The following is a 55,469-nucleotide window of genomic DNA, read 5'->3' as shown; positions in this document are numbered from 1 at the left end:
CTACCTGGAGATGATCAATCCGCTGTGGACGACCAAAGAGCTGCGCGGAAAGGTGGAGGTCATCGAGCCGCAGGGCTCGGAAGCCGCGAGCGTGCTGATCAAGCCCGGGTACGAATGGCCCGGGCACAAACCCGGCCAGTATGTGCGTCTGGGCGTCGTTGTCGACGGCGTGTACCACTGGCGGGCGTACTCGCTCACGTCTGACCCCGCACCCGAAGACGGTCTGATCAGCGTCACCCCCAAGAAGGTGGACAGCGGTGTCGTGTCGCCGTACCTGGTGGAGAAAATCCAGCCCGGGGACCTGGTCCGGCTCGGCGAGGTCGAGGGCGTGTTCACGCTGCCTGACCCGCTGCCGTCCAAGCTGCTGTTCATCAGCGCGGGCAGTGGCATCACGCCGATCATGAGCATGCTGCGCAGCCTCGATCATCACGGCGAGCTGGGCGACGTCGTGGTGATCCACTCCGCTCGCACTCGCGACCAGGTGATGTTCCTGCCGGTACTGGAAGACCTCGATCGTCGCCACGACGGGATGCGCCTGGATCTGCGCCTCACGTCTGAGCGGGGCCGGCTCTCGCCGGGCGACCTCGACGAGGTCTGTGCGGACTGGCGGGAACGCGAAGCCTTCTGCTCGGGTCCGGGCGAAATGCTCGACGCGCTGATCGAACACTGGGAAGGCCACGGTGATCCGAATCGCCTTCACTTCGAGCGATTTCAGCCCAAGATCGGCGGGGACGCCGCTGCCGGCGAAGGTGGCGAGGTTCGATTCCTCGACAGCGAGAAGACCGTCGAATGCGATGGGGGCACTTCGATTTTGGATGCCGGCGAGAAAGCCGGGCTGAACCTGGCCTATGGCTGTCGAATCGGCATCTGCCATACCTGCGTAGGCACGCTGAAATCGGGCAGGCTGCGCGATCTGCGCTCAGGTGACGTCATCGGGCCCACCGGGCAGGACGTGCGGATCTGTATCAACACCGCCGAAGGCGACGTCGAACTCGAACTTTGATCGAAAGGAGTCGCAGTGACCGCTACTGTGGAAAACCCGCTTGCCCACCTTGGTGAGCAAGAGCGGGAAAAGCTTGCCAAGGAATTGGACGCGATTCACGACGAGGTGTTTGCCGATCTCGGCGAGCGCGATCGGCGCTACATCAAGACGGTCATTTCGGTGCAGCGGCAGATCATCGTCGCGGGCCGCGTGTTGCTGCTGGGGTCGCGCTCGAAAACCGCGTGGGTCCTCGGCACCGCGTGCCTCGGTATGGCCAAGATCCTGGAGAACATGGAGATCGGCCACAATGTGATGCACGGTCAATGGGATTGGATGAACGATCCCGATATTCATTCCTCGGTGTGGGACTGGGACACCGCGTCGACGGCGGAGGCCTGGAAGCACTCACACAACTACATCCACCACACGTTCACGAATATTCGCGGCAAGGACAAGGATCTCGGTTACGAGATCATGCGCATCGACCCCAATCAGCAATGGCGCTGGGGCTACCTGTTTCAGCCGTTGTACAACGTGCTGCTGACGGTGCTCTTCGAGTGGGGAGTGGCGGTGCACGACATGGACATCGAGGCAATCCGTGCGCGGGAAAAGCCCTGGTCCGAGGTGCGCAAAGACCTGAAAGGCATCGGGGTCAAGGCGCGCTCACAGATCATCAAGGACTACCTCGGCTGGCCGATCATCAGCGCCGGCGCATTCGGGCTGCTACAGCTCGCGTTACGCGGCAGACTCGACCAACCCGCGGAGTCCCGTGTCGGCCGGCGGCTGCGGAGGGTGTCGCGCACGGGACGGTTGGGCGCTGCGGCGACCTTCTTCGACCGGGTTTTGCCCGGCGTGGAAAGCACCTTTTTGCGCACGCTGGCCGCCGACGCCCTGGCCAACGTGATCCGCAACGTGTGGGCACACGCCATCATTTTCTGCGGCCATTTTCCCGACCAGACCTACACATTCAGCCAGGAAGAAGTCGAAGACGAGACGCGGGGCGACTGGTATCTGCGCCAGCTGGTCGGCGCGGCGAACATCGAGGGCAGCCCGGTTTTTCACGTCATCAGCGGAAACCTCGGGTACCAGGTGGAGCACCACCTGTACCCGGACATGCCGAGCAGCCGATACTCGGAGATCGCACCGAAGATCAAGGACATCTGCGAGCGTTACGAGCTGCCGTACAATTCCGGCCGGTTCTCGAAGCAGTGGTTTATGGTGCACCGCAGCATCTTCCGATTGGCGTTCCCCGGCGGCAAGCCCCGGCCGAAGCCGGGGCCGTACCACAGCGCGGACGGGCGGCCCGGGCCGGCCGGCTCCAGCGAGGCGAGCCGGTTCCGGGAGCGTGTCCCCGCCGAACACCCGGTCGCCGGCCCCGAGCACGAGTCCAGCGGCGTCGATGTGCAACCACCGCCCCGGGGCAAGGACTGACGCGGAACGGCGCATGCGACGTCAGCCGGACGCGCTAAATCGAGATGCGATGAACAGCCGCGGCGATCTCTTCCGGGCAGTCCTCTTGGAGGAAATGCTTGGCCGGCAACAGGATTGGCTCGAGCACCCCGCTGGCCCGCTGAGCCTGCATGCCATAGCTCCGCCACGGCAGCATCGCGTCGCGCGCGCCCCACACGATCTGCACGGGGTAAGGCGTATCGCGGACGGCGTCGACGTAGCGCCGTTGCTTTGCGGCGGTCAACTCGAAGCCGCGCATGATTTTCAGAAACGCCCTCCCGGCGTCGTCACCGAACAGCAGCGGGAGCCAGCACGCGAGTTCGGCGGCCGGGACGCGGCGGCTGACACCGACAAGTCGCATGATCGACAGGAAAGCGCCCGGCACGCGCATCGAGGCCAGCCAAGCCTCTCCGATGCCACGGTGCGCGAACGGCTCCATCGGCCACGGCCGGTGGAACGACTCCACTTCGATGATGGTGTTCAACAGGGTCAGTGAGAGAACCCGCTCGGGTACTGCGGCGGCGACCTCCAAACCGATCGGTCCGCCGATGTCATGCACCACGAGGTGAAACCGGTCCAGTCGCAGGGCGTCGATGGCCGCGAGTAGCCAGCGGCCGAGACCGGTCCAGCTGTAATCCGCCCCGGCGGGGCGCTCGGCGAAGCCAAGCCCCGGCAGATCGACCGCGACACCGCGCAGGCCCCTGGCGGCCAATTCCGGCACCACCTTGCGGTACAGGTAAGCCGATGCGGGAACGCCGTGCACGCACACCACCGCGGGCGCGTCGCGCGGGCCAGCGTCAAGTGCGAACGACGAAATTCCGTCGGCGCTGAAGGTGCGCCCGGTCGATCGGTACCGTTCGAGCAACCTGGTCACCGCTGTGGCGCTCATAAGTTCTTCATACCGGACGGCGCGCCGGCGGTGTCCGGAAAGCATCCGCCCATCTTCTCGACCCATTGGTGCGGGGATTTCCTATCATTCGGGGATGAGCGCTAGCGGGCTGGATACCGAGGGCTCGCCGGCCTTCGCCGACGACGACCCGCCCTCGTTTCGCGCCGCCGGCTGGTGGTCCGATTCGACGCTGTCGGACGCGGTACGTCGAAACGCCGAAGCCACCCCGGACCGCCCCGCCTACGCCGACCACCCCGACGGAGCGCTGAACTGGCGCGAATTCGACCATGCCGCGACCCGCCTGGCCGAACAACTGGCCGGGGCCGGGGTGACGCGCGGCGATCGGATCGCTGTGTGGCACTGCGATTCCGCGGCCATCCACGCGCTGTTCGTCGCGATCGAACGGTGCGCCGCCGTCGTCGTCGGGATCGGCGCGCGGGCCGGGACCCGCGAGGTCGACGCCATCCTGCGCAACGCGCAGCCCCGGCTCCTGATCACCGATCCGCAGCGCGCGGGCGCCGCGGCCGAGGTCACCGGCGGATCGCCGCTTGTCGCGCTGGTTCTCGATGGCGACCTGCGCGGCGCCGCTACCCATCCCAGGGCGTTGAGGGCGGATACGCGACTGGGCGCCGACGACGTCTTTCTCATCAACTCCACGTCCGGCACGACCGGCCTGCCCAAATGCGTGGTGCACACCCAAAACCGTTGGCACTACTTCCACCAGAAGGCTGTCGCCAACGGCGCGCTGACGCCGGACGACGTCTTCTTGCCGGTCATCCCCACGCCCTTCGGCTTCGGCATCTGGACCAGCCACGTCACCCCGATCTACCTCGGCGCCACCGCGGTGCTCCTGTCGCGGTTCACCGCGCGCGCGGCGTGCGAGGCTATCGCCCGCCACCGGGTCAGCGTGTTGTGTTGTGTCAGCACGCAATTGACGATGCTGATGGCCGACCCGGCGCGCCGCGACTACGACCTGAGCTCGCTGCGGGTCGTCTTCGCCGGCGGCGAGGCGCTGCCCTACCGGCCCGCCGCGGAATTCGAGGAACTCACCGGCGCGAAGATCCTGCAGTTCTACGGCTCCAACGAGACCGGGATGCTCAGCGCGACGACGCTCGACGATTCCCGCGAACGCCGGCTGCGCACCGGCGGGCGAATCGTCCCCGAGATGGCGGTGCGTCTCTTCGACGGGGACACCGACGTCACGCAGACGGGTCGCGGCCAGCCCGCCTGCCGGGGCCCGGCCACCAGCCTGGGCTACCTCGGCGGGACGGACCATGACAAGTTGTTCACCGCCGACGGGTGGATGCGCATGGGTGACATTTGCGAGATCGACGCGGAGGGCTACCTGACGGTCACCGGCCGCACCTCCGATTTTATCGTCCGCGGCGGCAAGAACATCAGCGCCACCCAGGTCGAGGACGCCGCCACCACCCACCCGGCCGTCGCGGTGGCGGCGGCGGTCGCGATGCCCGACCCGGTGTTCGGCGAAAAGGTCTGCCTCTACGCCGAACTCGCCGACCCGCAGACCCTCGACCTGCCCGGCCTGGTCGAGCACCTGCTGGCGCTGGGCGTCTCCAAGGAGCTGCTGCCGGAACGGCTTGTCGTGGTCGACGAGCTGCCCCGATCGTCCGGCGGCAAGATTGCCAAAGGCCAGCTCCGCGAGGATATTCGAAGCAGGATGGAGGCCGATCATGAACGCTCCTAACCCGCGGCGAGGCGGACTCGAAGCCTGGGCGCCCTCGGTGGTGCCCCCGATCGGGGTCGAGCTGTCCGACGAGCAGGCGCTGGCCGTCGCCTTCCGCCACCTCGCCGGCATCGGCTTCGCCGAGAACATGGCCGGGCACATCACCTGGCAGCCCGAGGGCCGGACGGACATGCTGGTCAACCCCTGGGGGCTGTGGTGGCAGGAACTCACCGCCTCCGACATCTGCGTCGTGGACAGCCAGGCGCGGGTCATCCGCGGCCGCTGGGACGTCACCCCGGCCATCCACATCCACACCGAGCTGCACCGGGTCCGCGACGACGCCCGCGTGGTCATCCACAACCACCCGTACCACGCGTGCGTGCTCGCCGCGCTGGGCCGCCTGCCCGAGCTGGTGCACCAAACCGGCTCGCTGTACCTCGACGACCTGCGCCTCGTCGACACCTACGACGGCGAGATCGACAGCCCCGCGCGCGCCGCGGAACTGGCCGCGCGCATCGGGGGCGCCAACCTCACCATCCTGGCCAACCACGGCGTCATCGCCACCGGCCGCACCCTGCCCGAGGCGGTCTACCGGGCGGCGTCGATCGAGCGGGCGTGCCGGCTCGCCTACGACGTCCTGCTCACCGGCCAGGAGCCGCTGAAGATGGACTGGTCGGACATGGCGGGTATGCAGCGGTCGCTGATCGAACGCGCCGCCGACGTGTACTGGGCGGGCGCGGCCCGGATGACCGTCAAGGCCGATCCCGAGGTGCTCGGGTGAAATCGATCGACGACCTGGCCGGGGACCTCAGCTTCACCACGGCCAAGACCGGCGAGCAGCGCACGGTCACGTTCCTGCCGGACCCGCCGCGGGCGAAACGCCGCTACACCGTGATCTCGGCCGACGACCACATCGTCGAGCCGCCGGACACCTTCGCCGGGCGGGTGCCGCGCAGGTTCGCCGACCGCGCGCCCAAGGTCGTCGAGACCGGCGACGGGGGACAGACGTGGGTCTACGACGACCGGGAACTGCCCAACGTCGGGTTCAACGCCGTCGTCGGGCGCCCGGTGGCGGAGTACGGTTTCGAACCGGTCCGATTCGACGAGATGCGCAGGGGCGCCTGGGATATCCACGCGCGCGTCCAGGACATGGACCTGAACGGGATCTACGCCTCGCTGAATTTCCCGTCGTTCCTGCCGGGGTTCGCCGGGCAGCGGCTGCAGCAGGTCACCACCGATCGCGACCTGGCGCTGGCGTCGGTGCGCGCCTGGAACGACTGGCACCTCGAGGTGTGGGCGGGGTCGTATCCGGAGCGGATCATCCCGTGCCAGCTGCCGTGGCTGCTGGACCCCGAACTGGGCGCCAAGATGATCCACGAGAACGCCGGGCGCGGGTTCCACGCCGTCACCTTCAGCGAGAATCCGGCGATGCTGGGACTGCCCAGCATCCACTCCGGTCACTGGGATCCGATGATGGCGGCGTGCGCCGAGACGGGCACGGTGGTGAACCTGCACATCGGATCCTCGGGTTCGTCGCCGTCGACCACCGACGACGCCCCTCCCGACGTCCAGGGCGTGCTGTTCTTCGCCTACGCCATCTCGGCGGCGGTGGACTGGCTGTACTCCGGGTTGCCCAGCAGGTTCCCCGATCTCAGGATCTGCCTGTCCGAAGGCGGGATCGGCTGGGTCGCGGGGCTGCTGGACCGCCTCGACCACATGCTCAGCTATCACGCGATGTACGGCACCTGGCAGGCGCTCAACGAAAGCTTGACTCCGGCCGAGGTTTTCACCCGAAACTTCTGGTTCTGCGCGGTGGAGGACAAGTCGTCGTTCGTGCAGCGCGACCGGATCGGCGTGGACAACATCATGCTCGAGGCCGACTACCCGCATTGCGACTCCACCTGGCCGCACACCCAGGACACCATCCACGAGCAGATCGGCGACCTGCCGCCGGACGTGATTCGTAAGTTCAGCTGGGAGAACGCCTCTCGCCTGTACCGCCATCCGGTGCCGGCCGAGGTCCAGCGCGACCCCGAGGCGTTCTAGAACGCGAAGCGGTTGAGCACGTCGAAGTCTCGCATCGGGGTGGCGTTGATCGCTCGCCACACCAGCCGCACCGGCCTCGAGGGGATACGTTCGTAGAGCGCAATCACCGGAGACCGCTCGACGAAGCGCAGCCGCGGGTTCCATTGCTCGAGTTCGCGGACGTCGCGAATGCCCCACGTGGTGATGCCCTTGGTGAGCACCTTGGACAGGCGCGGCCCCAGCGGCGACGTCGTGTCGAACAACAACTCGCCGCCGCCGAACCGATCCGTGAGGCGCTGCAACAGCGCACGCACGCCGGGTTCGGCGAGGTACATCAGCAGCCCCTCCGCGACGATCAGCGTGGCGCGATCGGCCGGTATCTCGTCCAACCAGGCCGGATCGGTCACCGACGAACCGATCATCCGATAGCGGTCGCGGTCGTCGTAGAGCTTGCGCCGCAACGCGATCACGTCGGGCCGATCGACGTCGAACCACTGCACGGTCTCGGGGGGACGCAGCCGGAACGCCCGGGTGTCCATGCCGCACCCGAGGTGCAGCACGACGGCGTCGGGATGGCGGCGCAGGAAATCGGTGCTCCACTCGTCGAGGTGGGCCGCACGAACGCTGACCAGATACTGGTTCGTCCCCGGCCGCATGGTCCGGCGCATGCGGGCCCAGTCGTAGTCGATGCGGTCGACGGCGTCGGCGGCGGCCGTGTCACCCAGAATCGGCGCGGGCGAGCGGCTTTCGTACGCCCGTAGGTACAGCGTGCACAGGTTCGTCCATTCCACCGATCCCCACGGCACGTCGCGGAAGTCGGCCTTGCCCGTCGCGCTCACAGCCCGGACGCCAGCCGGCGCAGGATGTCGGCGGTCGGCTCGGCGGTCGCGCGCCGGTATCCGGTGCCCGCCCACAGATGTACGTACTGGGGTTCGTCCGCCGCGGCGGCCGCCTTGCGCATGGGGCTGGTGAGATGGTGCACGGCCGGGTAGCCCAGCGGCGCCTGCGCCTCGTGGGCGTCGATGAACGCGTTGCGCAGGCCGCGCGCCGGGCGGCCGGTGAAGGCCCGGGTGAGCACCGTCTCGGCGAACGCGGGATCGGTCAGCGCTGCCTGATGGGTGGCCGACGCGCCACTCTCGGTGGCGCGCAGCAGGACCGTCCCGACGACGGCCGCCGCGGCGCCCGCGCGGATCACCTCGGCCACCGAGTCCGGGGTGGCGATGCCACCGGCGGCCAGCAGCGGCAGCGGCACGGCTGCGGTGACCCGCCGGACCAGGTCGGCGATCGGCACCGACGCCACCGGGTCCCGCGGCGACAGCGTGCCGGAATGCCCGCCGGCGGCCGCCGCCTGCACAGCGAGCATGTCCACCCCGGCGGCGTGCGCGCGGGCCGCCTCGTCGGGCGTCGTCACCGTCTGGACCACGACGGAGCCGGCCCGCTGCAGCGCGACGATCACGTCGCGCGGCGGAATCCCGAAGGTGAACGACACCAGCGGCACCGGGTCGTCCAGCAACAGCGCGATCTTCTCGTCGAACCCGTCGGTGTCCTCGACCGGATCGGCGGGCAGCGTCACCCCGAACCGGTCGGCCTCCTGCTGGACGATCGCCGCGTACGCCCGGTAGCCGTCGGGGTCGACCGGCAGCGGGTTCGGCGCAAACACGTTGATCCCGAACGGGATTCCCTCGGCCCGGACCGTCCTGATCTCGGCCTCGACCGCCGCCACCGCCTTGTAGCCGGCTGCCAGCAACCCGAACGCGCCCGCCCCGGTCGCCGCCGACACCATCGCCGGCGTGGTGGGGCCCCCCGCCATCGGGGCGGCGACGAGCGGAATGGACATCCCGAACTGTGTCAGCACACGAGCCAGCATTCCATCCCGGCGCCGGACCTGAAAGGATGCTTCAGCGTGAAGCGACCCAACTTTCTGGTGATCGTGGCGGACGACCTCGGATTCTCCGACATCGGCGCCTTCGGCGGCGAGATCAACACCCCGAACCTGGACCGGCTGGCCTACGCCGGCGTCCGGTTCACCGATTTCCACTCCGCCCCGGCCTGCTCGCCCACCCGGGCCATGCTGCTGACCGGGACCGACCACCACATCGCCGGGATCGGCACCATGCTCGAGGTCGCCGCGCCCGGATTCCGGGGCGCCCCCGGCTACGAGGGCTACCTGAACGACCGCGTGGTTGCGCTGCCCGAGTTGCTGCGCGACGCCGGCTACCTGACGCTGATGTCGGGCAAGTGGCATCTGGGCCACACCATCGACAGGTCCCCGTGGGCCCGCGGGTTCGAGCGCTCGTTCGCGTTGCTGCCCGCCGGCGCCAGCCACTACGGGGGAGCGGCGGGCGGCGGGTTCTCGCCCGTGCCAACGCTTTACACCGAGGACGACCACTTCGTCACCGTCGGCGACGACTTCTACTCGTCGGACTCCTACACCGACACGCTGCTGCGCTACTTCGACGAGCGCGACGCAAACGACGATCGGCCGTTCTTCGCCTACCTGCCCTTCCAGGCCCCGCACTGGCCGTTGCAGGCGCCCGACGAAGACGTCGCGACCTATCGCGGCCGCTACGACGACGGGCCCGACGCGCTGCGCGAGGCCCGCCTGGCCGCGCTGAAGAAGCTCGGACTGTGCCCGCCCGGCGTGGTCGCGCACCCGGTGGTGGCCGACGGTGCGCCGGAGTGGGGCGACCTGAGCGACGACGAGCGCGCGCGGTCGGCGCGCAGCATGGAGGTCTACGCGGCGATGGTGGACCGGATGGACCAGAACATCGGGCGGGTGATCGACTACCTGGACCGCACGGGTGAGTTGGGCGACACCGTCGTGATCTTCATGTCCGACAACGGCGCCGAGGGCGCGATGGTCGAGGCGATGCCGCTGCGCGGCCCGGAAATCGTCGCGCAGATCGAAAAGAACTGCGACAACAGCCTCGACAACCTCGGTCGCCCCAATTCGTTCATCTGGTACGGCCCGCGCTGGGCGCAGGCGGCCACGGCGCCGTCGCGGCTGCACAAGGCCTTCACCACCGAGGGTGGCATCCGCGTGGTGGGTTTCGTCACCTGGCCGGGCTTTGCCCGGCAGGCCGAGGTCGGCACGGCGTTCGCCACCGTCATGGACGTCGCCCCGACCGTGCTCGAGCTCGCCGGCATCACGCATCCCGGCACCGCCTACCGCGGCCGGGACGTCGAACCCATGCGCGGCCGGTCCCTGGTGCCGTATTTGTCGGCCGGCAGCGAGGCGGTGCACGACGCGCGGACCGGAACGGGCTGGGAGTTGTTCGGGCGCAGGGCGATTCGCCAGGGTGACTGGAAGGCCGTCTACCTGCCCGCGCCGCATGGTGCCGGCGACTGGCAACTCTACGACCTCTCCGAAGACCCGGGCGAGATCGACGACCTGGCCGGCGCGCGGCCCGACAAACTCGCCGAGCTGCTGGGGCTGTGGGACCGCTACGTCGAGGAGACCGGCGTCGTCCTCGATCCCGTCTCGGTGTTCGACGTGGAGCTGTGATGGCGCAGACGACCACGTGCGCGGTGATCGGCGGCGGCCCGGCCGGGATGGTACTCGGGCTGCTGCTGGCCCGCGCGGGCGTCGAGGTCACCCTGCTGGAAAAGCACGGCGACTTCCTGCGCGACTTTCGCGGCGACACCGTACATCCCACCACGATGCGCTTGCTCGACGAGCTGGGCCTGTGGGAACGCTTCGCGCAGCTGCCGTTCACCGCGGTCAGCAACGCGAGGTTCGAGTCGAACGGGCGCTCGGTGACCTATGTCGACTTCGGCCGTTTGCGCCAGCCGCACCCGTTCGTCGCGATGGTGCCGCAGTGGGACCTGCTGAACCTGCTCGCCGAGGTCGCCCAGACCGAGCCGGGCTTCACGCTGCGGATGAAGACCGAGGCCACCGGCCTGCTGGCCGACGGTGGCCGGGTCACCGGGGTGCGCTACGACGGCCCCGACGGGCCCGGAGAACTGCGGGCGGAATTGACCGTGGCGTGCGACGGCCGCTGGTCGATCGCCCGCCGCGAGGCCGGGCTGCGGACGCGTGAATACCCGGTGAACTTCGACGTGTGGTGGTTCCGGCTGCCGCGCGACGGTCCGGCGGAATTCTCCTTCCTGCCGCGGGTGGGCCCGGGCAAGGCGCTGGGCGTGATCCCGAGGGAGGGCTACGACCAGATCGCCTACCTCGGCGCCAAGGGCACCGACCCCCAGTTGCGGGCGCGCGGCATCGAGGCGTTCCGCGACGAGGTCGGCGCGCTGCTGCCCGAATCTGCGGACGCGGTCGCGACGCTGACGTCGATGGACGACGTCAAGCATCTCGACGTCCGGGTGGATCGGCTGCGCCGCTGGCACACCGACGGGCTGCTGTGCATCGGCGACGCCGCGCACGCGATGTCGCCGCTGGGTGGCGTCGGCATCAACCTGGCGGTCCAGGACGCCGTCGCGGCCGCCACCATCCTGGCCGAACCCTTGCGGCGGCACCGGGTTACGGATCGCGACCTGGCCGCGGTGCGCCGCCGCCGCTGGTTCCCGACCGTGGTGACCCAGGCGGTGCAACGGGCGCTGCAGCGCCGGCTGCTCGGCCCGCTATTGCGCGGCGCGGACCCGACGCCGCCGGCCGCGCTGTTCGAGCTGGTTCGGCGGCTGCCGTGGCTGTCGGTGCTGCCCGCGTATTTCATCGGTGTCGGGGTGCGGCCCGAGCACGCGCCGGCATTCGCGCGCCGCTAACCCGTTGGCCCGGGGTCTATTTCGGCGAGTAGCCGGCGGGCCGATTCGACGCACGGGCGAAGACGGTCGATGGGCGTGACACCGGCCAGCGCCAGTGACCGCCGCGGCACCTCGATTTCGATCACGGTATCGGGTGGCAGCGCGGCCAGGATGTCGGCGAGCGGCAGTTCGCCATCGCCGGGGACCATGCGCTCGAACATGGCCTCTGTCATGTAGTTATCGCCGCTCGGGCGCAGCGTCGTGTCGTTGAGTTGGGCGTAGCCGATGTGGTCGGCGTCGATGACCGCGAGATCGGCTGCGCCGGAACCGGATCGGACCAGGTGCATGGTGTCGATCAACATACTGAACTCGGGGCGGGCGACGTGCCGCACGGCGTCCAGCGCGGTGGGCACGTCGCCGATCGTCAGACCCGGCACCGGCTCCACGACGGTGTGGATGCCGCGTTGGGCGGCCAGGTCGGTCAGGATCGCGAACTGGTCGAAGGTCCGGCCGCGGTCGGGGTCGAGGCTGACGGTGTTGATCCGGGGCACGTCGAGTTCGGCCAGCACGTCCAGATCGTCGGCGAACGCGCGCGCCTCGGCGTCGGGCGTGATCAGAAACCCGTCGCCCAGCGAGATCGCCACCCCGCGATCGCTCATGGCCGCACGCAGGTCGCGCCTGAGCTTCGGGTCGTGCAGGGAGAAGGGCTCGTAGCCGAGCGGAACCAGCGGCAGCCCCCGCACGACGGCCGACAGGTACCGGCAGCCGAGATCCGCGGTGAGGTTGACGAATTCGACTGGCGGAAGCCCGAATCCGTTGAGGAAACCGACGCCGAGGCGGTCCATGTTATGCGGGCCGGCCCGCCAGCTGGGCCAACTGGTCTGCGGCCGGGGCGTTTTGGGTGGTCAGCGCGATCTTGCCGGACGTCACCGGTTCCTCGATCGTCGGGGCTTCCAGGACCAGATCGTCGCGGACGAATGCGACGTGGTCGTGCAGGTGCGCGGCGGTGAATTCCGCCCAGGCCGCCGCGGACGGCGGATCCAGCGTCAGGGTCACCTGGTAGAACCCCGACGTCAACGACGTGGGCGGGTCCACATGCGTCAGGCCTAGCCGCATCGACTCGGGCCCGAGCGTGTAGACGGTGGTCCGGACCAGGTCGCAGGTCACCAGGGGGCTCGCCGGCGCGACGGGCGCATTGGTGGCGGGGCACTTGTCGGGTGTGGTGGGCTGCGATTTCCGCACCGCCCGGATTGGCAGCGGCCGGATGGCGGTCGGGGGCGGTGGCGGCGTCGTCGTCGTTGCGGCCACCGCGCTGGTGGACTTGATGGCGGTCGGCGCCGGTGGGCGCGTCGAGTGACAGCCACACGCGAGCGCGCCGATCAGCAGGATGCTTGCGAGCGTGCGGGTGCGCATCGGATCATTCCAGCACAGTCGCCGCACCCTTTACGGACACTACGAATATAGAGTAGGGTCCGGTCCAATCTGCGATGGACACACGACGAAAGCCCAACCCCACCGAACGCCGCCGCGACCTGTGCGACGCGGCGATCCACCTCTTGGCGCACGACGGGGCGAAGGGGTTGAGCCACCTGAAAGTCGACCGCCGGGCCGGGGTCCCGGACGGCACGACCTCCTTCTACTTCCGCACCCGCGCGGCGCTGCTGCGCGCCGTGGCCGAGCGACTGGCCGAGCTGGATTTGGCCAGCCTGCAATCGATTGCGGACGGGGCGGGCGGTTCCGGCGAGCGTCCGCCGTCGCCGTCGCGGCTGTCGCAGGTCGTCATCCAGGCCGGCAGCGAGCCGCAGCTGTCGCGCACCAAGGCCAGGTACGAGCTGACGATGCAGGCCACGCGCGACCCGGCGCTGGCCGCGATCCTGCAGCAGGCCACCGACGGGTTTACCAAGCTGCACCGGGAGATCCTGGTGCAGCTGATGCCGCACGGCGCCGACCTGGACCCGGGCGTGGTGGAGGACCTGAGCAACATCACCCTCACGTTCATCAACGGGCTGCTGCTGCGCTTCGCCCACGGCGACCGGATCATCGACAGCCCCGAGCAGCTCGATGCCATCCTGGCCGCCATCGCCACCGGCATCCTGAAGACATCGGCCAGGGGCCGCCTGACCGATGCCGCGCCCTCGTGAGGTTGGGGATCGCGGGGTCTTGCCAGGGCACCCGCCGTATGGTTCTCTACGAGAATAGAGTGACCCGACATGGTCAAAAAATGGCAGCGGTAGGAGGGATTTCGTGACGGCGAGCACTGACAGCGATGTCCATTTCGACCCCTATGACGTCGAGCTGATCGTCGACCCGTATCCGATGTTCGCCCGCCTGCGCGACGAGGCGCCGCTGTACTACAACGCCGAATACGACTTCTTCGCGCTGAGCCGCTACGCCGACGTCACCAAGGCGCTCGTCGACCACACCACGTTCAGCTCCGCGCGGGGCGCGATCCTCGAACTGATCAAGGCCAACCTCGAAATCCCGCCCGGCATGCTGATTTTCGAGGACCCGCCGATCCACGACGTGCACCGCAAGCTCTTGTCTCGCATGTTCACCCCGCGCCGGATCGGGGCGCTCGAGCCGATGATCCGCGACTTCTGCGCCCAGGCCCTCGACCCGCTGGTGGGGTCGGGACGATTCGATTTCGTCACCGACTTGGGCGCGCAGATGCCGATGAAGGTGATCAGCATGCTGCTCGGCATTCCCGAAGACGACCAGGAGTACATCCGCGACCGCGGCAACGCCCAACTGCGCACCGAGGCCGGCAAGCCCATGCGGGCCGCCGAGCAGGGCCTGTCGGTCGGCGAGCAGTTCGAGGCCTATATCGACTGGCGCGCCGAGCATCCGTCCGACGACATCATGACCGACCTGCTCAACGTCGAGTTCGTCGACGAGAAGGGTGCCACGCGGCGGCTGACGCGCGAGGAGATCCTCGTCTACCTCAATGTGGTCGCCGGCGCGGGCAACGAGACCACCACGCGCCTGATCGGTTGGGCGGGAAAGGTTCTCGCCGAGCACCCCGACCAGCGTCGCGCCCTTGCCGAAAATCCTCGGCTCATCCCGCAGGCGATCGAGGAGTTGCTGCGTTACGAACCGCCCGCGCCGCACGTCTCGCGATACGTGACCCGCGACGTCGACTTCTACGACCGCACGGTGCCCGCGGGCAGCGTGGTGATCATGCTTCTCGGCGCGGCGTGCCGCGACGAGCGCCAGTTCGGCTCCGACGCAGACACATTCAACATCCACCGCGCCGCCCGCCCACACCTCGCCTTCAGCGTGGGCACGCACTTCTGTCTGGGCTCCGCGCTGGCCCGCCTCGAAGGCCGCATTGCCCTGGAGGAAATTTTGAAGCGATTCCCCGACTGGGAGGTCGATATGAGCAACGCCAAGCTCAGCCCGACGTCGACGGTGCGCGGCTGGGAGTCCATGCCGGCGCTGGTGGCGGCATGACCGGCCGCGTCGCGGGCAAGGTCGCGCTCATCAGCGGCGCCGCCCGGGGCCAGGGTCGCAGCCACGCCGTGCGATTGGCGCAGGAGGGCGCCGACATCATCGCGTTCGATATCTGCGGACCGATCGACAACATGGCTTACCCGCATTCGACGCCGGACGATCTCGCCGAGACCGCCGACCTGGTCAAGGCCCTCGATCGCCGCATCGTGGCCGCGCAGGTCGACGTGCGGGACTACGACGGGCTCAAGGCCTTGGTGGACAGCGGGGTGGAGCAGCTCGGTCGTCTCGACATCATCGTCGCGAACGCCGGCATCGGCACCTTCGGCAACAAGTTGCACAAGATTCCGGAGAAAACCTGGCAGGACATGATCGACGTCAACCTCTCCGGCGTGTGGCACACCGTGAAAGCGGGTGTGCCGCACATCCTCGCCGGCGAACGGGGCGGCTCCATCGTGATGACGGGCTCGGTCGGATCGCACAAGGCCATGGCCTACACCGGCCACTACATCGCGGCCAAGCACGGCGTGCTGGGATTGATGCGTTCGTTCGCGGTTGAGCTGGGCCAGTACAACATCCGGGTGAACTCGGTGCACCCGAGCCAGGTGAACACACCGATGACGATGAACGAGATCACCTACAAGCTGTTTCGGCCGGACCTGGAGAATCCCGGGCCCGACGACTTCGCCCCGTTCTCGCAGATGACGCACATGATGCCGGTGCCGTGGGTGGAAGCCGTCGACATCAGCAATGCCGTGCTGTTCCTCGCCTCTGACGAATCCCGTTACGTCACCGGCGTTTCACTGCCCGTCGACGCGGGTGCCTTACTCAAATAGGAGACAACTAATGCCGGAATACGACTACGAGGAATTGAAGAAGGAAGCCGAGCAGTACATCAGGTTCGAGAAGGACAAGAAGAACCGGATCGCCTACATCACCTTCGACCGTCCGCAGGCGCAGAACTCCACCACGTTGGGAATGCGGCAGAACTACGCCGACCTGATCCACAAGTGCAACGTGGACGACGACGTCAAGGTCGTCGTGATCCGCGGCGAGGGCGAGGATTTCGGCAGCGGCGGGGACCTGCCCGAGCAGCGGCCGATGCTGGAGAACCCCGGCCTGCCCCTGCATCACGAGCTCGCGATCAACGACGACGACGTCAAGTACCCGCCCGGCGGCTCGTACCGCTACCTGTCCACCGTCACCGATTTCTACGCCAAGGCCCGCGCGGGAAACCGGCCGCTGCAGGAGCTCCGGAAGATCAGCATCATCGAGGCCAAGGGTTACTGCTACGGGTGGCACTTCTACCAGGCCGGCGACGCCGACCTGGTGATCTCCTCCGAGGATGCCCTGTTCGGGCATCCGGCGTTCCGCTATGTGGGCTGGGGACCGCGGCTGTGGTGGTGGGCCGAGACGATGGGGCTGCGCAAGTTCTCCGAAATGCTGTTCACCGGGCGGCCGTTCAGCGCCAAGGAGATGTACGACTGCGGCTTCGTCAACAGCGTGGTGCCGCGCGACAAGCTGGAAGCCGAGACCGAGAAATACGCGCTGGCGTGCTCGCGTTCGCGCCCGACCGACACCGTGGCCGTGCAGAAGACCTTCCTGGAGCTGTACAAGCAGCACAAGGGCGAATACTTCGGCAGCCTGCTCACCGGCATGGTCGAGGGCATGCTGCCGATGATCAAGAACGACGCGCAAGAGGTCGACCTCACCGAGGGCACCTTCGAAAAGGGCCTCAACAACGTGGTGAAGGACAACGACCTCAACTTCCCGCCGGAGTGGCGCCTGAGCCGCTCGGGGCGCAAGAAGCCCTGACCCCGGCATGTCGGCGCTGACGGGTATCCGCGTCGTCGAGCTCGCCGAGACAGTCGCGGGGGAGTACTGCGGGAAGCTGCTGGCCGATTTCGGCGCCGAGGTGATCAAGGTCGAGGCGCCGGAACGCGGCAGCCCCACCCGCGCGATGGCGCCGGTGCTCGCCGACGGGCCCGACGGCAGCGCGCTGTTCGCCTACCTGAACACCAACAAGCGTTCCGTCGTGCTCGACGCCGGACGCCTGGATGCGCTGATCGGATCGGCCGACGCGGTCATCGAGGATCACGCGTCGGGCCGGGCCGAGCGGCATCCGCGCGTGGTGTTCTGCTCGATCACCCCGTTCGGCAACGAGGCGCCCGTCGAGTTCGCGAATGCCAAGAGCGCCAACGTGTTCCATGCCAGCGGCTGGGGCTATCACACCCCCAGCCACGCCGATCCCGCCCGGCCGCCGCTGCAGGGGCCGGGGCGTTTCCTGGTCGACTACGAGGCGGGGCTGGACGCGGCGCTGTGTGTCGTGGCGGCGCTGTTCGGGCGCCTGCACACCGGCCGGGGCGAGTCGATCGACGTGTCGTCGCATGCCGTGCTGGTCTCGCGCGCCGACTGCATCCTGGGCCGATTCATCACCGGTGAGGTCGCCGCGGGGGGCCACCGCGGCGACTACGACCAGGCCGGCCCGGCCGCGTTCTTCGCCTGCGCCGACGGGTTCGTCTACCTGTACATGACCAGCCGCGCGCATTGGCTCGGCGTGAAAGAACTGATGGGCCGGCCCGAATGGCTGGACGCGTTCGACGACGACTGGCTGGAGTTCTCCGTCACCGCCGAGAAGGTCGCCGCGTTCCGGCGGGGGTTCGCGGAGTGGGTCGCCGATCTCGCCAGGGTGGCCGCGGCGGACCGGGCGCAGCGCCTGGGAGTGCCGCTGGTCCCGGTCAACGATGCCGCGGACCTGCACCGCTCGCCGCAGTACCGCCACCGCGGCTTCTTTCAGGCCGTCAGCCACCCCGTGCTCGGCGACGCGCCGTACCCGACGGTGCCGTACGCGCTGAGCGCGTCGCCGGCCCGAATCACCTCCGCCGCACCGGCGCTGGGCCAGCACACCGCGTCGGTCCTGGACGGGCTGGGCGTGGCCCGCACCCCGCCTGCGCTCAGGGCGCCGCAACTCAAGGTTTGCCGTGAGCGCCGCGGGGGCCCGCTGCAAGGGGTGCGCGTCGTCGAGCTCACCAAGGTGTGGGCCGGCCCCTACGCGGGCAAGCTGCTGGCGCTGCTGGGCGCCGAGGTGATCAAGGTCGAGACTGCCGCCGCCCCCGAGGAGATGCGGGCCTACGGCGGCACCGACATCAACCACGCCCCTTACTTCCTGAGCATCAACCCCGAGATCCGCAGCGTCGACCTGGACATCAAGTCCGAGGACGGGATGGCCCGGCTGCGCGAGCTGATCGCCCGCAGCGACGTCGTCATCAACAACCTGCGCCCGGGCGCGATGGAGCGCCAGGGACTGGGCTACGAGCAGCTCCAGGCCATCAAGCCGGACATCATTTCCGTGTCGATCAAGATGTGGGGCAACGACGGGCCGCTGGGTCACCAAACCGGCTACGCCCCATGCTTCGCCGCCCTGGCCGGGCTCGCGTCCCTGGTCGGATACCCGGGCGGCCCGCCGCTGGGGACGAGCATGCGCTACGGCGACTCCACCGTCGGCGCGGCGGCCGCATACGCCGCCCTCGTCGCCCTGCTGCATCGGGAACTCAGCGGCGCGGGGCAATTCGTCGACGTCTCGGCCGTCGAGACGCTTTCCTCGATGATCGGGGACTGCCTGCTGGAACAAAGCCTCACCGGAAACCGCCTGGGCCCCAACGGCAACCACCATCCCGACCTGTGCCCCCACGGCTGTTACCCATGCCGCGACGAGGCCTGGATCGCCGTGGCCGTCGCCGACGATGCCGAATGGCGTGCGCTGTGCTCGGTGTTGGGTGCCGATGGGCTGGCGGGCGACACGCGGTACGCCACTCTGGAGGCACGGCGCCGTCGCGCCGACGCCGTGGATGCCGAGCTCGCACGGTACACCCGCGACCACGATGCCGAGCGGCTCGCGCACTGCCTGCGGAGGGCGGGTGTGCCGGCGACCAAGTGCGCCACCGCGATCGACGTGATCGGGGACCAACGGTTGTGGGACCGCGAGTTGTATCGCTTCGTCAGCGATCACCGCGAGGGTCAGCGCCCGGTCCTGGGGGCGTCGTGGCGGATGGCACGTTCGCCGGCGCGGATCGAGCGCGGCGCACCGGATTTGGGGGAGGACAACGAGTACGTGCTGCGTGAGATCCTGGGGGTCAGATCATGACGGCGACACTCGTCGGCACCGCGGCGCTGGTGACCGGCGCCAGCAGCGGCATCGGGGCGGCCACGGCGAAGGCACTGGCCACCGAGGGCGCGGCGGTGGCCTTGCTGGCCCGCCGCGCCGATCGACTGGCTGAGGTGAAAGCCGAGATCGAATCCGCGGGCGGCACAGCGGTAGTCGTGGCCGCAGACGTGACCGATGCCGGGGACGTTTCGACCGCGGTACAGCGCGCGGTCGCCGAGTTGGGGCGGCTCGACACGGTGGTGAACAACGCCGGGGTGATGCACTCCGGACCCGCGGCCGAGGCTCGCCTGCAGGATTGGGAAGACATGGTCGCCGTCAATGTGCAGGGCGTCCTTTACGTCACCCGCGCGGCGCTGCCGCATTTGATCGATGCGGCCACCAGTTCGCCGCGCGGCGTCGCCGATCTGGTCACCATCGGTTCCACCGGCGGTTGGGTCGCCCGCGCCAACACCGCGGTCTACTCGCTCACCAAATTCGGGGTGAATGCGTTCAGCGAGGGCGTCCGGCAGGAGGTGCTGGGCAAGCGGGTGCGCGTCGGGGTGGTGAGTCCGGGAACGGTGGATACCGAGATCTTCGGCCACTTGGCCGCACCGTCACGCGAGGCGGTGGAGCGCCAGACCGCCGGCATGGTGAAGCTGCGCCCGGAGGACGTCGCCGACGCGGTGCACTACATGGTGACCCGCGACCGGCGGGTCGCGGTCAACCACATGCTGGTGCGCGCGGCCGAGCAGACGTGGTGAACTCTCGCTGGGCGATCGGCGATCACCACGGACTGCCGTTTCCCGCCGATCCCGCCGCGCTGCTCGACGGCGGTGAGTCGTTTCTCACCAACGCGTTTCGCGCCTTCGGTGCTCTGGATGGCGCCGTTGCCCGGGTCGGTGCCTACCGAGAGGCGCCCGGGGGCAGCACCGGACGCAAGCTCGTGCTGTCCGTCGAATACTCGGGGTCCCGGCCAGGCCTGCCGACCGAGTTGTTCGTCAAGTTCTCGCGCGATTTCGACGATCCCGTGCGCGATCGCGGCAAGACCCAGATGGAGCCGGAGGTCCGGTTTGCCACGCTGTCCCGGGTGCCCGGATTTCCCATCGCGGTGCCCGCCGTGCTGTTCGCCGACTACGACCGCCGGACCGGAACGGGAATCCTGATCACCGAGCGAATCCCCTTCGGCACCAACGGGGTAGAGCACCAATATCACAAGTGCCTCGACTACGACATGCCCGATCCCGTCGGGCACTACCGCGCGCTGGTGACCGCGCTGGCCCGCCTCGCCGGCACCTACGGACGCCTGTCGGGGCAGCTGGCCGCGCACTTTCCGCTGGACGTGCGGGCCGCGACCGTGGGGGAGCGGGCGCCGGTGGGCGCCGGCAAATTGGACCGCCGCGTGGACCAGCTGGCCGCGTTCGTCCAGGCCCATCCCGGGCTGCTGCCCGGCGATGTGCGCTCGCCGTCGTTCCTGGCGCGGTTTCGCGACGACGTGCCGCGGGTCGCGCTTCATGAGCACGCCGTCGTCAGCGGGCTGGCCGCCGATTCGGACTACGTCGCGCTGTGCCACTGGAACGCCAACATCGACAACGCGTGGTTCTGGCGCGACGACGACGGCGTTCTGCGCTGCGGCCTGCTGGACTGGGGCTGCGTCGGCCAGATGAACATGGGCATGGCCATCTGGGGAGCGATGTCGGGCGCCGAAACCTCGATGTGGGACGAGCATTTCGACGAGCTGCTGGTTCTCTTTGTCGCGGAGGTGCGGCGCTGCGGCGGTCCGCGGCTGCATCCGGACCGGTTGCGCCGGCACACGGTGCTGTACGCGGCGGTGATGGGCGTCGCCTGGCTGCTCGACGTGCCCGCGCTGATGCACAAGCGATTCGGGGCTTCAGTCCCGGGCAGCCGCACGGACCCGCGCATCCGGGACGACGAGAGCGTGCGCGCGCCGCTGCAGATGCTGTCGAACCTGTTGAGCCTGTGGCAGCGTCACCGCGTGGGCGAGTTGTTCGACGAAGCGCTGGCCGAACGGAACTCGGGCCACAGCTTCCTTCATCTCTAGTTCGATGGAACCGTACGCCGGGCTGCTGCGTCTAACGGCGGGTGCGTGCGGCCGCGCGAAATTGCCTGTGTCACTTTGGTTTCAGTGGTCACATTGCCGGATTTGTTGTCGGTGGGTGTCCCTAGGGTTGCGGGTATGGGTTCGACCACACGCGAGCAAGTCTCGGAGGACTTCGCTGCGCTGCGCACGGCGGTGTCGCGCATTGTCGACCATTCCTATGACGCCTTGACCACACCCGAGCGGCTGGCGTTGTTGGAAAGCCTCGAACAACAGACGCGCCGGCTGCGCACCCCCCAGCACGCGTTGATCAACCAGCTCGGCGCGCAGGCCGGCGAGGCAGAGCTGGGTGGGACGCTGCGCCGGGCGCTGGCCGACCGGCTAAGGATCACCAAGGGCGAGGCCGCCCGGCGCATCGAGGAGGCCGCCGACCTCGGTGTGCGCCGCGCCCTGACCGGCGAGGTGTTGGCACCGCAACTGACCGCAACCGCGGCCGCCCAGCGCGACGGGCTCATCGGCGACGGCCACGTGAAGGTGATCCGCGCGTTTTTCGATCACCTGCCCGTCGAGGTGGAGGTGTCTATCCGGGAGGCCGCCGACAAAGACCTGGCCCGCAAAGCGTGTGGCTATCGCCCCGATGAGTTGGCCAAATACGCCCAGCGGATCATGGACTGGATCAACCCCGACGGCGCATTCAAAGAACACGAGCGCGCCCGCCGCCGCGGCATCGTGTTCGGCAAACAGGAATACGACGGCATGTCGCGCATCAGCGGCCTGGTCACCCAGGAGTTGCGGGCGGCGATCGAGGCCATGTTGGCCAAGCTGGCCGCTCCCGGGGCGTGCAACCCCGAGGACGAAACCCCCGTCGTCGACGACATCCCCGATGAGGCCGCGGTGCGTCGCGATCACCGCAGCGCCCCGCAACGCAACCACGATGCATTCGTGGCCGCGCTGCGCGCGCTGTTCGCCTCCGGGAAGCTGGGGTCTCACAACGGACTACCGGTGACAATCGTGGCGCTGACCACCCTCGCCGAGTTGGAGGCCGCCGCGGGCAAGGCTTTGACTGCTGGGGGCAGCTTGGTGCCGATGTCGGATGTGATCCGCTGGGCCGGCCACGCCCACCATTACCTGGCGATTTTCGACAAGGGGAAGGCGCTGGCGCTGTATCACACCAAACGCCTCGCGTCCCCGCCCCAGCGGATTGTGCTCTACGCCAAGGATCGCGGCTGCACGCGGCCGGGTTGTGACGCCCCGGCCTATCACAGCCAGGTCCACCACATCAACGGCTGGCAGGCCACCCGGCGCACCCACATCGACGAACTCACCCTGGCCTGCGGCCCCGACAACCGCCTGGCCGAACAAGGCTGGACCACCCGCACCAACGCCCACGGCCACACCGAATGGATCCCACCACCGCATCTCGATCACGGACAGCCGAGAACGAACTCGTTCCACCACCCCGAACGCTTCGTTGACGACGACGGAGACGACCCCTAGCTGGGCGACACTTGGCCCTCCGCGAGGCCGGACTCCTGAAGCTTCGCGAGGAGCGACTGCGCCCGCGCGGCGAGTTCCCCCAACTCGGCGGCGATTGCTGCCACCGCGCCATCCTGGGGCGGCTGCACCCCCGACGACGGCTTCGGCCTCTCGCGGTTGGCTACCCTGACGCGCTCGCCACCGCGACCCGGAGAGGCGGCGCTGCCGACGGCGCCACCGGCCAGGCCGGCCAGTCCCATGCCGCTGAACAAATTGGCGGCACCACCGATTTCGGGAGCGGCCTCGGCGCCGATCATCGGCAGTGCGTATGCGACGGTGCGGACCGCCGGAGCCGCCGACACCCAACCCGAGGGCACCGATAACCCGCCGACCGAGGCACCCCGGCCCATGCCCGCGGCCACCATTTGCGCCGACCCGGTCGACGGCTCACCGACACCGCCCGCGCCGCCGCTAATCCATTGCGGCAGCATGGCGGCACCCGGCCCGTCTCCGGTGAACGGCCCCTCGCCCTTGGCGAAATCGCGGTCGGCGTTGATGCGCAACGCGCGTACCGTCGTCGTCGCCGACACCGACGACGCGGACCCGCTGAATATCGACGCCGGAGCGGCGATCCCGGCCGCGACCGTGTCGACGCCCGCCACCGGTATCGCCAGCGCGGTCAGGATCGTCCCCAGACTGGGCAGCGCGGCCGCCGCTGGCGCCAACGCGGTCGTCAGCGGCGTCGTCGTCGCGGCCGACGATGCGAGCCCCTGCAGCGCCTGCGGCAGCATCGACATCAGCTGCGGGCCGTTCGACATGATCGCGGCGGCTTGGGCCCCCGCCCCCGCCGGGTTGGTCGTGGGTGGCGGCAAAGCGAACGGCGTCAATGCCGACGCGGCCGCCGACGAGCCGGCGTAGCTGTACATCGCGGTGGCGTCCTGGGCCCACATCTCGGCGTACTGGGCTTCGGCGGCCGCGATCGCGGGAGTGTTCTGCCCGAAGATGTTCGTCGCGACCAGCGTTAGCAACAGGCTGCGGTTGGCGGCGATCACGGCGGGCGGCACCGTCATCGCGAAGGCCGCCTCATAGGCGGCCGCGGCCGCGCCGGCCTGGGTGGCGGCCTGCTCGGCCTGCGCGGCGGTCGCGGTCATCCACGCCGCGTAGGGCGCGGCCGCCGCGGCCATCGACGCCGACGCGGGTCCCAGCCATGGCCCGCTGCTGAGCCCGCGCACCACCGACCGGTAAGAGCCTGCGGTGGAATGCAATTGGGCGGCGAGTCCATCCCAGGCCGCTGCGGCCGCGAGCATCGGGCCCGACCCCGAGCCGGCATACATCCGACCGGAGTTGATCTCCGGCGGCAATATCGCGAAATCCATTGCAACACCTCGCCACTAGCCGATGGCCACGACGTTGGCGGCTTCCGTGGCCGTATACGACGCGGCACTGGCTCCCAGCGTGCTGACGAACAGTTGATGAACCGCCTCCGCCTGGGCGCCGACCGCCTGGTACATCTGCGCGTGGACGGCGAATTGTGCGGCGGTCAGCGCCGAAACCTCGTCGGCCGCGGCCGGAACCACCCCCGTCGTCGGGGCCGCCGCCGCCGAATTCTGCGCGGCCATCGCGGCACCGATGCTTTCCAGGTCGGCGGCAGCCGCCGTCAGGATTTCCGGCTGTGCGGTCACAAATGACATCAGATTTCCTTTCCACGGGGGTTGACAATTTCGGCAGCACAGAGGAATTCGCGTGAGATGAGAGATAAGCGGGTCATCGCCGATCACCTGCCTCGCACCGTCAGCTCAAGCACGGGTAGAAGCCATCAGCCAGGTGCGGCGGTTACGGCGAGCTTCATCGCCTATCCGCGATGTTAACGTCGGCTCAATCGCGAGCGCAACGCCTACCGGTTCAGAACCTGCGGGCCGTCATCGGCGACGTGCACGGTGTCACGACGGAACACCGCCCCGACGCCCTCCTGCCACACGTAGCCGGTGATCGCCAGCACCATCCCGGCGTCCAAGCAGTCGTCCGCGGCGCACAGCGCCTCCGACACGACCGGCGGATCGAAACCCAGCCCCACCCCGTGTGCGACGGGCACGGGCGGCAGCGGCTCGCCGGCCGCCTCGTAGGCCGCGAGCAGCCCGACAATGGGCGCGCCGGGACGGCACGCCGCGATCAGCTTGTCGTGCAACGCATCCGAGCGCCCGAACAAAGCGCGCGCCGTCCCGCCGCCCGCCACCCACGTCCGGCCCACCTCGCCGACATAGCCGTCGGCCAGGGCGCCGGCGGCCACAGCGACGAGATCGCCGGCCTGCACGGAACGATGCGCCCGCCGCCACGGGTGTTCCCGCGACGTCACCCAGGCGACATCCTGGGTGGCCGGCGTGCTGACCCCGCCGGCGGCCATGGCCTGCAGCGCCGCCCCGGTCAGCGTCCGCTCAGAAACCCCGGGCCGCAATTCCGCGACGGCGGCGGCCAGCCCCTGTTCGGCGACGCGCAGCGCCGGGCCCATCGCCGCGATTTCGTCGGGCGTCTTGATGCGCCGCGCCGCGCACATCGCCGCCTCGCCGTCGACGAGCTCGGCGTCGGGAAAGGCCTCGGGCAGCAACGCCGCGAAAGTCGGTGTGATGGCGTCGGTTCCGACCCGCCGGGCCGTCGCCGCGCCGTCGATTTTCTTCAGCACGCCGACCAGGGTCATCGGATTCCAGGCCAGCCCGTAGAGCCGATCGCGCCCGATCTCCTCCGGGACGCCCTCGTCGTCGGTGCTGTTGAGATAGATGTCGCCGGTGGCGCGCACGACCACGCACACCGGGCCGAAGGCGCGCGTCCCGGCGATCCACAACTGCGGGGCGCCGGTGACGTAGCGGACGTTGGCCTGGCGGCCCAGCACCAGGACGTCCAGGTCGTGCGCGTCCATCTGCGCCAGGGCCCGCTCCCGGCGCCCCGTCCGCAACCGGAGGGCGTCGGGCGCGACCTCAGTCGCCATACGGGGCATAGGGGTAGTCGGTGATCGGCGTGTAGCCGTCTTCGGTGATCACCACGATCTCCTCACTGCGGTAGCCGCCCGTGCCGTCCTCCCACACCACCGGTTCGAGCACCAGCACCATGCCGGGCGGGAAGACGAAGTTGTCGTCGAACTCCTCGCCGAGATCCGTTCCGATCATGGGGGCTTCGGCCGGGTAGGTGCCGATCCCATGCCCCAGGTAGAAGTGCGGCAGCCACGGCTTGCGGCCGCCGTTGGCGGCGATCGCCGCGCGGGCGAGGTCCCCGGACGTGACGCCCGCCTTGGTCACGGCGAGCACGTCGTCCAGGATGGCCCGCCATCGGTGGAATTGATCCCGTTGCCGCGCCGAGGGTTCGGCGCCGACCAGCCAGGTTCGCCCGAAGTCCGAGCAGTATCCCGCATAGCTGATGCTGATGTCGGTCCACAGCACCTCGCCGGTCCGAAGTTCGCGGGCCGTGGGCAGCAGCGGCAACGCGAGATCGCCGTGGGTGGTCCACACCCCGGCCTCCCGCGAGGCCGGCATCACCTGCCAGATGGCCTCGAGCATGTTGGTGGTGGCGCCCAGTTCGAACGCGCGCCGCACCAGCTGCGCCGACAGGTCGATCTGCCGTACCCCGGGCGCCAGCGCCTGCTGCACGCCGGCCATGGCCTTTTCGGTGATGCGGGTGGCCTGGCGCAGGCAGGCAAGCTCGTCGCGCGTCTTGACCAATTGCGCGGCGCCGAGCACGATCGCCGCGTCGGACGGCCGGCCCGACGGGAACAGGGTGGCCGCCGAGCGCCGCATCGCGCCGGTGAGCTCGTCCACGGCCACGGCCGCGTCCGGCGGGATCAGGCCGGACAGCGTGCGGGCGAAATCGGCTACGCCCTGGTCGAATTCGAGGTATACGGGGCCGTGCAGGTGGTCGGCGGGCACCGGCGGATCGGGCGGTTCCAGGAAGGACCCGGTGCGATGCGGCATGAACAGGTGGGGGTGCTCGTCGTCGGCCAGGACGACGGCCACCGGGCGCTCCACGTGCGACAGGCCCGCGTCGAGCAGCGGCCAGCTGGCGCCGATCGCATACCCGACGTAGCCGTTCATCAGCAGGACGAGCGCGTCGACGCCGTGCTCGGCCATGGCCGCGCGAAGCCGTGTCCCGGTCTCGGCCCGCATCCGCGAAAAGTCCGGCTCGTCGGGGATGTCAGCCATCCTCAAGGCCCAGGAACCTTTTGATGTTGCCGCCGACGACGCGCACGGCGTCCTCGGGGCCGACGGCGTCGACCACCGCGGCCAGCGAGCGCTCCGAGTAGCCGAAAGTGCTTTCGTTGTGCGGATAGTCGGACGACCACATCACCCTGTCGATGCCGATCTCGTCGATCTGGCCCAGCCCAAGGCCGTCGACCATGAACGAGGCGCACATGTGGGTGTCCCAGTAGTAGCGGATGTCGCGCTCGGGGTGGCGTTTGAGCATGTGCCGATACGAGGCCAGCACGTGCTCGGCGTCCTGCAGGGTCGGTGGGACCCAGGCGATTCCGCCCTCGAACCAGCCGACGCGCAGCCCGGGATGCCGATCCAGGATGCCGCCGAAGACGTACTTGGAGAACATCTCGCGGAACGAGTCGATGTTGACCATCATGGCGACCGCCACGCTGTTGACCTCGCTGGGGCACTTGGGCTGGCTTTCGCCGATGTGGTGGGTGACCGGCAGCCCGGCCTCCTCGATCTCGTCCCACACCGCGCCCATCGCCGCGCTGGAGAAGTCGATGACGTGACCGTTGTCGTCGTTGCCCGGGTTCAGCGGCATCAGGAACGTCTTGAGCCCCAGCGCTTTGAGCTCCGCCAGCGTGCGCCGGGTGCCGCGCGGGTCCCACCAGTTGACCAGGCCCACGCCGTAGCAGTGGCCGCCGGAGCGCTCCTGCACGGCGGCGATGTGCTCGTTGTAGATGCGCAGAATCCGTTCGCGCAGCTCCTTGTCGGGATAGTGGAACAACGCCAGCACCGCGTTGGGGAACACCAGTTCCTTGTCGACGCCGTCCTCGGCGAGCTCGCGGATGCGCCCGTCGACGTTGTTGGTGGCCGCGCCGGGCAGGTCGTCGTACTGCATGAGCACCGCGCTGAAATCGCCGACCACCATGGATTGTCCGGGGCGGCCCAGCAGGTAGGCGCCGTCCTCGTACCAGATCCGCGGCGCGTGCTCCTTGAGGTCGTCGGGGAACTGCTCGTAGAAGATGTCGTCGGCGACCGAGATGTGGTTGTCGGCGGAGAAGACCTCGGTGCCGGCGGGCAGCCCGGTCGCCGATTGCGCGGCGTGGCCGCGGCGGTGTCTGGGCGCGCCGATGACGCCCTCGGGGTACACGGTTCGACGTGACATCAACGCCCCCTCAATCCGGGTACGTGACGCCGGTGAGCTCTTCGGACAGCTGCCACAGCCGCGCCAGCTCGGCCTCGCTGCGCGCCATTCGCGGAACCCCGGCGAAAGTGACTCCGCCCCCGACAGTTTCGTAGAAGCCGCGCGGGCTGTAATACGTGCCGCCGTGGGCGTCCGGCGATGCCGCCGCATACAGCGACGGCTTGATGCCCTCGTCGACGTCGAGCCACATGAACGGCAGCAGCTTCCAGGTCAGCTGGGTGAGCCGGTTCTGCAGCGTCGGCCGGTCGCGGCCGTAGGAGGCCCCGCTGAGCAAGTTCGTCTTGGCGAGCCCGGGATGGGCCGCGTTCGACATCACCCCCCAGCCGCCCAGCCGGCTGCGCCGGTCCAGTTCGAACGCGAACATCAGCTGTGCCAGCTTGGCCAGCCCGTAGGAACGCATGGGCTTGTAGTCCTGTGCGTTGGGATCCGTGTACTCGAGATTTCGCTGGGCCGCGGCGAGGCTGCTGACCGTCACCACCCGTGCGGAAGCGGCCGCGCGCAGCAGCGGCAGCAGGTGCCCGGTCAGCGCGAAGTGTCCCAGATGGTTTGTGCCGAACTGCAATTCGAAGCCGTCGCGGGTTTCCTGGCGCTGCGGCGGGGTCATGACGCCGGCGTTGTTGATCAGGATGTCGATCGGGCGGCCTTCGGCGGTGAGCTCCTCACCCAGCGCCGCAACGCTTTTCAGCGACGACAGGTCCAGGTGCCGGATGGCCAGCTTGGCCGACGGCGCCTGCCGCCGGATCTTGGCGATGGCGGCTTCGCCCTTGGTCCGGCACCGGATCGCCATGACGACGTCGGCGCCGGCGGCGGCCAGCTTCGTCGCCAGGCCGAGCCCAAGGCCGCTGTTGGCCCCCGTGACGACCGCGAACCTGCCGGAGAGATCCGCTACTTGCAGGCTCAGGTCCGGCTTCACCATGTCACGGGGAGCTCGTAGACGCCGTAGGCCAGCGTGTCGTGTTTGAACGGCAACTCGTCGAGCGGAACCGCCAGCCGCAGCGTCGGGATCCGGCGCAGCAGGGTGGGCAGGACGATCTGTAATTCCATGCGCGCCAACTGCTGACCGACGCATTGATGCCGGCCGTAGCCGAACCCGACGTGCGCGCCCTCGTCGCGGAGCAGGTCAAGGCGGTCCGGGCCGGGGAATTGGCGGGGATCCCAGTTTGCCGGGGCGACGTCGAGGATGATGCCCTCGCCGGCGCGGATCGTCTCGCCGCCGACCTCGATGTCCTCGACCGCGATCCGTCGCTGCCCGGTCTGGATGATGCTCAGATACCGCATCAGCTCCTCGACCGCGGCGGCGATCACCTTGGGGTCGTCGGCCTCGCACAGCAGCGCCCGCTGGTCGGGGTGTTCGAGCAGGGCGGCGATGCTCAGGCTGATCATGTTGGCGGTGGTCTCGTGGCCGGCGATCAGCACGCCGAGGGCCAGCTGCGTGGCCTCGCGCACGCTGAGCTCCTCGGCGTTGACCCGCTCGGCCAGGTCGGACACCAAATCCTCTGAGGGGCTTTCCATCCGGGCCCGGACCAGCTTCGCGATGTATTTCGCCAGCGATGCGGCGCCCTGGGCGGTGTCCTCCTCGGTCGCATACCGCCCCGTGCCGCGCTGCGCGTTTTCCTGGAAGAAGTCCGCGTCCTCGTAGGGAACGCCCAGCAACTCGCTGATGACGAGCGACGGGACCGGCAGCGCCACGGTGCTGACGACGTCGCCGGGGTTGGGGCCGGCCAGCAGGGCCTCGATGCGATCGTCGACGATCTTCTGCACCGCGGGGCGCAGCCCCTCGACCCGCCTGAAGGTGAACGGTTTCGACAGCATCCGGCGGAAGCGGGTGTGCTCCTCGGCGTCGGAGGTGAACACCGAGCGCGGCCGCTTGTCCACCGTCGCCAGCATGCCCTCGTTCCAGTGCGGGTATCCCGGCAGCCGGTCGTCGACGCTGGTCCGCGAGTCGGTGAACAGGGCCCGGATCGCGTCATAGCCGTGGATCAGCCAGGGCGTGCTGCCGTCCCAGATCCGCACCCTGCTCAGCTGCCGGGTTGCGTTGAGCGCCAACGATTCCGGTGGGGGAGCGAAGGGGCAGCCGGGCGCCCGCGTCATCGGAAACTCGGGGATGTCGGTGGTGGTCGAGACGTCGGTCATCGTGCTCCTCGGTTGCCTGCGTGATCCGGATGCTCAGTCGCCTGCCGCGCGCACGTGCACCGGCGCGCGCCAGAGCCCGACGATGGCGTCGATCAGCCCCTCGCCGGCGACGGGCCAGCTGGAGCGTGACCGCGGCCCGTGCTCGGCCAGCGCGCCCTCGTGCTCGGCGCAGGTGTGCATGAGCAGGTTGCGCACCATCACCATTCGCTCGACCCGCACCCGGTTGGGCAGGTCGGGTAGGCAGCGGTTGATGCCGTCGATGGTCTGGACCAGCCGCGGCGATGCGAGCGCGTCCTTGGTGACGACGTGGCGATAGGTGGGGTCGGCCATCGCCTGGGCGGCGAATCGCGCGTACCAGCTGGGGGTGCCCAGCGCGGTGAGGTGGTCGGTGAGCGGGCGCACCAGCGTGCCGACCCAGTCGCGCAGCTCGGTCGAGTCGCCGGCGTCGGCCAGCATCTGCGCGCGCAGCTGTTCGATCGGCTCGCGGTGCTTGCCTTCGATCGCCCGCAGCAGGTCGGTCCTCGTCCCGAAGTGGTAGCAGGCCGCGGCGTTGTTGCCCTGCCCGGCGGCCTCGCTGATCTGCCGGTTGGACACGGCGTACATGCCGCGCTCGGCGAACAACACCTCCGCGGCCGACAGCAGCGCCTCCCGGGTGCCCGTCGACCTGTCGGAGCGGGCCATGCGCTCGGCGGTCACCGACCCAGTGAACACCGCGGGACGAGTTAAATCAAGCAGTTTATTTAGTGTTGCGGCAGCGCGAAAACGGTCTCGGCCAGCATCCGCCGGCACCAGGCCCGGTAGGCGTCCGGGCTCCACCCGTCGCGGTGAGTGAACCGCAGATAGGTCTCGACGCTGCACAGCACCGCGCTGGTCTCGACGAGTTCCTCGAACGGGACGTCGTCGCGCAGCCAGCCGCGGTCGCGATGCACCTCGAGGACGCGACGGGTCTGCCCGGTGATCCCGGCAATGAACTCGCTCAGGTATCGATCCAACTCGGGGTCGGATGCGGCGCCGCCGAACAGCGCGGACGCCAGTCGCGCCGTCCGCCGGTGCACGTCCGTCACGGTCGCGACGATGAAGTCGAGCGCCGCGCCGGGGTCCTCGATGGCGATCAGGTCGCGCCCGATGTCCAGGTTCAGGATGTTCTGCTCGCCGCTCACGCCCACCCCGACGTATTCGCTGGCGGCGATCAGCAGGGCCGCCTTGGACCCCTGGCCCTGGACCGTCTCGGCCGAAACCCCCGCCGCGGCCGCGATTTTCGGCATCGTGGTGCGCGCGTAGCCCTCGGCGGCGAACAGCTCCGCCGCGGCGGCGATCACCCGCGCCCGGGTCTGCTCCGCCTGCTGCCGGCGCAGGTCGGACCGGTAGGTTCGGGTCCTCATATTGACTCCGGTCGCACGGTAATGAATACTACCATCACCAAGCCAACGGCCAGCCCCGGGAGGGCGCCATGTCATCGCTGATCATCGCGAGCATCCCCGCCCACGGCCACGTCACGCCGTTGCTCGCGGTCGCGGAGAACTTCGTCAAACGCGGCGACGACGTGCGCTTCATCACCGGCTCGGCGTTCGCCGACAAGGTCACCGCCACCGGGGCGACCTTCCTGCCGCTGGCCGCCGAGGCGGACTTCGACCAAGACGTGCTCGCGGCGTTTCCCGAACGCGCGAAGTTGAAGGGCGTCAAGGCGGTCGCGTTCGACATCGAAAACATCTTTGCGCGTCCCGCCAAGGCGCAGTACGAGACGCTCGTCGCCGCGCTCGCGGCGCAGCCCGCCGATGCCGTGCTCGCCGAGCCGGTGTTCTTCGGCGCCGCGTTCCTGCTCGCGCATCCACGTCCGACGCGCCCGGCGGTCGTCCAATGCTCGGTTGTCCCGCTGCCCGTCGACAGCCGCGACACCGCGCCCTACGGCATGGGACTGCGGCCGTCGCGCGTGCTCAACCGCGAGCGCAACGCCGCCCTGGCCGCGGTGAGCCGTCGGCTGACCCGGCGGGCCTACGACCTCGTCGACCACCTGCACCGCGAGGTGCACGGCACGGCCATGCCCGGCACCATGCCCGACTGGGGCCGCCGCGCCGACGCGCTCGTGCAGTTCAGCGTGCCCTCGTTCGAGTACGTGCGGTCCGACGCGCCGCCGAACCTGCGTTACGTCGGGCCGATATCGGCGACCGGCGCGCAGGCCCCGCTGCCGCAGTGGTGGCCCGATCTGGACGGGACCCGGCCCGTCGTCCACGTCACGCAGGGCACGGTCGCCAACGTCGACTACGAGCAGGTGATCGCGCCGACGCTGCGCGCGCTGGCCGGCGACGACGTCCTCGTCGTGGTCGCGACGGGCGGCCGGCCGCTGGACACGCTGCCGCCGTTGCCGCCGAACGTGCGTGCGGCCGGGTACCTGCCGTATGACGAATTGCTGCCCCGCACTGCGGTTTACGTGACCAACGGCGGCTACGGCGGCGTCCACTGCGCGTTGCGCCACGGGGTGCCGATCGTGGCCACCGGCGGCAAGGAGGACAAGCCCGAGGTCGGCGCCCGGGTCGCGTGGTCGGGCGTGGGCCGGCGGATCAGGACCGAACGACCGACGCCGCGCGCGCTGCGCCGCGACATCCTCGCCGTGCTGAACGAGCCGCGCTATAGCCAGGCCGCCCGCCGCATTGCGGCCGACATGGCCGCGGCGCCCGGCTTCGCCGGATTGGCCGGCATCGTCGACTCAGCCTGCCGCGGCGAGCTGATCGGTGATGTGAGCCAATAGATCCCGGGCCGCCCCGGCGGGTGGAATGCGTCCGCCGACCCAGATCGCGCGAAGCTTGCGGCGCAGGTTCAACTCGGGAACCGCGACCACGCGCAGCCGCCCGATCGCCAGGTCGTCGGCGACCGCCAGCCGGCTCATCACGGCGGGTCCCGCGCCGGCGTCGACGGCGGCGCGCACCGCGGCGGCGGAGGACAATTCGAGGACCGGGCGCGCCTGCGCCGCCGACTCGCCCAGCGCCTGGCGCAGCGCGGCGGTCAGCGAATCACGCGTCCCCGATCCCGGCTCGCGCGTCACCAGCGGGGTTTGGCTCAATTCCGCTGCCGTAACCGGCCGCTGGCGCTGCGCCCATCTGTGGTCGGCGGGCACGACCAGGACGAGGTCGTCGTGTCCGACCACGCGGCTGCGTAAACCCTTTGGCAGGTAAGGGGTCTCGATGAAGCCGAGGTCGGCCTTGCCGGCGCGCACGGCCGCGATCGCCCGATCGCTGTTGGTGGCGGTCATGATCACCTCGGGGGCGGTAACGCCCAGCCGGGCCGCCGAGACCTGTAGCGACACCAGCCAGCGGGGCATCAGTTGTTCGGCGATCGTCAGGCTGGCGACCACTTTGACGCGCTTGCGCCTTTCCGATCGCAGTGAGGCTAACCCGGCGTCCACGTGGCGGGCGACGTCGAGCAGTCGGTCCGCCCATTCCGCGACGACGACTCCGGCGGGTGTCAGCCGCGAACCGCGCGGGGTCCGGACGACGAGCGCGACGCCGGTCTGGGCCTCGATCGATGCCAGCCGCGCCGACACGGCCTGCTGGCTCAGCCCGAATTCCCTGCTCGCGGCGCCGATGCTGCCGGTCCGGGCGATCGCCAGGAAGATTTCGAACGCCGACAACTCGGGCAGGCGAGCGCTGAGCGGCATGACCATCCTTCCCCGGCCGGCATACAAGGCAGCCTTGTGGGCCGACAGTCCGCATGCAGACCACCACAAGGAAAACTTGTGAGCTGACAAAATCTACCCTCTGGTGGCGGCCCGCGAAAGGAGGAACGATTGTCGACATCGCCAGGCAAACGGAAAGCGGTGACAATGAGCGTTATGACGCCCGCCACGGCAACGTGGGAGAAGCGCGACGACATGATCGTGCGCGCAGAACTGCCGTACAACGCCGAACCGCCGCCCGCGGTGCTCGCCGGCGGCGCCATCACGCCGATCGACGCGTTCTACGCCCGCAATCACGGCGACTTCCCCGACATCGCGCCGCAGCGGTGGCGGCTGAGCGTCGACGGGCTGGTCGCGCGGCCGCTCACCCTGACCTATGAGCGGCTGACCACCGGGTTCGACCAGCACGAGGTGGTGGCGACGCTCGCGTGCGCCGGCAATCGGCGGGCCGAGCTGCTGCGGGTGCGGTCCATACCGGGAAAGGAGCCGTGGGCGCACGGCGCGATCTCGACCGCGAAATGGCGGGGCGTGCGGCTGGCGGACGTCCTCGCGGCCGCGGGCGCGGATCTCGACCCCGATGATGCCGGGCTGCACGTCGCCTTCCAGGCCTGTGACGTCGCCGAGGAAGCCCGGCCCGCCCAGCCGTACGGTGGCTCGATCCCGCTGGGCAAGGCGGTCTCCCGGGAGGTGCTGCTGGCGTGGCAGATGAACGACCGGCCCCTGCCGCGCGTCCACGGCGGCCCGGTGCGGGTGGTGGTGCCGGGGTACATCGGCGCGCGCAGCGTCAAGTGGGTCACCGGCATCACGGTGCAGTCCGGCCCGTCGGCCAACTACTTCCAGGCCCACGACTACCGCATCCTGCCCGCGGACGCCGACGCCGACACCGCCGCCGCGGGCGAGGGCATCCCGCTGTCGTCGTTGGCCATCAACTGCGACATCCTGGATCCCACCGACGGCGACCGGGTGCCGCGCGGCCCGTTGACGATCCGCGGCTACGGGATCGCCGGCGGCGGCCGCAGCGTTGAGCGCATCGACGTGTCCCTCGACGACGGGCTCAGCTGGCGGCAGGCCGAGCTGCACCCCGCGCCCAGCGAATGGTCATGGCGCCCATGGTCGCTGACCGTCGACGCCGAGCCGGGGCCGCTGCGGATCACCGCCCGCGCCTGGGACGACACCGGGGCCACCCAGCCGGAATCGGCTGCATCCCTGTGGAACCCGCGCGGGTATGGCAACAACGCGTGGGCCGGCGTCGCAGTGCGCGTGCGTTAGCCGCCCAGTCCCTTCTTGACGGCGTCCAGTTGCTTCTGGGCCACGTCCGTGACGAAGTCCTCCGGCGGCAGCGACTCGGCGGGACCGTCGAATTCCAGCGTGACGAACGCCCGGCCCTGGGTGAACAGCACGATTTCGACGCCCTTGGCGCCGTCCGGCGACTTTCCGGACAGCGTCGTTCCGCCGGTGCCGACGTTGAACGGACGCGTCTCGGCGTTCTTGACCGCATTGCCCTGGTTGCCCTTTGCGGCGTTCAGCGCGTTCGTGGCGGCGGCGGGGTCGGCGAGGACCTGAATGGTGTCCTTGATCTGGTGGCTGTTGTCGTCGGTGCTGAATGTGATCGCGGCGCCCGGTTGCCCGTTCGGGTTGTTCGTCACCGGGCCGCCGGTGAACTGGATCGGCGCGTCGATGTCCGACGCCTTGATCAGCAGGCCGGCGTAATCGCGGGGCTGCGCCGACGTCGGCGCCGCAGTGCTCGTCGCCGAGGTGGCCGCCCCCGATTTGGACGTCGACGTCGGAGTCGTCGACTGCTTGCCGCCGCAACCCGCCACCGACACGGCCAGGGCCACCGTGAGCCCCGCCGCCGCAACGCCCGCGACCATGCCCGCGTTCATGCCCGCGTTCAATGTCCGGGAAACCCTCATCGCATCGCGCTCCTTCCGGGCCGCTGCGGGCGACACCGTCGACTCGTTTTCCGAATCGCACAGTACCTCCCCGTTGGCCGCAGAGGGTCCGGTTGGGGGTCCGGCTACTGCAGTTGATCGCGCAGGCCGCGCAGGGTGTTGGCCAGGATGCGGGACACCTGCATCTGCGAGACGCCGATCCGCTCGGCGATCTGGCTCTGGGTCATCGACTCGAAGAAGCGCATGTGGAGCACCTGCCGCTCGCGCTGGGGGAGCGCGCTCAGTAGGACGCGCACCGCTTCGCGGTTGGTGATGTGCTCGATCTCCGGATCGGCGCCGCCGACCGCGTCGGCCACCAGCCGCGGCTTGCCCGAGCCGTCGGCGCTCAGCGGTGCGTCCAGGGAGTCCAGCCGGTAGGCGTCGCCCGCGACGAGGCATTCGATGATTTCCTCGCGCGGGACCTCCAGCACCTGGGCCAGCTCGCCGGCGGTCGGCGCGCGCCCCAGCCGCTGTGCCAAATCGCTTGTGGTACGGCTGATTTGGACGTGCAGCTCGCGCAGCCGGCGCGGCACTCGCATGCCCCAGCTGTAGTCGCGGAAGTAACGCCTGACCTCACCCATCATGGTGGGAACCGCGAACCCGATGAAGCTGGGACCCTTGTCGGGATCGAATCGGTTGATGGCGTTCATCAGCCCCAGACGGGCGACCTGGACAAGGTCCTCGAGACTTTCCCCGCGCCGGGCGAAGTGGCTGGCCACATGGTCGGCCAGGGGAAGACAGCGGGACACGATGTCGTCACGCTGGCGGGCGTAGGCGCAGGATCCGGCCGGCAGCCGGTGCAGCGCGACGAACATCTCGACAACGTCGTCGTAGGAGTCGTCCGTCTGAGTGCGTGGCGGCCGGGCGGGTCGGGATGGTGTAGCTACGCCGGTCATCGGGCGAATCGGGTTTTCCGGTTCCAACACGTTCTGAAAAGATGTGCGCGCGAACAGGTTTGCATCATTGGCCCACTTTCTGGGTCATGTGCAGCAACGGCACCGCAGCTACGTTGCACAGTGGCCTCCGCCGCACCCGTATCCGCCGGACGCGTGTCTAACCCGCGCACACAAAGGTGGGGTGGGTGACTGTGCTTGATATCGCCGAAGCCACTCCGAGTCCCAGCCGGTGCGGCTGGTTGACCGCTTTGAGCTAAACGGCGACGCGTCCTCAACGGACGTCATCAGCGACTATACGCGCGATCGCGGTGACCGGCGATGGCGCGAACTCGCAGCCGCCCCACAGCGCAGCGCCGAAGTTCGCTGGTCGCCGAGGCGGTGGTCCGTCGCCGCTGGCCAGCTAGATACCGCCCTTCGCTGCGCCGGTAGCCGACCGATCTCAGCGATATCTCAGGATCGGGTACTGTTCGGCTCATGTTGGTGAGCCAGAAGGTCACGCGCACAAGGTGTTCCAAAGCCGGTTCCGATGCCTAGCCCGCAGCCGCTGGAGGGCCGCGGCGTGGTGGTGTCCGGCGGCAGTCGCGGCATCGGGCGCGCGGTCGCCGAACTGATGTGTGCGCTGGGGGCGGGCGTGGTCGTCAACGGGCGCGATGCCGACGCGGTGGCGGACACCGTCGCGGCGATCACGGCCTCGGGCGGGCGGGCCGTCCCGGTCGTCGGCGCCGCGGACGAGGAGCGCGTGGCCGGGGCGCTCGTCGAGGAATGCGTGAGCGAGTTCGGGCGGCTCGACGGCCTGGTCAATTGCGCCGGGATCGCCGAACCACCCGGCTCCTCGATCCTCAACATCTCGCCGGACGAATTCGACCGCCTGATCGGCGCGCACCTGGGTACCGCGTTTCACACCTGCCGCGCCGCCGCCCGCGTGATGGCCGCGCAGGGGCACGGGTCGATCGTCAACACCGGGTCCGCGGCCTTCCTGGGCGACTACGGCGGCACCGGCTACCCCGCGGGCAAGGGTGCGGTCAACGGGCTGACGATGGCGATCGCCGCGGAGCTGAAGGCCCACGGCGTGCGGGCCAACGTGGTGTGCCCCGGCGCGCGGACGCGGCTGTCCACCGGGGCCCGGTACGAAAGCCACATCGAGAACCTGCACCGCCGCGGGTTGCTCGACGAGCTGACGATGCGGGCCTCCCTGGATGCCGCCCCCGCCGCGTTCGTGGCGCCGCTCTACGCCTACCTGGTCGGCGACGTGTCGCGCGACGTCACGGGTCAAATCTTCGTGGCGGCAGGTGGATTCGTCGGCCGCTACGACCGGCCGGCGCCGCGCGTGCTGGGATACCGCGACCACCACGACGCCGAGCCCTGGACGGTCGAGGATTTGCACGCGATGATCGGCTGACCGCGCGTCACTCCACCACGGCGACGATCCGCCCGATCACGCCGCCGGTCTCGAGGCGTCCGACGGCGTCCGGTATTTCCTCGAAAGTCGTTGTGCTGGCGAGGATCTCCAGGTCGCCGCGTGCGATCAGGTCGAGCACCGCCAAGAAGTCGACGGGCCGGCCGCCGCGGGCACCGCGCAGCGTGACGGCCTTGAGCACCAACTCGGCGGTGGAGATCGTGGCCTCGTTGTGGCCGAGGCCCACTTGGATGACCCGCCCGCCCGGGCGCACGGCGCTGATCGCGTCGGCCGTGGTGGTCCCGAATCCCGCGAAATCTACGATCATATCGCAGCCGAACGTGGCCAGATCGCTTGCGCCCGCTACGGTTTCGAGCACGCCGCGGTGTGCGGCCAGCTCCCAGGTCTCCCGCTTGGGGTCGGCGCCGTATACCTGCGCCCCGGCCAGCACGGCGATCCGCGCGCCGGTGAGGCCGAGCCCGCCGAGCCCGACGATGCCGACGCGCTCGCCCGCGCGCAGCTTGCCCGCGCCCACCACGGCGCCGTAGGCGGTCTGGCCCGCATCGGTGGCGGTGGCGGCCTGCACGAAGTCGACCTCGTCGGGCAGCTTCGCCAGGCCGGCGACGTCACCGAGGAACTTGTCGGCGAATCCGCCGTCGATCGACCACCCGGGCGCCCGTGGCCCGCCGAACGCCGCCACCCGGTCGCCGACCTGCAGGTCGACCACACCGGGGCCGACTTCGGCGATCACGCCGGCGAGTTCGTGGCCGAGGACGAGCGGCAGCGTCGCCAGCATCGGCGTCAGCGTCCCGTCGAGGAAGCCGACATCGCTGTGGCAGATCCCGGCGGCGCGCACGTCGACGACGGCCTGCCCGGGGCCGGGGCGCGGATCGTCGCGCTCGATGCGCCGCAGTGGCTCGTTGGGGCCGGTCAGCTGCCACGCCTTCACGGGGCGCCGCCCGACCGCCGGTGCACACGGGAAGCGGCGGCGCGCAGCACGCCGCGGACCGTGTAGACGGCGGCCACCACGCACAGCAGGATCAGCAGGATGAACATCGGCAGCCAGTTGCTGCGGCTGTGGTTGACGTCCCACCAGATGACCGTGAACAGCAGGACACACAAAAGCAGCACCGCGTCGCGCCAATTGCCGCGATAGGACTGCGCCGCCGTGCGCAGCGCGCGGCTGCGGTCGACGGAGCCGATCAGGTCGTCGATGCGGGCGTCGATGGTGCGTTGCAGCTCGGCGCGTCGCTGCGTGGCCTCCGGCGGCAACCGGTCCAGGAGGTCCATGTCTTCTTTGATCGTCCCGCGGTAGTCCGGGGCCCGGAATTGCCCGGCCGCGAGGGCCAGCAATGCACCGCCGAACACGGGCGCGCTGTTGAGCGCGATCTGTCCCATACCCACTTCCGCTCCTTCTCGTGTCGGCTACCGGTTGAGTGTAGAAACGCAGCGAGGAGGTGGCGCCGATGGCCGAGCAGGACCGGCGGCGCTGGGACGAGCGGTACGCCAGGCAGGGACCGCCGTCGGCGAGCGCGGTGGGGCCGCCCGGCGTCCTGGCCCGCCATGTCTACCTGGTGCCGGTGGCGGGCCGGGCGCTCGATCTGGCCTGCGGGCCGGGACTCGGCGCGGTGTGGCTGGCCCGTCGGGGCCTGGACGTCGTGGGCTACGACGTGTCCGCGGTCGCGATCGGCCAGGCCCGCGAGCTGGCCCGGGCCGCGGGCGTCGACAACCGCTGCCGCTTCGAGGCCGTCGACCTCGACGGGGGCCTGCCGCCCGGGCCGCCCGCCGACGTCATCTTGTGCCACAAATTCCGCGACCCCCGCCTCGATCGCGCGATCGCCGGGCGCCTGGCGCCGGGCGGCCTGCTGGCGATCGCGGCGCTCAGCGAGGTCGGGGCCGCCCCGGGCCCGTTCCGTGCGGCGCCCGGCGAGCTGACCGCCGCGTTCGCCGACCTCGACGTGATCGCCGACGGTGAGGGCGGCGGCCGGGCGTGGCTGCTCGCGCGGCGGTGAATCGGTGGCGATCGACTCCGCGTCCAGATCGTCGACGAGCCCGAAAAAGCGATCTGAGTGCAGTCTCGGCGTGCTGTCACAGGCCCGAAACCCGGTAGTGTCACCGGGCATGGAGCGGCGCGTGCTCGAAGCGGTCATCTACGAACGCGAGCCGCCGATTGCGCGGATCATCCTGAACCGGGTCGACAAGGCCAACACCAAGGACGCCGTGTTGGTCACCGAGGTCGACAACTGCCTGCACGAGGCCGACCGCGACGGCGAGATCAAGGTCGTCATCCTCAAGGCCAACGGCAACGGCTTCTGCGGCGGCCATGTGGCGCGCTGGGGCCCCGACGAGAACCCGTACCCGGACTTCGGCAACACCTTCGAGGAGCTGTACAAGGGGACGGCCGACCTGTTCCTGTGGCCCACGCTGTACCTGTGGGAGTTCCCCAAGCCGACGATCTCGCAGATCCACGGCTACTGCATGGGCGGGGGGATCTACCTGGGCCTGCTGACCGACTTCTGCGTGGCCTCCGACGACGCGTATTTCCAGATGCCGCTCGCCCAGAGCCTGGGCGAACCCGGCGGGCACACCATGATCGAGCCGTGGTTGCTGATGAACTGGCACCGCACCATGGACTGGTTGCTGCTGGCGCCGACCCTGTCCGCGCAGCAGGCGCTCGACTGGGGCCTGCTCAACCGGGTGGTGCCGCGCGCCGACCTGGAAGACACCGTCGAAGAGATGGCCCACAAGATTGCCCAGATCCCGTTGACCACGCTGATGGCGGTGAAGAACAACGTCAAGCGGGCGTGGGAGCTGATGGGAATGCGGGTCCACCTCCAGGTCAGCCACATCCTGACCAACATGGTCGGCGCCGCCTCCGACGTGCAGGCGCGGCGGGCCGAGCTGATGGAATCGGGAATGAAGCCAAGGGATTTCGTCGGCCGTGACGAGACTTCTTAGCTATTTGCCGGCGGCGTGGCGGGCGGCGACGTAGCCGAACACCATCGAGTTGGCGATGCTCGCGCCCGCGCCCGGGTACGTGCGTCCCATCACCGTCGCGGTGGTGTTGCCGGTCGCGTACAGGCCCTCGATCACCAGGTCTTGTTCGTCGAGAACCTGGGCGTGTTCGTTGGTGAGCACGCCGCCGCACGTCCCGACGTCCGCGGGCAGCACCCGGGTCGCGTAGTAGGGCGCGCTGTCGAGCGGGCCGAGGGCGGCGTTGGGCCGATGGCCGGGATCGCCGAGGCAATCGTTGTAGGCCGACTGGCCGCGCCCGAAGTCGGGATCCAGCCCTTTGGCGGCGAATTGGTTGAACCGCGCGATGGTGTTCGCGAGTTCGTCGGCGGGCAGGTCGATCTGGCGGGCGAGGTCGGGGATGGAGTCGCCGCGCTTGACGGCGCCGCTCTCGACGAGCTGGGGCGGCAGGTGGCGCTTCAACGGGTTGGTGCCGGCCACGTACCGGCGCACGTAGCCGTCGTCGAAAACCATCCAGCACGGCACCGCCTTGTTGGCGTACATCGCCTTGCCGACCTCGACGTAGGAGTTCGACTCGTTGCAGAACCGCCGCCCGCTGGAGTCGACGTAGATGGCGCCCGGACGCTGCCGCCCGGAGCCGAGCGAGGCGGCCGCCGCGCCACCGTTGGCGATGAAAACCGAAGGCAGCCACCAGGCCTCGTCGAGCAGGTCGGTCTTGGCGCTCAGCCGCATCGCGGCCTGCAGCACCTCGCCGGTGTCGCCGGCGTTGGCGATCGACCACTGCGCCTCGTTGGGCTGGGCGCCGCTGTAGCGGCGGCGCATCTCCTTGTTGTGGCCGAACCCGCCCGCCGCCAGCAGGACGCCCTTGCGGGCCTGGATATTCAGCGCCGCGCCGTCCCGGGTGACGCGGGCGCCGACGACGCGGCCGTCCTCGACGACGAGATCGTCCAGCGCCGCGTTCGTCCACAGCGGCGGCTGCCCGTCGCTCAGCTCGATGAGGGCCTTGAGCATCTGGCCGATCAGCGACGAGCCGTTGGTGAGGATCTGGCGGCGGCGGGCCCTTGCGGCGGCGGTGCGCAGGAACACCTTGGTGGCCACGGCGAACGCGCGCGGCGACCGGTTGTAGTACTGCACCGAGCGCAATTCGTTGGTCAACAGCACAAACCCGTAGTTCTTGGCCAGCGGTGGCTGCACCTTGTCGCTCCAGCCGCCCAGTTCGGCGGCGTCGAACGGGACGCCCTCGATGGCGCGCCCGGATGCGTTGCCGCCCTTGTGGTTCGGGTAGTAGTCGCTCCAGCCCTCGCACCGGACGAGCCGCACGCCCTTGCGGATCAAAAAGTTCGTCATCGCATAGCCGGCGGTGAGAAACGCCTCGCGGCGCGCGGGCGAGGACGCCGCGCCGATGTCGCCGACCACGTCGGCCAGGTAGGCCAGGCCGTCCTCATGCGAGTCCGCGACGCCCTCGGCCCGCATCAGCGGGTTGTTGGGCAGCCAGACGATGCCGCCCGACAGGCCCGTGGATCCGCCGACCAGCGCCTGCTTTTCACAGATCAGCGGCTCGAGCCCGCAGTCGAGCGCAGCCAGTCCGGCGACCATGCCGCCGCCGCCGCTGCCCGCGATGAGCAGGTCCACCGAGCGATCCCACGGCGTGCTCATCGCGCCCCCAGATTCAGGTCGGCGATCGGCACGTCGATGGTGGTGTTGGTCTTCTGGATCGCCGGCACCAGCACCTCGTAGGGCAGGCCGGCGAGGAAGCCGTCGACGACGCGTTCGAAGTTGGAGATCAGGCCCTCGATCCGGCTGGACAGTCGCATGTACTCGAAACCTTTGGAGTGCAATCCCTTTTGCTGCTTGGGCAGGTTGGAGAAGTCCTGCGCGGGAATCGGGGGCCAACGCGGGTCGTCGGGCGCCATGGGCTCCGGCGGGGTGGGTTTGCCGGTGATCTGGTCCGGCGGGATGCGGGTCAGCGACCAGATCTCGAACAGCGTCTCCTCCGGTCCCAGCGGGCGGATCCGGTAGGACGACGCGCTGCTGTATTGGGGCAGCAGAAAGTAGTGCGGGAAGCAAAAATTGATGGCGTCGACGATGCCGCGCCGCTCCAAATCATTGAGGTCGGGCATGTCGCAGCCGCGGGCCCGGTGCCATCCGACGACGGCGTCGTTCAGGGCGGCGCGCCAGGCGGCCATCGCCGCGGCCGGGTCGGCCGGCAACTCCATGTTCTGCAGGCCCTCGGCGATGCGAACGTCGTTCTCGTGCACCATTCCCGCCATGCCCGCGCCGAGCGTGCGCATGAAGTACAGGTTGGCCTGGGCCAGGCCCGGCGCCCGCGACGTGTCGGGCCGCGACGACGGCAGCAGCTGCGGGTGGGTCTGCGGGACGTGGTAGCCCTCCATGAACGCGGCCGTCGCCAGCCGCCAGTTCACCGGAAGCCGGCACGCCTGCCACCATTCGACCCGCAACGACTCCACCTTCCAGGCGTCGTAGATCGACGCGAACGGCTCGAAGCAGTCCCGCAGCGGCGGGGCATCGTCGTCGAGGTTGATCCACGCGCAGCCGCCCCAGAGTTCGCAGCGGACCGAGACCAGCCGCAGGTCTTCCGGGCGCAGGTTGTGCTCGTCGAATTCCTCGGGCCGCAGCACGAAGGTGTTGCTGCCGTCCAGGCCCCAGCACCAGCCGTGGAACGGGCAGACGAAGGTGCGCCGGGATCCGTTGCCCTCCACCAGCCTTACCCCGCGATGGCGGCACGCGTTGTGGTAGGCGCGCACCGTGTCGGCGTCCACGCGCACGACGATGACGGACTCGTCGAGGATCTCGTATTCGGCGTAGTCGCCGGGCTTGGGGATCTCCTCGAGCCGGCAGGCCATCTGCCACACCCGCGGCCAGAGCAGCTCATTCTCCAGCGCGTAGAACTCGGGGTCGTAGTAGCGCTGCTTGGGGATCCGGTCGGGGGTTTGCACCGGCCACGGCACTTGCCTGACTTTCATAGCCACCTCGTTCTACACAATCCGTGACGTGCGTCCCTGCCAGTAACGCTCGCGGATGCGGCGCTTGTAAAGCTTTCCGTTCGGGTCGCGGGGCAGCTCCGGGTCGAATTCGACTGTGCGCGGGCACTTGTAGCCGGCCAGGTGTTCCCGGCAGTACGCGATGAGTTCGGCCTCCAGCTCGGGCCCCGGCCCCACGCCGGCGGCCGGTTGCACGACGGCCCTGACCTCCTCGCCGAACTCGTCGTTGGGCACGCCGAACACCGCGGCGTCGACCAGCTTGGGATGCATCACCAGCAGGTTCTCCGCCTCCTGGGGGTAGATGTTGACCCCGCCGGAGACGACCGTGAACGTCGAGCGGTCGGTCAGGTACAGGTACCCGTCCGCGTCCACGTAACCCACGTCGCCCAACGAGCGCCAGCCCCGGTCGTTGGAGACCGACGCGGTCTTGACGGGATCCTTGAAGTACTCGAATGCGGGCCCGCCCTCGAAGTACAGCTCACCGGACTGCCCGGCCGGCAGCTCCCGCCCGTCCTCGCCCACCACGTGGACCGGGGCCATGGGGCGGCCCACCGAGCCGGGATGGGCCAGCCACTCCTCGGGGCCGATCGTCGTGCCCGCGAAACCCTCGGTGCCCCCGTAATATTCGTGAATGAGCGGTCCGAACCAGTCCATCATCCGGTGCTTGACGTCCACCGGGCAGGGCGCCGCCGCGTGGATGACGCAGCGCAGGCTGGACACGTCGTAGCGCCGGCGGACGGCCTCGGGCAGCTTGAGCATCCGCACGAACATCGTCGGCACGAACTGGGCGTGGGTGACCCGGTGGGTCTCGATCAGCCGCAACACGGCCTCGGCGTCGAACTTGCGCATCAGGATCGACGCGGCCCCAACGCGGTTGACCGCCATCGTGTAGTTCACCCCGGCCGCGTGGTACAGCGGCGCGGGGGACAGGTACACGCTCGAGGGGTCCATGCCGTACTTGCGGGTCAGCGCCATCTCCAGCACCGCCTGGGCCCAGGATCCGTTGCCGTCGACGGGAAGCGGCCGCCGCACCGCCTTGGGCCGCCCGGTGGTCCCGGACGAATACAGCATCTCCGAGCCGTCCGCCACCGGTGGGGCCTCGCCGGCGGACGCCAGCGCCTCCTCGTAGGGCTGCCAACCCGCCAGGCACCCCCCGACCGCGATGTGCGCGACCACCGAAGGATTCGCGCGGCGGATGTCCGCGGCCAGGCCGGCCATCGAGGCGTCTGAAACTTCCAAGAACACGGCCTTGGCGTCCGAGTCGTCGATGACGTAGCTGACCTCCTCGGGCAGGAAGTGGGTGTTGACGGCGGTGTAGTAGAGGCCGGAAAGTTGTGCTCCCCAGGTGATTTCGAGGAACTCCGGCCGGTTGCCCAGCACCAGCGCCACCCCGTCGCCGCGGCGCAGGCCCGCCGCGTGCAGCACGGCGGCCACCCGCCGGCTGCGGGCGTAGAGTGCGCCGAACGGGATCGTGCCGCCGTCGGTGATCAGAGCCGGCGACTCTGCGGCCGCGATCGCGTGGTCGGCGATGTTCACCCGCGAGCCTAAGGTGTCGGGGTGCCGTCGGTCTGGGCGGCGGCCGCCGCCTGGCGCCGGGCCTGCTCGGACGGCAGCACCTTGTCCTTGAACACCGTCTGGATCAGCTGCTGCACGTCCTTGCTGATCGACGCGAGCGCGACGAGGTCGTTGGAGCTCTGCCAGTGCACCCGCATCCCCATCAGCTCCCAGGCCCGCTTGAGGTTGGCCTTCGTGGCCAGCAGCGTCGTCATCGGCGCCTGGGCGATGTGGCGGGCGATGGCCTCCACGCGCGCGTCCAGCTGGTCGCGCGGGACCACCTCGTTGACCAGGCCGACCTCGAGCGCCTTCTTCGCGTCGATCACCTCGGCGAGGTATAGGTAATAGGCCGCACGCCGCCAGTTCATGAAGATCCACGGCTCGATCGAGCACTCACCCGAGGGCATCCCGAAGCCCTGCAGCGGCGGGTAGGAGAAGTACGCGTCCTCGGCGGCGATGACGATGTCGGTGGTCAGCCCGTAGTGGGTGCCCCCGCCGACGCAGTAGCCGTGCACCTGCGCGATGGTCGGCTTGGAGAACTCCCACAGGTTCAGGATCGGCTTGACGAACAGGTCGGTCTGCGGTTTCCACGGGGTGCCCATGACGCCGGCGGCCTCGACGAAGGACGGGTAGTCGACGGCGTTGTTGCCGATGGCGTGCCCGGAGCAGAAGCCCTTGCCGTTGGCCTTGAGGATCAGCACCTTGATGTCGTAGTCGCGGTCGGCATCCAGCAGGGCGGCGTCGACCTCCTCGGCGAGCTTCTGGTCCTGGGCGTTGGCCTTCTCCGGCCAGTTCAGCGTGACCCTGGCGATCGGGCCCTCCTTCTCGTAGATGATTCGCTCGCGGGTCTCGCTGAGGTCCATGTGGCGCGCCTTTCTGAGTTATGAAGTGATGACGCCGATTTCGGCGCCGATGTCGTAGGTGGTCCCCACCTGTCCCGTCCACCGCACGATGCCCGAGGCGCCGGCCTCGATTTCCTGTTCCACCTTCTCGGTGGCGATCACATAGATCGGCGTGCCCGCCTCGACGCGGTCGCCGCCGTCGACGAGCAGCCCGGTGAGCTCGGCTTCCGACACGGCCACCGACACGCGCGGAATGCGAATCACGAAGTCAGCCATGCGTTCTCGCTTCTGTCAGGGTGCGCCGGGCGGCGTCGACGATGCGGGCCGGGGACGGGTAGACCTGCGCCTCGAGCGCCGCAGCCGCGGGGTTGGGGACGAACCGGGCGCCCACCCGCTGGACGGGTGCGGCCAGCTCGGAAAACAATTCGGCGTGCAGGATCGCAGCGATCTCCGCACCCGGCCCGGCGAATTGCACGGCGTCGTGCACCACCACGACCCGCCTGGTGCGCCGGGCTGATTCGAGGATGGTCTCGACGTCGAGGGGCACCAGGGTGCGCAGATCGACGACCTCGGCGCTGACGCTCTCGGTGGCCAGCGTGTCCGCGGCCGCGAGCGCGTCGTGCACGCTGCGCCCGTAGCCGATCAGCGTGACGTCGGTGCCCGGGCGCTTGATGTCGGCCTGGCCCAACGGAATCGAGAATCCGGGATCGACGGGGACCGGCCCCTTCTTGCCCTGCAGCCGGATCGTCTCGACGAACAGGCAGGGGTCGGGGTCGAAGATCGCCGCCGTCAGCAGGCCTTTGCCGTCGCGCGGGGTGGACGGCACGATCACCTTCATGCCCGGGATATGCATGAACCACGCCTCCAGGCTCTGCGAGTGCGTGGCCCCGGTCGCGAGCCCGGCGTAGACCTGGGTGCGGATGGTGATCGGCGCCGTGGTGCGCCCGGCCGTCATGAACCGCAATTTGGCGGCGTTGTTGATCAGCTGGTCGGCGGCGATGCCGATGAAGTCCATGATCATGATCTCGGCGACGGGCAGCATCCCATCGATCGCCGCCCCGATCGCGGCGCCGACGATCGCGGCCTCGGAGATGGGCGTGTCCAGGACCCGGTCGTGGCCGTACTTCGTCGACAGTCCCGCCGTCGGCCCCGAGGCGCCCGGGTCGGCGATGTCCTCGCCCAGCAGGAACACCCGGTCGTCGGCGGCCAGCGCCTGGTCGAGCGCGAGGTTCAGCGCCTCGCGCATCGTCATCTCCCTTTCGGCCATGCGATTACACCGGAAACCGGATCGGGGTCGCGTACACGTCGCGGTCGAGTTCGTCGGCCGACGCCGGATCCGCGGCCATGACGGTGCGCAGCGCGGCCTCCACCGTCGCCGTCGCCTCCTCGTCGATGCGCGCGAGCTCGTCCTCGCCGCAGATGCCGGCGTCAGCGAGGCGGCGGCGAAACCGCGGCACCGGGTCGGCGGCCAGCGCGGCGGTCAGCTGATCCTTGGGGATGTAGGGCATCCGGTCGCCGAAGTAGTGGCCGCGGAAGCGGAAGGTCACGCATTCGAGAAACGTGGGCCCGCCGCCGCCGCGGGCGCGGTCCAGCGCCTCCTCGAGCGCGGATGTGACTGCCAGCGGGTCGTTTCCGTCCACGCGCAGGCCCGGCATGCCGTAGCCGGCCGCCCGATCGGCGACGTGCTCGAGCTTCATCGTGTCCGCGGTCGGCGTCATCTCGGCGAACAGGTTGTTCTGGCAGACGAACACCAGCGGCAGGTCCCACAGCGCCGCCATGTTGGCCGCCTCGTGGAACGAGCCGGTGTTGGTAGCGCCGTCGCCGAAGCTGACCACCGTAACGCGGTCCAGGCCTTTGCGTTTGGCGGCCATCGCCAGCCCGACGGCCACCGGCGGACCGGCGCCGACGATGCCGGTGGACAGCATGACGCCCTTGTCCGGGTTGGCGATGTGCATGGTGCCGCCCTTGCCCCGGGCGGCGCCGACGGTGCGCCCCATCATCTCGCCGTAGATCTCCTCGAGCGGGACGCCCTTGCCGATCAGGTCGTGCAGCCCGCGGTAGGTCGTCACCAATTGGTCGTCGGGGCGCAGCGCCACCCCCATCGCGGCGGCGATGGCCTCCTGGCCGCGCGACGGCCAGTACACGCACATGAACTCGCCGGTGCCGATGCCCTTGGAAAGCCGGTCGTCGGCGGCCTTCATCAGGACCATCAGCTCGTAGAGGCGACGCTGCACCGCGTCGGTCATGCGCCCGACCACGGCTTGACCTTGAGGAAGCCGCCGCCGTCCACCCGCAGCTGCTGGCCGGTGATGTAGCGGGCCGCGTCGGACGCCAAGAACAGCACGGCCTCGCTGATGTCCTCGGGTTCGACGTAGGGGATGGGCATCGCCTGCACGACCGGGAAGACGGGTTCGGCGTCCGCGCGGGACGGCTCCTTCAGGTCGGGCCGGAACGCGCGGTACATCGGCGCGCTGTGCAACATGTCGGTGTTGACGTTGGTCGGATGCACCGCGTTCATCCGGATGGAGAACTTCGCCAGCGCCAGGGCGAAGTCGTTGACGTAATGCGCGGCAGCGAGTTTGGCGAACGCGTAGCCCGCACCGCCCGGCCCGCCATCTATGCCGGCGGTGTTCATCGACGACATGAACGCCGCGTTCGAGCCGATCACGATGATCGACGCGCCGGCGCCCAGGTGCTTGAGGCTCGCATGCACCAGGTTGAGCACGCCGACCAGGTCGACGTCGACGGCGTCGGCGAACGCCTGCGGCGGCAGGCCCGCGGTGAGTGGGCAGATCCCGGCGTTGGCGACCACGATGTCGAGGCCGCCGAACTCGGCCACCCCCCGGTCGACGGCGGCCGACAGGGCGACCCGGTCGCGGACGTCGGCGATCGCCGTGTACGCGCGCTGTCCCTCCTTCTCGACCAGGCGCGCCGTCTCGTCGAGGTCCTCGGGGCGGGCGAGCGGGTACTCGTTGGTCTCGATGTCGGAGCAGATGTCCACCGCGATGATGTCGGCGCCCTCGGCGGCCAACAGCCGCGCGTGCGAACGTCCCTGGCCGCGCGCGGCCCCGCTGATCACGGCTACCTTGCCGGCTACCCTGCCCATCGCGCGTCCTTTGCCCCGGTGTCTACCTGAACGACCCGCGTTGGGGCCCAAGGCGATTCGCTACCGACGCGCATCGACTGCACCGCGGATCGGGATCGGACCAAGGGTCGGCTCCATCGCATGGGCTATCAATGTCCCTTAGAGTAGCTAGAATATCTAAAATAGCAAGAAAGATGCCCGTCGAGGGGGTTTGCGTGTCCGGTGTCCTGCACGGTGTCCGCGTGGTGGAGCTGGCGTCGTGGACGTATGTGCCGTCGGCCGGGGCCGCGCTGTCCGACTGGGGCGCCGATGTCATCAAGGTCGAGGGCGTCGCCGCGGGCGACCCCGGGCGCGCGCTGGTGGTCGGCGGCTTCACCCGCGAGGCCGCCCGCCCGGACGCCGACTTCATCCTCGAGTTGGGCAACCGCGGCAAGCGCAGCATCGCCGTCGACATCAAATCCGACACGGGCCGCGCGTTGTTCGGCCGGCTGCTGGCCAATGCGGATGTGTTCCTGACCAATTGGCTACCCGGGGCGCTCGAGCGGGCCCGGCTCACCGTCGACGACATCCGCGGGTTCAACCCGAAGATCATCATCGCCCGGGGGACCGGGCTGGGGGTCCGCGGCCCGGATCGCGATCGCGGCGGGTTCGACGCCGCCACGTACCTGGCGCGCGGCGGGGTGGCGTACACGCTCACGCCGTTCGGCACCGACACGCCGGCCGTCCAGGGCCCCGGTTTCGGTGACCTGCAGGGCGGGGCGACGCTGGCCGGCGGCGTGTGCGCGGCGCTATTCCACCGGGAACGCACCGGCGAGCCGACGATCGTGGACTCCTCCCTGCTGGCCCAGGCGATGTGGTCGATCGCGCCGTCGATATCGGCGGCCGATTTCTTCGACATCGACGGCATCCCGGGCGCGCCGCCCGGGCTGGCCATCAACCCGCTGGTGAACCGCTACAAGACCAAGGACGGCAGGTGGATTCAGCTGGTCTTCCTGCAGCCCGACAAGTTCTGGGTGGGCTTCTGTGAACGCATGGGCCTGGGAGAGTTGGCCACCGACGAGCGGTTCGTGCCGTCGGCCAACCTGATCGCCAACGCCGCCGCGGCCACCGAGATCGTCGCGAACGCCTTTGCGGGCCACGACCTCGCGCACTGGCAGCGGGTGCTCGCGGACGAGCCCGGCGTGTGGGGCGCCCTCGCGACACCGCGCGAGACCCTCAACGACCCGCAGGTCGAACCCAACGGATACGTCGTCACCAACGTCGCTGACAACGGGGAGCGTTACCGCATCGTCGCCGCCCCCGTGCAATTCGACGAGACCCCGCCGGCGCCCGCGCGCGCCCCGGAACACGGGCAGCATACCGAGGAAATCCTGCTGGAGCTCGGCGTCGGCTGGGACGAGATCGCCGCGGCGAAGGACACCAGGGCGATTCTGTGAACCGTCCGGCCGGCCCGCCCTGCGTCGAACGTGCACTGATGGCGGCGTGGCGGCGATTTTTTCGACCTGAGAACACGCTCGGCGCGGCGACGTTGACGGGCCGGGAGTAGAAATGAGTTTATGGATATCGCGATTTCGACGTCGCTGCAGACCTCGTTCGAGGATGCGGTCGCACGGACCCGGGAGGCGCTCGCGCAGCAGGGCTTTGGCGTGCTCACCGAGATCGACATGAAGGCCACGCTGAAAGCCAAACTCGGGCACGACATGGAGGACTACGTGATCCTCGGGGCCTGCAACCCGCCGTTGGCGCACCGCGCCGTCGAGGCCGACCGCCAGATCGGGCTGCTGCTGCCGTGCAATGTCGTCGTCCGCGCCGACCCCGGCCGCGCCGGCACGATGCTCGTGGAAGCGATGCACCCGGGCGTGTTGGTCGAGGTCACCGGCGAGCCGCAGCTGCGCCCGGTCGCCGAGGAGGTCACCGACCGGCTGACGGCGGCGCTCGACTCGCTGTAAAGCGGTTCGCGCCGACACGATTCGGCCCCCGCGCGCGGTCGACACGGTAGGTGTTCTCCCCGACGCCCACCCGGAGGTTCCCCATGTCGTTTGTCATCGCCGCGCCTGAGTTCGTGACGGCGGTCACGGCGGGCTGGTGTCCGGCCAGAACCGGGCACCCGGGGCCCCTAGCCGACAGGCCAAGCGCCCGCGCGCCGAAACGATCCCAAAACGGTCACGGGCACATACCGATGTGGGCAGCGCTCTGGCACAACGCGTTCGGCGCGCAAATCATTGCACAGGGGCGCCTTTCGAGGAACTACGGGCGCAACGATGCGCACCGCACGGATTCTCTTCCGCTTGGCACGTGGCGGATTTCGTTCGGGCGCAACAGGAGGGATCGACAGCATGATGGCGAACTGGGTTCCAGCCCAGACTTCCTGCGGCCCGAATTCGGGCCGCATTCTCGACACCGCACGGGGCATCCTCATCGGACTTCGCCGTTGCCCGTCGCACGTCGCATTCGATGAATTGCACAGTGCCGCATTGCGCCACAAGGTGCCGGTGTTCGCGATGGCGTGGGCGCTGGTCCACCTGGCGGGCGACGGCGAGAAGACGCCCAGCTTCGGCGACGCGCAGTCCGCGGCCCGCCGCGAATGGGGCTCGCTGTTCGGCAGGTCGGCCGCGGTGAGTTGTTGACGGGAGGTTAGGACGTGGCGCGGCCGGGGTCCTGGGGGGTACCGCGGCCGCCGCCATCACCGTCTCCAGGCCGGCGCGCCGGCGGCCGCGCGCAGCGCCGCGAGGATGCTTTGCTCCTTTTCACGGAAGCGCTCGGTGGGGGCCGGCACCGAGATGGCGACCACGTTGTCGCCCGCGGCGCGTTGCGCGATGGCGGCCGCCGAGATGCCCGGGGTGTGCTCGTCACGGTCGAAAGCGACACCCGTGCGCCGGATCTCGGCGATCTCGCCGCGCAGCGCCCCGGCGACTCGGGGGCTGAATCGGGTCAGGGCGGCCTCCGCCTCGGCCTCGTCGAGGGCGGCCAGCGCCGCCTTGCCGTTGGCGGTCGACTCCAGCGGGAACCGAACCCCGACGGCTGAAACCGCCCGCAGCCGGTGCGAGGATTCGATCTGGTCTACGAACCACATCCGCTGCCCCCGCAGCACCGACAGGTCGACCGTCTCGCCCCGGGTGGCGCGCGCCACCCGCTCGATCGTCGGACGGAAGACCGACGCGATCTGCGCGGCGTCCGCCCCGCCGTAGCCGAGCAGGCGCTCGCCGAGCGAAAACCGGCCCCGCGCATCGACATTGGCCAGGCCCACCTCGACCAGGCCGACCATCAGGCGCCGCGCCGTCGACTTGGCCAGCCTGAGCCGCTCGCCGAGGTCGACCAGCCGCAGCCGTCCCGGCTCGGCCGCGATCTCGTCCAGCGCGGCGGCGGCGCGGCGCAGGACCTGGATGCCCTCGTCGCGATTGGTCGCAGAATTTTCTCCCGTGGCCGGCACACGGCCACTATAGTGTGCCGGATAGCGGACTCAAAAGACCCGTCATGCGGACCAAAGGAGTTTCCATGGGCGCGCTACCGGCCGGGCGGCATTTCTTCCGCGGCGACGACGGGTATGAGGCCGCGCGCCGCGGCACGGTGTGGCATCAACGGGTGCCCGAGCGCTATCCCGAGGTGATCGTGCAGGCCGTCGGAGTCGACGACATCGCCGCCGGCATCCGCTACGCCAAGGCCCACGGCCACCAAGTCAGCGTCGTGTCGGGCGGGCACAGCTTCGCGGCCAGCCACCTGCGCGACGGCGCCGTCCTGCTCGACCTCAGCCGCCTCGACCACGCCGAGATCGACACCGACAAGGGCCTGGCCGTCGCCGGTCCGGGCAAGGGCGGCAGCCTGCTGATGGCCGACCTGGAGGCGCAGGGGCTGTTCTTCCCCGGCGGCCACTGCAAGGGCGTCTGCCTCGGCGGCTACCTGTTGCAGGGCGGATACGGCTGGAACAGCCGGATCTACGGCCCGGCGTGCGAAAGCGTCGTCGGCCTCGACGTGGTCACCGCCGACGGAGAGCAGATCCACTGCGACGCCGACAACCACCCCGACCTGTACTGGGCCGCCCGCGGCGCCGGCCCGGGCTTCTTCGGTGTCGTCACCTCGTTTTACCTGAAGCTGTACCCGCGGCCGGGCGCCTGCGGCACCAGCGTGTACGCCTACCCGTTCGACCTGGCCGACGAGGTCTTCGCCTGGGCGCGCGAAGTCGGCGCCGAGGTAGACCCGCGCGTCGAGTTGCAGGCCGTCGCCTCGCGCGGGGAGCCCAACATGGGCATCGACGTGCCCGTCATCACGTTCGCCTCGCCCGCGTTCGCCGACTCCGAAGCCGAGGCCGAGCAGGCGCTCGCCCTGTTCGGCACCTGTCCGGTCGCCGACCAGGCGCTCGTCAAAGTCCCTTATCTGCCAACCGATTTGCCGACCTGGTACGACGTCGCGATGAGCCACTACCTTGCCGACCATCACTACGCGGTGGACAACATGTGGACGTCGGCCCCGGCCGAAGATCTGCTGCCGGGCATCCGGGCGATCCTCGACAGCCTGCCCCCGCACCCGGCGCACTTCCTGTGGCTGAACTGGGGTCCGGTGCCGCCTCGCCAAGACATGGCCTACAGCATCGAGGCCGACATCTACCTGGCGCTCTACGGCTCCTGGAAGGACCCGGCCGACGAGGCGAAGTACGCCGACTGGGCGCGCTCCCACATGTCGGCGATGTCCGACCTGGCGGTCGGCATCCAGCTCGCCGACGAGAATCTCGGTCAGCGTCCGGCCCGGTTCGCCAGCGACGAGGCCATGGCCAAGCTGGACCGGGTCCGCGCCCAATACGACCCCGACGGCCTCTTCAACAGCTGGATGGGACGAATCCGATGAGTTCCGAGCTGTATCTGGGCTACCGCGGCGACGACGCGAACACGCCGTGGGCCAAGTTCTTCAATCCCGAAATGGCACCGCTGCCACCGCATGTCGTCGAGGCGCTGCAGCACGGCCCGCAGGGCGAGCTGGCGCTGCTGGCGTTCGACGACGCCGCCGGCGTCGTCGACGAGGGATACCAGCGGACCGAGAACGGTTACGGGGTCCTCTCCGACGGCGGCTATCACGTCTCGGTCCGCACCGACATGCCCGGCGTCACCCCGGCGATGTGGACGTGGTGGTTCGGCTGGCACGGCAGCGACACCCGCCGCTACAAGCTGTGGCATCCGCGGGCGCACCTGTCCGCCGTCTGGAAGGACGGGGCGCCGGACACCCTTGGCTACGTCGGTCGCTGGTCGCTGATCAGCGAGTACATCGGCTCGTCGCAGCTCAACGGCGCCATCCAATTCGTGGCGCCGCGGGACCTGGGGTGTCCCCCCGACAGCGACGACGCCGTCGCCGTCTGCGCCCGGCTGGGCTCGAGCGACGCCCCCGTCGACGTCGGCTGGTTCATCCACCACATCCGCGCGACGCCGGCCGGGTCCGAGATGCGGTCCCGGTTCTGGATGGGCGGATCCCACGTCGCGGTCCGCAAGGCGCCCGGCATCGCGTCAAAGGCGGTGCGCCCGTTCGCGGCCCGGATACTCGGCACCCCGGAGTCCACCGCGCGCAACCTGCTGGTGCATTGCGCGCAGGAGATGAACCACCTGGCGGGCTTTTTGGCCGAGCTCTATGCCGCGTTCGGCGACGCCTAGCCGGCGCAAGTGCGACTGGGCAGCGCGGATCTCGCGGCGGAAACGTCAGGCCGAGTGCGGCGCGCCGAGCACGACGAACGCCTCGACGGCGGTGGCCTGCGCGAAGCCGTCGACCTCGA

54 protein-coding genes and 1 riboswitch (2 of these 55 cut by a window edge) are annotated in these 55,469 nt (G+C 69.5%); of the genes, 25 read left to right on the top strand and 29 right to left on the bottom strand.

Features of this window, described 5'->3' with window-relative positions; translation table 11 throughout:
- Window positions 1-1,003, top strand: the 3' portion of a protein-coding gene (locus tag AC5Y43_RS08525) for a ferredoxin reductase (RefSeq protein ID WP_499971381.1). The gene continues 95 nt to the left of window position 1, outside the view; the window shows 1,003 of its 1,098 coding nt (coding positions 96-1,098); its start codon lies beyond the left edge, outside the window; its stop codon occupies window positions 1,001-1,003.
- Window positions 1,004-1,018: 15 nt separating this feature from the next.
- Entirely contained in the window at window positions 1,019-2,413 is a 1,395-nt protein-coding gene (locus tag AC5Y43_RS08520; RefSeq protein ID WP_499971379.1) for a fatty acid desaturase family protein, read from the top strand.
- Between the two features lie 34 nt (window positions 2,414-2,447).
- Here AC5Y43_RS08520 and AC5Y43_RS08515 read toward each other — a convergent pair whose 3' ends face one another.
- Window positions 2,448-3,320 (bottom strand): alpha/beta fold hydrolase, encoded by an 873-nt coding sequence (locus AC5Y43_RS08515; protein WP_499971377.1) that lies wholly within the window; start codon window positions 3,318-3,320, stop codon window positions 2,448-2,450.
- A gap of 94 nt (window positions 3,321-3,414) precedes the next feature.
- Between AC5Y43_RS08515 and AC5Y43_RS08510 the strand changes: the two genes are divergently transcribed.
- The 3 genes from AC5Y43_RS08510 to AC5Y43_RS08500 are packed head-to-tail and all read left to right on the top strand — an operon-like array spanning window position 3,415 to window position 7,050.
- Window positions 3,415-5,025, top strand: a complete 1,611-nt coding sequence (locus AC5Y43_RS08510; protein ID WP_499971375.1) for a class I adenylate-forming enzyme family protein — start codon at window positions 3,415-3,417, stop codon at window positions 5,023-5,025.
- Entirely contained in the window at window positions 5,012-5,785 is a 774-nt protein-coding gene (locus tag AC5Y43_RS08505; RefSeq protein ID WP_499971373.1) for a class II aldolase/adducin family protein, read from the top strand. Before AC5Y43_RS08510 ends, AC5Y43_RS08505 begins: the two co-directional genes overlap by 14 nt.
- Complete coding sequence (locus AC5Y43_RS08500; protein WP_499971371.1) at window positions 5,782-7,050, top strand: amidohydrolase family protein; 1,269 nt, start codon at window positions 5,782-5,784, stop codon at window positions 7,048-7,050. Before AC5Y43_RS08505 ends, AC5Y43_RS08500 begins: the two co-directional genes overlap by 4 nt.
- On the opposite strand, the gene AC5Y43_RS08495 is transcribed toward AC5Y43_RS08500, so the two are convergent.
- Window positions 7,047-7,868, bottom strand: coding sequence for a class I SAM-dependent methyltransferase (locus AC5Y43_RS08495; protein WP_499971369.1), 822 nt, complete (start codon window positions 7,866-7,868; stop codon window positions 7,047-7,049). The genes AC5Y43_RS08500 and AC5Y43_RS08495 overlap by 4 nt on opposite strands.
- Complete coding sequence (locus tag AC5Y43_RS08490) at window positions 7,865-8,839, bottom strand: nitronate monooxygenase (protein WP_499971558.1); 975 nt, start codon at window positions 8,837-8,839, stop codon at window positions 7,865-7,867. Before AC5Y43_RS08490 ends, AC5Y43_RS08495 begins: the two co-directional genes overlap by 4 nt.
- A 93-nt stretch (window positions 8,840-8,932) precedes the next feature.
- Between AC5Y43_RS08490 and AC5Y43_RS08485 the strand changes: the two genes are divergently transcribed.
- Together AC5Y43_RS08485 and AC5Y43_RS08480 are read left to right on the top strand one after the other, a co-directional pair.
- Window positions 8,933-10,534, top strand: a complete 1,602-nt coding sequence (locus AC5Y43_RS08485; protein WP_499971366.1) for an arylsulfatase — start codon at window positions 8,933-8,935, stop codon at window positions 10,532-10,534.
- Window positions 10,534-11,748, top strand: coding sequence for an FAD-dependent oxidoreductase (locus tag AC5Y43_RS08480; protein ID WP_499971364.1), 1,215 nt, complete (start codon window positions 10,534-10,536; stop codon window positions 11,746-11,748). Before AC5Y43_RS08485 ends, AC5Y43_RS08480 begins: the two co-directional genes overlap by 1 nt.
- On the opposite strand, the gene AC5Y43_RS08475 is transcribed toward AC5Y43_RS08480, so the two are convergent.
- Window positions 11,745-12,572 carry a sugar phosphate isomerase/epimerase family protein gene (locus tag AC5Y43_RS08475; protein WP_499971362.1) on the bottom strand — a complete coding sequence of 276 codons (828 nt, stop codon included), beginning with the start codon at window positions 12,570-12,572 and terminating at the stop codon, window positions 11,745-11,747. The two genes, AC5Y43_RS08480 and AC5Y43_RS08475, sit on opposite strands and share 4 nt — an antisense overlap.
- 1 nt (window position 12,573) lies before the next feature.
- Entirely contained in the window at window positions 12,574-13,140 is a 567-nt protein-coding gene (locus AC5Y43_RS08470) for a SecDF P1 head subdomain-containing protein (RefSeq protein WP_499971360.1), read from the bottom strand.
- 74 nt (window positions 13,141-13,214) lie between these two features.
- On the opposite strand from AC5Y43_RS08470, the gene AC5Y43_RS08465 reads away from it, so the two are divergent.
- The 8 genes from AC5Y43_RS08465 to AC5Y43_RS08430 all read left to right on the top strand — a co-directional run bounded on the left by AC5Y43_RS08465 (window position 13,215) and on the right by AC5Y43_RS08430 (window position 22,871).
- Window positions 13,215-13,868, top strand: a complete 654-nt coding sequence (locus AC5Y43_RS08465; RefSeq protein ID WP_499971358.1) for a TetR/AcrR family transcriptional regulator — start codon at window positions 13,215-13,217, stop codon at window positions 13,866-13,868.
- Window positions 13,869-13,971: 103 nt separating this feature from the next.
- Window positions 13,972-15,177: a cytochrome P450 gene (locus AC5Y43_RS08460; RefSeq protein WP_499971356.1), complete on the top strand. Its 1,206-nt coding sequence runs from the start codon at window positions 13,972-13,974 to the stop codon at window positions 15,175-15,177.
- Window positions 15,174-16,010 (top strand): mycofactocin-coupled SDR family oxidoreductase, encoded by an 837-nt coding sequence (locus AC5Y43_RS08455; RefSeq protein ID WP_499971354.1) that lies wholly within the window; start codon window positions 15,174-15,176, stop codon window positions 16,008-16,010. Before AC5Y43_RS08460 ends, AC5Y43_RS08455 begins: the two co-directional genes overlap by 4 nt.
- Before the next feature lie 10 nt (window positions 16,011-16,020).
- Complete coding sequence (locus AC5Y43_RS08450; protein WP_499971352.1) at window positions 16,021-16,989, top strand: enoyl-CoA hydratase/isomerase family protein; 969 nt, start codon at window positions 16,021-16,023, stop codon at window positions 16,987-16,989.
- A gap of 7 nt (window positions 16,990-16,996) precedes the next feature.
- The gene (locus tag AC5Y43_RS08445; RefSeq protein WP_499971350.1) at window positions 16,997-19,318 is read left to right on the top strand and encodes a CaiB/BaiF CoA transferase family protein; all 2,322 of its coding nucleotides are present in this window, start codon (window positions 16,997-16,999) and stop codon (window positions 19,316-19,318) included.
- Complete coding sequence (locus tag AC5Y43_RS08440) at window positions 19,315-20,079, top strand: SDR family NAD(P)-dependent oxidoreductase (RefSeq protein WP_499971348.1); 765 nt, start codon at window positions 19,315-19,317, stop codon at window positions 20,077-20,079. Before AC5Y43_RS08445 ends, AC5Y43_RS08440 begins: the two co-directional genes overlap by 4 nt.
- Entirely contained in the window at window positions 20,076-21,377 is a 1,302-nt protein-coding gene (locus AC5Y43_RS08435) for a hypothetical protein (protein ID WP_499971345.1), read from the top strand. Before AC5Y43_RS08440 ends, AC5Y43_RS08435 begins: the two co-directional genes overlap by 4 nt.
- Window positions 21,378-21,512: 135 nt before the next feature.
- Window positions 21,513-22,871 carry an HNH endonuclease signature motif containing protein gene (locus AC5Y43_RS08430; protein ID WP_499971343.1) on the top strand — a complete coding sequence of 453 codons (1,359 nt, stop codon included), beginning with the start codon at window positions 21,513-21,515 and terminating at the stop codon, window positions 22,869-22,871.
- On the opposite strand, the gene AC5Y43_RS08425 is transcribed toward AC5Y43_RS08430, so the two are convergent.
- The 9 genes from AC5Y43_RS08425 to AC5Y43_RS08385 form a co-directional block, all read right to left on the bottom strand.
- Window positions 22,868-24,226 carry a PPE family protein gene (locus AC5Y43_RS08425; RefSeq protein WP_499971339.1) on the bottom strand — a complete coding sequence of 453 codons (1,359 nt, stop codon included), beginning with the start codon at window positions 24,224-24,226 and terminating at the stop codon, window positions 22,868-22,870. The genes AC5Y43_RS08430 and AC5Y43_RS08425 overlap by 4 nt on opposite strands.
- 15 nt (window positions 24,227-24,241) lie before the next feature.
- Window positions 24,242-24,541 carry a PE family protein gene (locus AC5Y43_RS08420; RefSeq protein ID WP_499971337.1) on the bottom strand — a complete coding sequence of 100 codons (300 nt, stop codon included), beginning with the start codon at window positions 24,539-24,541 and terminating at the stop codon, window positions 24,242-24,244.
- Between the two features lie 109 nt (window positions 24,542-24,650).
- A riboswitch (Fluoride riboswitch) is annotated at window positions 24,651-24,712 on the bottom strand.
- A gap of 32 nt (window positions 24,713-24,744) precedes the next feature.
- Window positions 24,745-25,830, bottom strand: coding sequence for a M24 family metallopeptidase (locus AC5Y43_RS08415; RefSeq protein WP_499971335.1), 1,086 nt, complete (start codon window positions 25,828-25,830; stop codon window positions 24,745-24,747).
- Window positions 25,820-27,034, bottom strand: coding sequence for a M24 family metallopeptidase (locus tag AC5Y43_RS08410; protein WP_499971332.1), 1,215 nt, complete (start codon window positions 27,032-27,034; stop codon window positions 25,820-25,822). The genes AC5Y43_RS08415 and AC5Y43_RS08410 overlap by 11 nt, the downstream gene beginning before the upstream one ends.
- On the bottom strand, window positions 27,027-28,196 hold the full coding sequence (locus AC5Y43_RS08405) for an amidohydrolase family protein (protein ID WP_499971330.1): 1,170 nt from the start codon (window positions 28,194-28,196) through the stop codon (window positions 27,027-27,029). The genes AC5Y43_RS08410 and AC5Y43_RS08405 overlap by 8 nt, the downstream gene beginning before the upstream one ends.
- Window positions 28,197-28,206: 10 nt before the next feature.
- A complete protein-coding gene (locus AC5Y43_RS08400) occupies window positions 28,207-29,151 on the bottom strand; it encodes an SDR family oxidoreductase (protein ID WP_499971328.1) in 945 nt (314 codons plus the stop codon).
- Window positions 29,145-30,368 (bottom strand): cytochrome P450, encoded by a 1,224-nt coding sequence (locus AC5Y43_RS08395; RefSeq protein WP_499971326.1) that lies wholly within the window; start codon window positions 30,366-30,368, stop codon window positions 29,145-29,147. The genes AC5Y43_RS08400 and AC5Y43_RS08395 overlap by 7 nt, the downstream gene beginning before the upstream one ends.
- Window positions 30,369-30,401: 33 nt before the next feature.
- A complete protein-coding gene (locus tag AC5Y43_RS08390) occupies window positions 30,402-31,079 on the bottom strand; it encodes a TetR/AcrR family transcriptional regulator (RefSeq protein ID WP_499971324.1) in 678 nt (225 codons plus the stop codon).
- A gap of 29 nt (window positions 31,080-31,108) precedes the next feature.
- Window positions 31,109-31,750, bottom strand: coding sequence for a TetR/AcrR family transcriptional regulator (locus AC5Y43_RS08385; RefSeq protein ID WP_499971322.1), 642 nt, complete (start codon window positions 31,748-31,750; stop codon window positions 31,109-31,111).
- Window positions 31,751-31,818: 68 nt separating this feature from the next.
- Between AC5Y43_RS08385 and AC5Y43_RS08380 the strand changes: the two genes are divergently transcribed.
- The gene (locus tag AC5Y43_RS08380; protein WP_499971320.1) at window positions 31,819-33,114 is read left to right on the top strand and encodes a glycosyltransferase; all 1,296 of its coding nucleotides are present in this window, start codon (window positions 31,819-31,821) and stop codon (window positions 33,112-33,114) included.
- Here the strand turns inward: AC5Y43_RS08380 and AC5Y43_RS08375 are convergent.
- Window positions 33,073-34,020 (bottom strand): LysR family transcriptional regulator, encoded by a 948-nt coding sequence (locus tag AC5Y43_RS08375; RefSeq protein ID WP_499971318.1) that lies wholly within the window; start codon window positions 34,018-34,020, stop codon window positions 33,073-33,075. The two genes, AC5Y43_RS08380 and AC5Y43_RS08375, sit on opposite strands and share 42 nt — an antisense overlap.
- A 174-nt stretch (window positions 34,021-34,194) precedes the next feature.
- On the opposite strand from AC5Y43_RS08375, the gene AC5Y43_RS08370 reads away from it, so the two are divergent.
- Entirely contained in the window at window positions 34,195-35,307 is a 1,113-nt protein-coding gene (locus AC5Y43_RS08370) for a sulfite oxidase (protein WP_499971316.1), read from the top strand.
- Here AC5Y43_RS08370 and AC5Y43_RS08365 read toward each other — a convergent pair.
- Both AC5Y43_RS08365 and AC5Y43_RS08360 read right to left on the bottom strand, forming a co-directional pair.
- Window positions 35,304-35,909 (bottom strand): hypothetical protein, encoded by a 606-nt coding sequence (locus AC5Y43_RS08365; RefSeq protein WP_499971556.1) that lies wholly within the window; start codon window positions 35,907-35,909, stop codon window positions 35,304-35,306. The two genes, AC5Y43_RS08370 and AC5Y43_RS08365, sit on opposite strands and share 4 nt — an antisense overlap.
- Window positions 35,910-36,055: 146 nt before the next feature.
- The gene (locus AC5Y43_RS08360; protein ID WP_499971314.1) at window positions 36,056-36,865 is read right to left on the bottom strand and encodes a SigB/SigF/SigG family RNA polymerase sigma factor; all 810 of its coding nucleotides are present in this window, start codon (window positions 36,863-36,865) and stop codon (window positions 36,056-36,058) included.
- A gap of 526 nt (window positions 36,866-37,391) precedes the next feature.
- On the opposite strand from AC5Y43_RS08360, the gene AC5Y43_RS08355 reads away from it, so the two are divergent.
- Window positions 37,392-38,264 carry an SDR family NAD(P)-dependent oxidoreductase gene (locus tag AC5Y43_RS08355; RefSeq protein WP_499971312.1) on the top strand — a complete coding sequence of 291 codons (873 nt, stop codon included), beginning with the start codon at window positions 37,392-37,394 and terminating at the stop codon, window positions 38,262-38,264.
- Window positions 38,265-38,271: 7 nt separating this feature from the next.
- On the opposite strand, the gene AC5Y43_RS08350 is transcribed toward AC5Y43_RS08355, so the two are convergent.
- Window positions 38,272-39,210, bottom strand: coding sequence for a zinc-binding dehydrogenase (locus tag AC5Y43_RS08350; RefSeq protein ID WP_499971310.1), 939 nt, complete (start codon window positions 39,208-39,210; stop codon window positions 38,272-38,274).
- Window positions 39,207-39,659 carry a hypothetical protein gene (locus AC5Y43_RS08345; RefSeq protein ID WP_499971308.1) on the bottom strand — a complete coding sequence of 151 codons (453 nt, stop codon included), beginning with the start codon at window positions 39,657-39,659 and terminating at the stop codon, window positions 39,207-39,209. The genes AC5Y43_RS08350 and AC5Y43_RS08345 overlap by 4 nt, the downstream gene beginning before the upstream one ends.
- Before the next feature lie 68 nt (window positions 39,660-39,727).
- Here AC5Y43_RS08345 and AC5Y43_RS08340 point away from each other — a divergent pair, with 68 nt between their 5' ends.
- Window positions 39,728-40,273 carry a class I SAM-dependent methyltransferase gene (locus tag AC5Y43_RS08340; RefSeq protein WP_499971306.1) on the top strand — a complete coding sequence of 182 codons (546 nt, stop codon included), beginning with the start codon at window positions 39,728-39,730 and terminating at the stop codon, window positions 40,271-40,273.
- Between the two features lie 109 nt (window positions 40,274-40,382).
- The gene (locus AC5Y43_RS08335) at window positions 40,383-41,219 is read left to right on the top strand and encodes an enoyl-CoA hydratase-related protein (RefSeq protein WP_499971304.1); all 837 of its coding nucleotides are present in this window, start codon (window positions 40,383-40,385) and stop codon (window positions 41,217-41,219) included.
- Here AC5Y43_RS08335 and AC5Y43_RS08330 read toward each other — a convergent pair whose 3' ends face one another.
- The 8 genes from AC5Y43_RS08330 to AC5Y43_RS08295 are packed head-to-tail and all read right to left on the bottom strand — an operon-like array spanning window position 41,220 to window position 49,738.
- The gene (locus tag AC5Y43_RS08330; RefSeq protein WP_499971302.1) at window positions 41,220-42,890 is read right to left on the bottom strand and encodes an FAD-binding protein; all 1,671 of its coding nucleotides are present in this window, start codon (window positions 42,888-42,890) and stop codon (window positions 41,220-41,222) included. It lies immediately after the preceding gene.
- Entirely contained in the window at window positions 42,887-44,218 is a 1,332-nt protein-coding gene (locus tag AC5Y43_RS08325; RefSeq protein WP_499971298.1) for an aromatic ring-hydroxylating oxygenase subunit alpha, read from the bottom strand. The genes AC5Y43_RS08330 and AC5Y43_RS08325 overlap by 4 nt, the downstream gene beginning before the upstream one ends.
- A 12-nt stretch (window positions 44,219-44,230) precedes the next feature.
- Window positions 44,231-45,772, bottom strand: coding sequence for an acyl-CoA synthetase (locus AC5Y43_RS08320; RefSeq protein WP_499971296.1), 1,542 nt, complete (start codon window positions 45,770-45,772; stop codon window positions 44,231-44,233).
- A gap of 8 nt (window positions 45,773-45,780) precedes the next feature.
- A complete protein-coding gene (locus AC5Y43_RS08315) occupies window positions 45,781-46,653 on the bottom strand; it encodes an enoyl-CoA hydratase-related protein (RefSeq protein WP_499971293.1) in 873 nt (290 codons plus the stop codon).
- Between the two features lie 18 nt (window positions 46,654-46,671).
- Entirely contained in the window at window positions 46,672-46,908 is a 237-nt protein-coding gene (locus AC5Y43_RS08310) for a lipoyl domain-containing protein (RefSeq protein WP_499971291.1), read from the bottom strand.
- Window positions 46,901-47,899: an alpha-ketoacid dehydrogenase subunit beta gene (locus AC5Y43_RS08305; protein WP_499971289.1), complete on the bottom strand. Its 999-nt coding sequence runs from the start codon at window positions 47,897-47,899 to the stop codon at window positions 46,901-46,903. The genes AC5Y43_RS08310 and AC5Y43_RS08305 overlap by 8 nt, the downstream gene beginning before the upstream one ends.
- A 4-nt stretch (window positions 47,900-47,903) precedes the next feature.
- The gene (locus tag AC5Y43_RS08300; RefSeq protein WP_499971554.1) at window positions 47,904-48,878 is read right to left on the bottom strand and encodes a thiamine pyrophosphate-dependent dehydrogenase E1 component subunit alpha; all 975 of its coding nucleotides are present in this window, start codon (window positions 48,876-48,878) and stop codon (window positions 47,904-47,906) included.
- Window positions 48,875-49,738, bottom strand: coding sequence for a mycofactocin-coupled SDR family oxidoreductase (locus AC5Y43_RS08295; protein WP_499971286.1), 864 nt, complete (start codon window positions 49,736-49,738; stop codon window positions 48,875-48,877). Before AC5Y43_RS08295 ends, AC5Y43_RS08300 begins: the two co-directional genes overlap by 4 nt.
- A 173-nt stretch (window positions 49,739-49,911) precedes the next feature.
- On the opposite strand from AC5Y43_RS08295, the gene AC5Y43_RS08290 reads away from it, so the two are divergent.
- From AC5Y43_RS08290 to AC5Y43_RS08280, 3 genes are all read left to right on the top strand, one after another.
- Window positions 49,912-51,153 (top strand): CaiB/BaiF CoA transferase family protein, encoded by a 1,242-nt coding sequence (locus AC5Y43_RS08290; protein WP_499971284.1) that lies wholly within the window; start codon window positions 49,912-49,914, stop codon window positions 51,151-51,153.
- Window positions 51,154-51,273: 120 nt separating this feature from the next.
- Window positions 51,274-51,666 (top strand): DUF302 domain-containing protein, encoded by a 393-nt coding sequence (locus AC5Y43_RS08285; RefSeq protein WP_499971282.1) that lies wholly within the window; start codon window positions 51,274-51,276, stop codon window positions 51,664-51,666.
- A gap of 387 nt (window positions 51,667-52,053) precedes the next feature.
- The gene (locus tag AC5Y43_RS08280; protein WP_499971553.1) at window positions 52,054-52,344 is read left to right on the top strand and encodes an ANTAR domain-containing protein; all 291 of its coding nucleotides are present in this window, start codon (window positions 52,054-52,056) and stop codon (window positions 52,342-52,344) included.
- Window positions 52,345-52,400: 56 nt separating this feature from the next.
- Here the strand turns inward: AC5Y43_RS08280 and AC5Y43_RS08275 are convergent, their stop codons facing one another.
- Entirely contained in the window at window positions 52,401-53,147 is a 747-nt protein-coding gene (locus tag AC5Y43_RS08275; protein ID WP_499971280.1) for an IclR family transcriptional regulator, read from the bottom strand.
- 65 nt (window positions 53,148-53,212) lie between these two features.
- Between AC5Y43_RS08275 and AC5Y43_RS08270 the strand changes: the two genes are divergently transcribed.
- Window positions 53,213-54,556, top strand: a complete 1,344-nt coding sequence (locus AC5Y43_RS08270; protein ID WP_499971278.1) for an FAD-binding oxidoreductase — start codon at window positions 53,213-53,215, stop codon at window positions 54,554-54,556.
- Window positions 54,553-55,350, top strand: a complete 798-nt coding sequence (locus AC5Y43_RS08265) for a DAPG hydrolase family protein (RefSeq protein ID WP_499971276.1) — start codon at window positions 54,553-54,555, stop codon at window positions 55,348-55,350. The genes AC5Y43_RS08270 and AC5Y43_RS08265 overlap by 4 nt, the downstream gene beginning before the upstream one ends.
- Before the next feature lie 45 nt (window positions 55,351-55,395).
- Here AC5Y43_RS08265 and AC5Y43_RS08260 read toward each other — a convergent pair whose 3' ends face one another.
- A protein-coding gene (locus tag AC5Y43_RS08260; RefSeq protein WP_499971273.1) for a DUF6941 family protein crosses the window boundary here: on the bottom strand, window positions 55,396-55,469 show its final stretch. It continues 364 nt past the right edge of the window; only the last 74 of its 438 coding nucleotides appear in the window; the start codon falls outside the window, past its right edge; its stop codon occupies window positions 55,396-55,398.

It is taken from the genome of Mycobacterium sp. NGS57, from assembly GCF_059812405.1.
Note: the sequence above shows the minus strand (reverse complement) of the source record. Positions and strands in the feature narration are given on the sequence as shown.

Excerpts from the sequence above, each read along its gene's own strand:
- AC5Y43_RS08335 (WP_499971304.1), top strand. The coding sequence starts at position 40,383 with ATGGAGCGGCGCGTGCTCGAAGCGGTCATCTACGAACGCGAGCCGCCG.
- AC5Y43_RS08305 (WP_499971289.1), bottom strand. The coding sequence starts at position 47,899 with ATGGCCGAAAGGGAGATGACGATGCGCGAGGCGCTGAACCTCGCGCTC.
- AC5Y43_RS08420 (WP_499971337.1), bottom strand. The coding sequence starts at position 24,541 with ATGTCATTTGTGACCGCACAGCCGGAAATCCTGACGGCGGCTGCCGCC.
- AC5Y43_RS08455 (WP_499971354.1), top strand. The coding sequence starts at position 15,174 with ATGACCGGCCGCGTCGCGGGCAAGGTCGCGCTCATCAGCGGCGCCGCC.
- AC5Y43_RS08395 (WP_499971326.1), bottom strand. The coding sequence starts at position 30,368 with ATGACCGACGTCTCGACCACCACCGACATCCCCGAGTTTCCGATGACG.
- AC5Y43_RS08415 (WP_499971335.1), bottom strand. The coding sequence starts at position 25,830 with ATGGCGACTGAGGTCGCGCCCGACGCCCTCCGGTTGCGGACGGGGCGC.
- AC5Y43_RS08330 (WP_499971302.1), bottom strand. The coding sequence starts at position 42,890 with ATGAGCACGCCGTGGGATCGCTCGGTGGACCTGCTCATCGCGGGCAGC.
- AC5Y43_RS08475 (WP_499971362.1), bottom strand. The coding sequence starts at position 12,572 with ATGGACCGCCTCGGCGTCGGTTTCCTCAACGGATTCGGGCTTCCGCCA.
- AC5Y43_RS08265 (WP_499971276.1), top strand. The coding sequence starts at position 54,553 with ATGAGTTCCGAGCTGTATCTGGGCTACCGCGGCGACGACGCGAACACG.
- AC5Y43_RS08360 (WP_499971314.1), bottom strand. The coding sequence starts at position 36,865 with ATGACCGGCGTAGCTACACCATCCCGACCCGCCCGGCCGCCACGCACT.
- AC5Y43_RS08290 (WP_499971284.1), top strand. The coding sequence starts at position 49,912 with ATGCCCGTCGAGGGGGTTTGCGTGTCCGGTGTCCTGCACGGTGTCCGC.
- AC5Y43_RS08380 (WP_499971320.1), top strand. The coding sequence starts at position 31,819 with ATGTCATCGCTGATCATCGCGAGCATCCCCGCCCACGGCCACGTCACG.
- AC5Y43_RS08365 (WP_499971556.1), bottom strand. The coding sequence starts at position 35,909 with ATGGTCGCGGGCGTTGCGGCGGCGGGGCTCACGGTGGCCCTGGCCGTG.
- AC5Y43_RS08410 (WP_499971332.1), bottom strand. The coding sequence starts at position 27,034 with ATGGCTGACATCCCCGACGAGCCGGACTTTTCGCGGATGCGGGCCGAG.
- AC5Y43_RS08345 (WP_499971308.1), bottom strand. The coding sequence starts at position 39,659 with ATGGGACAGATCGCGCTCAACAGCGCGCCCGTGTTCGGCGGTGCATTG.
- AC5Y43_RS08285 (WP_499971282.1), top strand. The coding sequence starts at position 51,274 with ATGGATATCGCGATTTCGACGTCGCTGCAGACCTCGTTCGAGGATGCG.
- AC5Y43_RS08490 (WP_499971558.1), bottom strand. The coding sequence starts at position 8,839 with ATGGCGGGGGGCCCCACCACGCCGGCGATGGTGTCGGCGGCGACCGGG.
- AC5Y43_RS08315 (WP_499971293.1), bottom strand. The coding sequence starts at position 46,653 with ATGGACCTCAGCGAGACCCGCGAGCGAATCATCTACGAGAAGGAGGGC.
- AC5Y43_RS08510 (WP_499971375.1), top strand. The coding sequence starts at position 3,415 with ATGAGCGCTAGCGGGCTGGATACCGAGGGCTCGCCGGCCTTCGCCGAC.
- AC5Y43_RS08430 (WP_499971343.1), top strand. The coding sequence starts at position 21,513 with ATGGGTTCGACCACACGCGAGCAAGTCTCGGAGGACTTCGCTGCGCTG.
- AC5Y43_RS08370 (WP_499971316.1), top strand. The coding sequence starts at position 34,195 with ATGACGCCCGCCACGGCAACGTGGGAGAAGCGCGACGACATGATCGTG.
- AC5Y43_RS08310 (WP_499971291.1), bottom strand. The coding sequence starts at position 46,908 with ATGGCTGACTTCGTGATTCGCATTCCGCGCGTGTCGGTGGCCGTGTCG.
- AC5Y43_RS08325 (WP_499971298.1), bottom strand. The coding sequence starts at position 44,218 with ATGAAAGTCAGGCAAGTGCCGTGGCCGGTGCAAACCCCCGACCGGATC.
- AC5Y43_RS08425 (WP_499971339.1), bottom strand. The coding sequence starts at position 24,226 with ATGGATTTCGCGATATTGCCGCCGGAGATCAACTCCGGTCGGATGTAT.
- AC5Y43_RS08440 (WP_499971348.1), top strand. The coding sequence starts at position 19,315 with ATGACGGCGACACTCGTCGGCACCGCGGCGCTGGTGACCGGCGCCAGC.
- AC5Y43_RS08385 (WP_499971322.1), bottom strand. The coding sequence starts at position 31,750 with ATGAGGACCCGAACCTACCGGTCCGACCTGCGCCGGCAGCAGGCGGAG.
- AC5Y43_RS08405 (WP_499971330.1), bottom strand. The coding sequence starts at position 28,196 with ATGTCACGTCGAACCGTGTACCCCGAGGGCGTCATCGGCGCGCCCAGA.
- AC5Y43_RS08300 (WP_499971554.1), bottom strand. The coding sequence starts at position 48,878 with ATGACCGACGCGGTGCAGCGTCGCCTCTACGAGCTGATGGTCCTGATG.
- AC5Y43_RS08295 (WP_499971286.1), bottom strand. The coding sequence starts at position 49,738 with ATGGGCAGGGTAGCCGGCAAGGTAGCCGTGATCAGCGGGGCCGCGCGC.
- AC5Y43_RS08445 (WP_499971350.1), top strand. The coding sequence starts at position 16,997 with ATGTCGGCGCTGACGGGTATCCGCGTCGTCGAGCTCGCCGAGACAGTC.
- AC5Y43_RS08375 (WP_499971318.1), bottom strand. The coding sequence starts at position 34,020 with ATGCCGCTCAGCGCTCGCCTGCCCGAGTTGTCGGCGTTCGAAATCTTC.
- AC5Y43_RS08340 (WP_499971306.1), top strand. The coding sequence starts at position 39,728 with ATGGCCGAGCAGGACCGGCGGCGCTGGGACGAGCGGTACGCCAGGCAG.
- AC5Y43_RS08480 (WP_499971364.1), top strand. The coding sequence starts at position 10,534 with ATGGCGCAGACGACCACGTGCGCGGTGATCGGCGGCGGCCCGGCCGGG.
- AC5Y43_RS08450 (WP_499971352.1), top strand. The coding sequence starts at position 16,021 with ATGCCGGAATACGACTACGAGGAATTGAAGAAGGAAGCCGAGCAGTAC.
- AC5Y43_RS08355 (WP_499971312.1), top strand. The coding sequence starts at position 37,392 with ATGCCTAGCCCGCAGCCGCTGGAGGGCCGCGGCGTGGTGGTGTCCGGC.
- AC5Y43_RS08470 (WP_499971360.1), bottom strand. The coding sequence starts at position 13,140 with ATGCGCACCCGCACGCTCGCAAGCATCCTGCTGATCGGCGCGCTCGCG.
- AC5Y43_RS08465 (WP_499971358.1), top strand. The coding sequence starts at position 13,215 with ATGGACACACGACGAAAGCCCAACCCCACCGAACGCCGCCGCGACCTG.
- AC5Y43_RS08280 (WP_499971553.1), top strand. The coding sequence starts at position 52,054 with ATGATGGCGAACTGGGTTCCAGCCCAGACTTCCTGCGGCCCGAATTCG.
- AC5Y43_RS08515 (WP_499971377.1), bottom strand. The coding sequence starts at position 3,320 with ATGAGCGCCACAGCGGTGACCAGGTTGCTCGAACGGTACCGATCGACC.
- AC5Y43_RS08505 (WP_499971373.1), top strand. The coding sequence starts at position 5,012 with ATGAACGCTCCTAACCCGCGGCGAGGCGGACTCGAAGCCTGGGCGCCC.
- AC5Y43_RS08400 (WP_499971328.1), bottom strand. The coding sequence starts at position 29,151 with ATGGTGAAGCCGGACCTGAGCCTGCAAGTAGCGGATCTCTCCGGCAGG.
- AC5Y43_RS08270 (WP_499971278.1), top strand. The coding sequence starts at position 53,213 with ATGGGCGCGCTACCGGCCGGGCGGCATTTCTTCCGCGGCGACGACGGG.